Source organism: Pseudomonas sp. XWY-1, from assembly GCF_002953115.1.
Taxonomy (GTDB): domain Bacteria; phylum Pseudomonadota; class Gammaproteobacteria; order Pseudomonadales; family Pseudomonadaceae; genus Aquipseudomonas; species Aquipseudomonas alloputida.
Genome location: NZ_CP026332.1, coordinates 1,419,133 through 1,474,784, shown reverse-complemented (window position 1 = coordinate 1,474,784; position 55,652 = coordinate 1,419,133). Strand labels below are relative to the sequence as shown.

Genomic DNA, 55,652 nt, shown 5'->3' with positions numbered 1-55,652 from the left:
CTTGGCCGGCTCGGCCAGTTGCTGCAGCAACAGCCGTTGCAAGGCGCGGCGGTGCTGAAACTCGGCTTCGGCCTGGGTCGAGAAACGCCCTTCACGCACAGTGCCGTTGTCTTCCACCAGTGCCGGGTACACGGTCATCGACAGGCCGGCGATCTTCTGCTGGGCGGTCTGCTTCACTTCGCTGAAGGCCTTGGCCTGCACCGGCTGCTCACCCTTGGCGTCACGCGGCACGGCCAGGGCAGCCTGGCTGGCGGCAGCAAAGCGCGCGGTCAGTTCCGCCAGGTCGCGGCCTTCGCCAAGGAACTTGCCCTGGCCATCGACCACTTCGATGTTCATGCGCAGGTGGCCCTCGACCTGGTTGACCGACTCGTCCCAGGCCTCGTCCGACACACGTGCACCGGTCATGCGCAGCAGTTCCTGGCCCAGGGCCTGAGGCAGCGCCCCTTGGCCGAAGGTCATGCGTGCCAGCGAAGCCTTGACGAAGTCTGGCACCGGGACAAAGTTCTTGCGCAGGGCCTTGGGCAGGTTGCGCACCAGCGCCACGCACTTGGCCTCCAGCAGGCCCGGCACCAGCCACTCCAGGCGCTCGCCCGGCAGGCTCGGCAACAGCGGTGCCGGCACCCGCACCGTCACACCATCACGGGGGTGGCCGGGCTCGAAGTGGTAGCTCAGCGGCAGGCGCAGATCGCCCACCTGCATACTGTCGGGGTACTGTGCGGCGGTCACTTCGCTGGCCTCGCGGGCCAGCACGTCCTCCTCGCGCATGATCAGCAGGTTGGCGTCCTTCTGGCTGCCCATGCGGTACCAACTGTCAAAGGTCGCCGTCTGGTGGATTTCCGCCGGCAGGCGTGCTTCGTAGAAAGCGTACAGCGTTTCTTCGTCAGCCAGGATGTCACGCCGGCGAGCCTTGGCTTCCAGCTCGTCCAGCTCTTCAAGCAGGCGTTTGTTGGCCGCCAGGCACTTGGCCCGCGACTGGATTTCGCCACCCACCAGGCCTTCACGGATAAACAGCTCGCGCGAGGTCGCCGGGTCGATCGGGCCGTAGTGCACCGGCCGACGGCCGACCAGGATCAGCCCGTAGAGCGTGATCTGCTCGTAGGCCACCACCTGCCCGCGCTTCTTCTCCCAGTGCGGCTCGAAATGGTTTTTCTTGATCAGGTGGCCGGCCAGCGGCTCGATCCAGTCCGGCTCGATCTTGGCCACCATGCGCGCATACAGCTTGGTGGTTTCGACCAGCTCGGCAGCCATGACCCACTGCGGGCGCTTGCGTCCCAGGCCCGACGATGGATGCACCCAGAAGCGCCGCTGGCGGGCGCCCTGGTAGTCGCCCTCTTCTGTCTTCTGGCCAATCTGGCTGAGCAGCCCGCTGAGGATTGCCTTGTGCATCTTCTGGTAATCGGTCGGTTCCTTGTTCACCGTCAGCTGCAGGTCACGGCAAATCAGCGCCAACTGACGATGAGCATCGCGCCACTCGCGCAGCCGCAAGTAGTTCAGGAACTGCTTGCGGCACCAGTTGCGCAGCGGGTTGGCAGTCAGCGCCTGGCGTTGTTCCTCGAAGCCGCGCCACAGGTTGACCAGCGCAGCGAAGTCCGAGTCCACGTCCTTCCACTGTGCGTGCGCCTGATCGGCGGCCTGCTGGCGTTCTGGAGGGCGTTCACGCGGGTCCTGCACCGACAGCGCGCTGGTGACGATCAGCACTTCCTGCAGGCTGCCCAGGCGCGCGCCTTCAAGCAGCATGCGGCCCAGCCGCGGGTCGATCGGCAAACGCGCCAGCTGGCGGCCAATTGGCGTCAGCTGGTTCTCGCGGTTAACCGCCGAAAGCTCCTGCAACAGGTTGAAGCCGTCGCTGATGGCTTTGCCATCCGGCGGCTCGATGAACGGGAAGGCATCGATTGCGCCCAGGCGCAGGTGCAACATCTGCAGGATCACCGCCGCCAGGTTGGTGCGCAGAATCTCCGGGTCGGTAAACGCTGGCCGGCTGTTGAAGTCCTCTTCGCTGTAGAGACGCACGCAAATGCCCGGCTCGACCCGGCCGCAACGGCCTTTACGCTGGTTGGCACTGGCCTGTGACACGGCCTCGATCGGCAGGCGCTGGACCTTGGCGCGGTAGCTGTAGCGGCTGATGCGCGCAGTACCGGTGTCAATCACATAGCGGATGCCAGGCACGGTCAGCGAGGTTTCGGCGACGTTGGTGGCCAGCACCACGCGGCGCCCGGTGTGCGGTTGGAAGATACGCTGCTGCTCGGCCGGCGACAGGCGCGCGTACAGCGGCAAAATCTCGGTATGGCGCAGTTGCGCCTTGCGCAGAATCTCGGCGGCATCACGGATTTCCCGCTCGCCCGGCAGGAAGATCAGCACATCGCCCGGGCCCTTGCCCTCGCTGCGTTCGTGCTGCGCCAGCTCGTCGAGGGTGGCAAGGATGGCCTGATCGACGGTGAGGTCGTCCTCGATCTGGTTGCCCTCTTCGTCCTGCTCGCTGGTCAGCGGGCGGTACCAGGTGTCCACCGGGAAGGTGCGCCCGGACACCTCGATGATCGGCGCACCGTCGAAGTGCCTGGAGAAGCGCTCCAGGTCGATGGTGGCCGAGGTGATGATCAGTTTCAGGTCCGGTCGGCGATGCAGCAACGTTTTCAGGTAGCCGAGCAGGAAGTCGATGTTCAGGCTGCGCTCGTGCGCTTCGTCGACGATGATCGTGTCATAGCGTTCAAGGAAGCGGTCGTGCTGGGTTTCGGCCAGGAGGATGCCGTCGGTCATCAGCTTGACCAAGGTATTGGAATCGCTCTGGTCTTCGAAACGCACCTGGTAGCCGACCAGCGCGCCCAAGGGCGTGCCCAGCTCTTCGGCGACTCGCGCGGCCACGCTACGCGCTGCGATCCTGCGTGGCTGGGTATGGGCGATCAACCCATGGCTGCCACGGCCAAGCTCAAGGCAGATCTTCGGCAGCTGGGTCGTCTTGCCAGAGCCGGTTTCGCCGGCGATCACCAACACCTGGTTTTCGGCCAAGGCCTTCTTGATTTCGTCACGCTTGGCGGCGATGGGCAGGTTGTCGTCGTAGCGTACGGTCGGCACGCTCTGCTGACGCGCGGTGACCTGAGCGCAGGAGGCCTGGACCTTCTCCACCCACTGCGCCAGTTTCGCCTCGTCGGGGCGCTTGCGCAGTTCGTGCAGTTGCCGGCGCAGGCGATGGCGGTCGGCAATCATGGCGTGGTCGAGGTTTTGCAGCAGTTTGTCGATGGCGTGGTCAGTCATGGGGCTTTTTAGTGATGCAGGTGAGCCTGCTTTTTCATGATCGGCATTCGGAAAGTCGGGCGATTGTCGCAGATTTGCGGATTCTCTGCTGCCTGCACGCTCCCACATTGACCGTGATGCTTTCAGCACGAATGTTTAGCCAAGTGCGATGTAAAGGTTGCCATTCACTGCTTTAATCAACCTTACGCCGCATGTGAGTATCAAAGGCATGACTCCCGCCCAGCCCATCGCCCCACCGTCGTCCCGCCCTTCGCTGCCGAAGGCCCGGAGCCGTGCCGGGGAAAATCCGCTGGTCCACATCATCCTCGCCTTCTGGGCCTTGTGGCACTGCCGTCACGCGCGCCCACCGGACACCTCGCTCACGCCATTGTGACCAAACCCGGCCAGCGTCTGGCCGTTTGACTCAACCGGGCCGCCTGCTTGCGCGGTGGCCCTGCGCGTCTATGAGCGAATTGATCATGCACTTTGCCCCTGTAGAGCAGGCTACCCGTTTTCTGGCCGACAACCCCGATATCGAGCTGTTCGAACTGTTCATCCTCGACGCCAACGGTGTACCACGCGGCAAGCTGTTGCACCGCGAGGAACTGCTGGCCGTGTACCAGACAGGCCGGCCACTACCCAGCACCATCCTTGGCCTGACCCTCAATGGCGACGACGTGGAAAACTCCGGCCTGGTGTGGGACGTCGGCGATATCGACTGCCGTGCCTACCCGCTTGACGGCAGCCTGGTGCGCCTGCCCTGGCGCCGGGTGCCAACCGCTGCAGTGCAGGTGAGCATGCACCCCAGCGAGGGGCTGCCGGCCAGCATCGCTGACCCACGCCATGTGCTGCTGCGCACCATCGAAGCGCTGAAGGCTGACGGTTATCACCCGGTGATGGCCTGCGAGCTGGAGTTCTACCTGCTTGACCAGCAGCGTGATGCCCAAGGCCGCCCACAACCGGCACTGGACAACGATGGCGGCCGCCCCCGCAGCACCCAGGTCTATGGCCTGCGCGAACTGGAGCAGATCGAACCGTTCCTCGCCGACCTGTACGCTGCCTGCAAGGCCCAAGGCATCCCGGCGCGCACGGCCATTTCCGAGTACGCCCCGGGCCAGGTGGAAATCACCCTGGAGCATGGCGATGCGCTGCAGGCGATGGACCAGGCGGTGCGCTACAAGCGCCTGGTAAAAGGTGTGGCCCATGCCCACGGCATGCAGGCCTGCTTCATGGCCAAGCCATTCGCCCAACTGGCCGGCACCGGCATGCACATGCACCTGAGCCTGGCCGACAGCGCCGGCAACAACCTGTTCGCCAGCGAAGACAAGGCCGGCACCCCGCTGCTGCGCCAGGCCGTGGCCGGCATGCTGCGCCACCTGCGCGACTCGCTGCTGCTGTTCTGCCCCAACGCCAACTCCTTCCGCCGCTTCCAGGCCAACAGCTATGCGCCCCTGGCACCAACCTGGGGCGTGGACAACCGAACCGTGAGCCTGCGCGTGCCAGGTGGCCCGGCCAACAGTCGGCATGTGGAGCACCGCATCTGTGGCGCGGATGCCAACCCTTACCTGGCTGCTGCGGCGATCCTTGCTGCCAGCCACTGGGGCATCCGCGAACAGCTTGACCCAGGCGCGCCCGTTGAAGGCAACGGCTATGCCCAGGCCACCGAACACCTGCCCACTGACTGGCTGACCGCACTCGACGCCCTGCAACATTCCGATTGGGCCCGTGAAGCATTGGGCGAAGACTTCCTTGGCGTGTACCTGAAGGTCAAGCGCGCCGAGTACCGCCAGTTCATGGCTGAAGTCAGCGAACAGGACTGGCGCTGGTACCTGCACCAGGCCTGAGCCCCTACAAAACAAGGAACACCCATGAACGCAGCATTGAACAACGGCCCGGCGCAGCGCGCGCCGTCCTACTACAGCGCCACCCTCAACGACCAAACTGCGTACCCGCAACTCAAGGGCACGGTGCAGGTGGATGTGGCGATCATCGGCGGTGGCTTTACGGGCGTGGCCACGGCGGTTGAACTGGCCGAGCGCGGCCTGAAGGTCGCCATCGTCGAAACCAACCGTATCGGCTGGGGCGCCAGCGGTCGCAACGGCGGCCAGGTCACCGGCAGCCTGTCGGGCGACGAGGCCATGCGCTCGCAGATGCGCAACCACCTGGGCGCCGAAGTTGACGACTTCATCTGGCACTTGCGCTGGCGCGGGCACCAGGTGATCGAGCAGCGCGTGGCGCGCTATGGCATCGATTGCGACCTCAAGCGTGGCCACCTGCATGCAGCCATGAAGCCTTCGCACATGAACGAACTGCGTGCGTTCGAGGCCGAAGCACAGCGCCGCGGCATGGGCGAGCAGGTGCAACTGCTCGATCGCGCTGCAGTGGCCGAGCATCTGCAAAGCCCGCTTTATCTGGGTGCGTTGAAGAACCTGCGCAACCTGCACCTGCACCCACTCAACCTGTGCCTGGGCGAAGCCCGTGCCGCACATGGCCTGGGTGCACTGATATTCGAAAATTCCGAAGTGCTGGACATCGTCCATGGCCCGCGCCCGGCGGTGGTTACCGCGCATGGCCGGGTGGAGGCACGCCAGGTGATGTTGGCCGGCGATGTGTATCACAAGCTGGAAAAGCGCCAGCTCAAGGGCAAGATCTTCCCGGCCATGGGCGGTATCGTCACCACCGCGCCGCTGGGTGAACTGGCCGAGCAGATCAACCCGCAGGACCTGGCGGTGTACGACTGCCGCTTCGTCCTCGATTACTACCGCCTGACAGCCGACAAGCGCCTGCTGTTCGGCGGCGGCGCCAACTACTCCGGCAAGGACTCACGCGACATCGAAGGCGAATTGCGCCCCTGCATCGAACGCACCTTCCCGGCATTGAAGGGGGTGCCGATCGAATTCCAGTGGAGCTGCGCCATGGGCATCGTGGTCAACCGCATCCCGCAGCTGGGCAAGCTGTCGGACAACGTGTGGTACTGCCAGGGTTACTCAGGGCACGGCATCGCCACCAGCCACATCATGGGTGAGATCATGGCCGAAGCGTTGACCGGGACGCTGGAGAAGTTCGACACCTTCGCCCAGTGCAAGCATGTGCGGGTGCCGATGGGGGACTTGCTGGGGAATCCGCTGCTGGCGGCGGGGATGTGGTACTACCAGATGCTCGAGAAGCTGCGCTGAGTTGCGCGGATGTAGGAGCGGGTTTACCCGCGAAAGGGCCGGCCCTGCTGACCGATCTCCACCCGCCGTTCACCGTTGTCGCCACTACCGTATTCGCGGGTAAACCCGCTCCTACAGGGGCTCACAACGTCTGAAGACGGCGCCGCCCCTAGCCATTGATGCATCGCCGCCGAAATCCCAGGGCCGCGTCGCGGCCCTTTCGCGACACGAGGCCGCCCCCACACTGAGCGTGCAGGCTGGTGGTCAGGCGATCTTCTTCAAGCCTTGCTTCTTGAGCTCTTCATCACGCAGTTCGCGGCGCAGGATCTTGCCCACGTTGGTGGTCGGCAGCGAATCGCGGAACTCGATGTGGCGCGGTACCTTGTAGCCGGTAACGTTGGCACGCATGTGCTCCATCACCTGCTCCTTGGTCACGGTCATGCCCGGCTTGACCACGATGAAGACCTTGATCACTTCACCCGACTTCTCGTCCGGCACACCGATGGCTGCGCACTGCAGCACGCCCGGCAAGGCAGCCAACACGTCTTCCAGCTCGTTGGGGTACACGTTGAAGCCCGAGACCAGGATCATGTCTTTCTTGCGGTCGACGATGCGCATGTAGCCGTCCGCCTGGATCACGGCGATGTCGCCGGTCTTCAGCCAGCCTTCGCTGTCGAGAATCTCGGCCGTGGCATCTTCACGCTGCCAGTAGCCCTTCATCACCTGCGGGCCCTTGACACACAGCTCGCCCACTTCGCCAAGCGGCAACTCATTGCCAGCGTCGTCGATGACCTTGCACAAGGTCGACGGCACCGGAATACCGATGGTGCCCACCTGGTTCGCTTCCGAGGGGTTCACCGCCGCCACCGGGCTGGTTTCGGTCATGCCATAGCCTTCGCAGATGGCGCAACCGGTAACGGCCTTCCAGCGCTCGGCCACGCTTAGCTGCAAGGCCATACCGCCCGACAGGGTGATTTTCAGCGCCGAGAAATCCAGGGCTCGGAACGCCTCGTTGTTGCACAGGGCAACGAACAAGGTGTTGAGGCCCACAAAGCCGCTGAACTTCCACTTGCCCAGTTCCTTGACCATCGCCGGCAAGTCTCGCGGGTTGCTGATCAGCACGTTGTGGTTGCCGATCAGCATCATCGCCATGCAATGGAAGGTAAACGCATAGATGTGGTAAAGCGGCAGCGGGGTGATGAGGATTTCGCAGCCTTCGTGCAGGTTGGAGCCCATCAGTGCACGGCACTGCAGCATGTTGGCCACCAGGTTGCGGTGGGTCAGCATGGCGCCTTTGGCCACACCGGTGGTACCGCCGGTGTACTGCAGCACCGCCACGTCGTTGGCCTGCGGGTTGGCTTCGGTCACGGGCTGGCCCTTGCCCAGCGCCAGGGCGTCATTGAAACGCACGGCCTGCGGCAGGTTGTAGGCCGGCACCATCTTCTTCACGTACTTGATCACGCTGTTGATCAGCAGGCGCTTGAGTGGTGGCAGCAGGTCGGCCACTTCGGTGACGATAACGTGCCTGACCTGGGTTTTGGGCACCACTTTTTCCGCCAGGTGGGCCATGTTGGCCAGGCACACCAAGGCCTTGGCACCCGAGTCGTTGAACTGGTGTTCCATCTCCCGCGCGGTGTACAGCGGGTTGGTGTTGACCACGATCAGCCCGGCACGCATGGCACCGAAGACCGCGACCGGGTATTGCAGGACATTGGGCAGTTGCACGGCAATGCGGTCACCCGGCTTGAGGTCGGTATGCTGCTGCAGCCAGGCGGCAAACGCCCCCGACAACGCATACAACTCGCCATAAGTGATAGTCTTGCCCAGGTTGCTAAAGGCCGGTTTGTCGGCAAAGCGTTGGCAGGATTGCTTGAGTACTGCCTGGATATTGGGGAATTCGTCAGGATTGATTTCCGCCGTAATCCCGGCTGGGTACTTATCCTTCCAAAAATTTTCGATCATGGAAGCCCACTCCTTCAGCAACAGCGAAGTTCGATTCACGCGTCGATGCGCTTATTATTGATATGAGATGACGGTTCGTTGCAAACCGGATCATCTGGAAGCGGGCCGAGAGTAACAGCTTTGTCTGGGGTCGCCTAGAGGCCAAAACAGGCCTTATGGTCACAAAAATGACTCAATGAACAATACAGGTCATTTTTAGAGTAATTATCCAAAATGTCGCAGATAAGGCTGTATAGAGCCTGTTAGAGCGGTTTAAGGCATTCGCGGGTAAACCCGCTCCTACATTGGGCGGTGCAGGAGCGGGTTTACCCGCGAAGAAGCCATCCCGGTATCACGCTATATCGCGCAACTCCCGCCGCAAAATCTTGCCCACCGGCGTCATGGGCAACGATTCGCGCAGCACGATGTGCTTGGGTACTTTGTAGCCGGTGAAGTTGGCCTTGCAGTAGGCCTTCAGCTCATCAACGCTCAGCCCCCCCTCGCGCGGCACCACGAACAGCTTGACCGCCTCGCCGGAACGCTCGTCCGGCACACCGATAGCCGCACAGTTGGCGACCTTGGGATGCCCCATCACCACATCCTCGATTTCGTTGGGGTACACGTTGAAGCCCGAGACGATGATCATGTCCTTCTTGCGGTCGACAATGCGGGTGAAGCCGTCCGGGTCGATCACCGCGATATCACCGGTCTTGAACCAGCCTTCTGCATCCAGTGCCTGGGCCGTTGCCTCGGGCTGCTGCCAGTAGCCCTTCATGACCTGCGGGCCTTTGATGCAAAGCTCGCCCCGCTCGCCCAGCGGCAGTTCGTTGCCATCATCATCGATGACCTTGAACGCAGTACCCGCCACGGGGATGCCCACCGTACCCAGACGCGCCAGCTGACCGTAGGGGTTGGTGCTGGCCACCGGCGAGGTTTCTGTCAGGCCGTAGCCTTCAACGATGCGGCACCCGGTAAGGTCTTCCCAGCGCTCGGCGGTGGCCTTGACCAGCGCTGTGCCACCAGAGTTGGTGACCTTCAGCGCCGAGAAGTCCAGCTGACGGAAGCCCGGGTGGTCCATCAGTGCGACAAACAGGGTATTGAGGCCCAGCAAGGCAGAGAAACGCCACTTGCCCAGCTCCTTGATGAAGCCGGGAATATCCCGCGGGTTGGTAATCAGCACGTTATGGTTGCCGGTGACCATCATGCACATGCAATTCGCGGTGAAGGCATAGATGTGGTACAGCGGCAGCGGCGCGATCATCACTTCCTGGCCGTCCTTCAGCAGCTTCTGCCCATCGGGGCCGTGCTGCGAGAAGCAGGCCAGCACCTGCAGCATGTTGGCCACCAGGTTGCCATGGGTGAGCATGGCGCCCTTGGCCAGGCCGGTGGTGCCGCCGGTGTACTGCAGCACCGCGATGTCATCGAGGTTCAGCGACACCGGTTTGGGCGACAGCCCGCGGCCCTCGCGCAGCACCTGCTTGAACGGCACCGCCTGGGGCAACCGGTAGGCCGGCACCATCTTCTTCAACTTGTCGACCACGGTGTTGACCAGCCAGCCCTTGGCGGCCGGCAGCAGGTCGCCCATCTTTGCCTCGATCAGGTACTCGATACCGGTATCGGGCAGCACCTCCTGCACGCGCTTGCCGAACATGTTCAGGTACACCAGCGCACGCGCGCCACTGTCCTTGAACTGGTGGCGCATCTCGCGCTCGGTGTACAGCGGGTTGGTATTGACCACGATCAGCCCGGCGCGCATGGCACCGAAGACGGCGATGGGGTACTGCAGCACATTGGGCATCTGTACGGCGATGCGCTCACCCGGTTTGAGGTCGGTGTGCTGCTGCAACCAGGCAGCGAAGGCTGCCGAATGGCGCTCCAGTTCCGCGTAGCTGAGGGTCACGCCCAGGTTGCTGAACGCCGGGCGGTCGGCAAAGCGCTTGCAGGAGCGCTCGAACACCTCGACGACCGAGGCGTAGGCATTGATGTCGATGGTGGAAGGCACGCCTGCCGGGCGCTTGTCATTCCAGAAGTCGGCTTGCATTTATTATTGTTCCTCTGCCTGGACCTGCACTGCGTCCTTTAGTCCTTTACCTGACCGCCTGCTGGCGAAAAGGCGTTGATTCGACGTTAGCAGGTAAACCCAAGGTGGCATATACGCCAAGTGCCGCCATTAACATTGTGAATCTTATTTGTGCCCCTCCTGCAATCCGGCCGGTTGTGCATACACTGTTCGGGTAACCGCGCGCACAAGGACCCGCCATGCCCCACGACGCCTTCTGGCTGCCCGCCAGTGAGCACTGCAGCCTGTACGTACACCAATGGCTGCCGGCCACACCGGTAAAGGCCGTGGTGCTGCTGGCCCATGGCATGGCCGAGCATGCCGGGCGCTACCAGCGCCTGGGCCAGGCTCTGAGCGAGGCCGGCTTTGCCCTGTTCGCTGCCGATCAGCGTGGCCACGGGCGCACGGCCGAACTGGGCAACCTCGGCCTGTTCGCCCGCCATCATGGCTGGAATGCCGTGGTCAATGACCTGGGGTGTGTGGCCCAGCACATCGGCCAGCAGTTCCCGTGCACGCCGCTGTTCCTGTTCGGCCACAGCATGGGCAGCTACATCGCCCAGGCGTACCTGCTGCATCACAGTGGCAGCCTGCACGGGGCGATCCTCAGCGGTTCCAACTACCAACCGGCCCTGCTGTACCGCTTTGCGCGGCTGATTGCCCGGCTGGAGTCCTGGCGCCAGGGGCCACTGGGCAAGAGTGCACTGATCGAATGGTTGTCCTTCGGTTCGTTCAACAACGCCTTCAAGCCCAACCGCACGGCCTTCGACTGGCTCAGCCGCGACCCGGGCGAGGTCGATCAGTACGTGAATGACCCGTTGTGCGGCTTTCGCTGCACCAACCAGTTGTGGCTCGATCTGCTGCAAGGCTTGGCGCAGATCAGTCAGCCGGGTAACCTCGCGCAGATCGATCCCAACCTGCCGATGCTGGTGATTGGCGGTGAATGTGATCCGGTCAGTGCCGGCAAGCGTCTCACCCATCTGGCCGACGCCCTGCGCGCGACCGGCAACCGACATGTACAGCTGCGCATCTATCCTGAGGCGCGGCATGAAGTACTCAACGAAACCAACCGTGGCGAGGTCATCGCCGATATTCTCGGCTGGCTGGAACAGGCGCTGGCCCTTGGCCGCCCTGCGCGCAGTGAATGATAGCCGCCCTCGCCCAACGCTTAAGGAAGCATCGATGTCCCAGGTCACCAACACGCCTTACGAAGCCCTCGAAGTCGGCCAGAAGGCCGAGTACAAGAAGTCCGTTGAAGAACGCGACATCCAACTGTTCGCTGCGATGTCCGGTGACCACAACCCGGTTCACCTGGATGCCGAGTTCGCCGCCAAGAGCATGTTCCGCGAACGTATTGCCCATGGCATGTTCAGCGGCGCGCTGATCAGTGCGGCAGTGGCCTGCACCCTGCCTGGCCCTGGCACCATCTACCTGGGCCAGCAGATGAGCTTCCAGAAACCGGTGAAAATCGGCGACACCCTGACCGTGCGCCTGGAAATCCTCGAGAAGCTGCCCAAGTTCAAGGTGCGCATCGCCACCAATGTGTACAACCAGAACGACGAACTGGTGGTCGCGGGTGAAGCCGAGATCCTGGCGCCGCGCAAGCAGCAGACCGTCGAGCTGGTATCGCCGCCGAACTTTGTGGCGAGCTGAAGTGTGATGCAGCCAGCCTCTTCTTCAAGGCTGCTCTCCTGGGTAACCCGCTAACGCGTTGATTTAGCAGGCATCCTGAGGGAGCGGGCTTGCCCGCGAAGCGGCCGGCCCCCCCATCATTCGATAGCCTGCAAACGCCGCTCGATATGCCGCCGTTCAGGCGCCTGCCGGGTCAAGGCCAGCGCCTGCTGCCAGGCCGCACGCGCCTCTTGCACCTGTCCCAGCTGGCAATGCAACTCGGCACGTGCCGCATGTGCCAGGTGATAGTCCAGCAACTCCCCCCGTGCCAGAATCCCTTCGACTTCCCGCAAGCCAACCTCCGGCCCATCCCGCTTCGCCAGCGCCACCGCCCGGTTAAGCGCCACCACCGCTGATGGCCAATACCGCTGCAACACGTCATACAGCCCGACGATTTCTCCCCAGTCCGTCTCTTCAGCCGTCGCCGCTTCGGCATGCACGGCAGCAATCGCCGCCTGGACGGTATAGGCCCCGAATGCACGGCTCTGCAGGGCCTGGCGCACCAGAGCACAGCCCTCGGCAATGAACTGCCGGTCCCACAAGCTACGATCCTGCTGCTCCAGAACCACCAAATCGCCTTGGCCATCGATGCGCGCCCGCTGCCGGGACGCCTGCAGCAACATCAACGCCAGCAGGCCGACCGCCTCCGGGTCGGGCAGCAACTGCACCAGCAACCGCGCCAGGCGAATGGCTTCATCGCTCAGCGCCTGCTGCAGCAGTGTCTCGCCCGATGACGCCGAATAGCCCTCGTTGAACACCAGGTAGATCACCCGCAACACGCTTTCCAGGCGCTCGGGCAGCTCATTCAGCTCCGGTACCTGGTACGGTATGCCCGCGTCACGGATCTTGGCCTTGGCGCGCACGATACGTTGGGCGATGGTGGCCGGGCTTTGCAGAAAGGCCCGGGCGATCTGCTCGGTGGTCAGGTCGCAGACTTCGCGAAGCGTCAATGGCACCTGAGCGTCGGCCGACAAGGCCGGATGGCAACAGGTGAAGATCAGCCGCAGGCGGTCATCCGCCAGCAGCTCTTCTTCACTGGGGTCCTGCGCCTGACCCTCCAGCAGCATGCTCAAGTCCGCCTGGGAGCGGTCGAAGCGGACGCGCCGGCGCAGCGCGTCGATGGCCTTGAAGCGCCCGACAGAAACCAGCCACGCTCGCGGGTTGGCGGGAATACCGTCGCGTTGCCAGCGTTCGACGGCAATGAAGAAGGCATCATGCATGGCCTCCTCGGCCAGGTCGAAATCACCCAGCAAGCGGATCAGTGTCGCCAGTATGCGCCGCGACTCCTGCCGGTACACAGCCTCGACTTCGGCACGCACCTGGGCCAGTGCGGCCATCAGTCGGGCATCCGCTGGGTCACCACCTCCACCAGGCGGTCCAGGCTTTCTCCCCAGCCCTGGTGGAAGCCCATTTCTTCATGGGCCCGACAGTCGGTGGCATTCCAGTGCCAGGCACGGGCGGTGTAGCGGGTTTTGCCCTGTTCCTCGTCAAAGCTGATCACGGCAGTCATGAAGGCCTTGTCCGACGGTACCCAACCGGGGCCGAAGGCATCGGTGAACACCAGCCGGCGTGGCGCGGCAATTTCCAGAAAGACGCCCTGGTTGGGGTACTCGCAGCCATCCGGCGCGCGCATCAGGGTGCGAAACAGGCCACCGGCCCACAGTTGCATCTCACACTCCGGGGTGGTCATGCCGTGCGGCCCCCACCACTGCATCAGCCACTGGGGTTCGGTCCAGGCGCGAAATACCTTGGCCGGTGGTGCGTCGATCAGGCGGCTGATGGACAACTCGTGTTGCGCCTGGACAATGGGTGCAAGGCTCATGCTGATGGTTCTCCTTGGCTGTCAGGGTTGCAGCTCGCGCACTGGTCGCACCTCGACACTGCCAACCCGCGCGGCAGGGATGCCCTTGGCGATATTCAGCGCTTCGTTGAGGTCGCGGGCCTCCACCAGGTAAAAGCCCGCCAGTTGCTCCTTGGTTTCGGCGAACGGGCCGTCGGTCAGGCTCATGTGTCCGTTGCGCATGCGTACCGTGGTGGCCGTCTGCACCGGCTTAAGCGCCTCGGCCGCCAGCATGCGCCCGGAACCGTGAATGGCTTCGGCGTAGGCCATGCATTCGGCGTCTGCCGGGCTGTCGGGCAGGCTGTGCAACAGCCCCTCGTCACAATAGACCAGGCACAGGTATTTCATGGTCGCCTCCAGGGTATTGGCAAAGTGCGTTTGGCGATAACGGCTCAGGGCTTGAGATCGAACAGCGCTTTTTGCGTTTCCATGTCGAAAGGCGCCGACCAGTGTTCGTGGATTACCTGCCACTGGCCGCCTTGACGACGATAGCCCACCGTGGCGCGCATGAAGCCGCACTGGCTTTCGTCGTCGCCTGGACCGCAGCGGTTCAGCCAATGGGCCAGGGCCAGATCGCCTGCGGCGTGCACGGTGAGTTGGGCAAGTTCGAACACCATAGGGCCGGTGCACATGCCCATGCACATTTCCCAGTGCGCCGTGTAGGCCGACTTGCCTTTGAATTGCAGAGCCTGGATGGCATCGAAGGCGACGATATCGTCGGCGTAGGGTTCGATGATGCGCGGGATGTCGCGATCGCGCACGGCTTGCATCCAGCGCTCGATCAATTGGCGGATTTCGGATTCGGCTGCAGTGCTCATCGGGGTACCTCCGACAGATCATAGGGGTTGGGGTACGGTGTGAAGCGTGCCTTCAGCTATGGTCGAACGGTAAGCGGAGGATTCGACAGGCGGGGAAATTATTCTGTATTGGCGGAGCACCCGGGAGATCGCGTCAGGGCCAGCAAGTGCCCGCCACAGCGTTTTCAGCCCCTGTGGCGGGCACCGCCAGTCAACCCTGCTGGCAACCTTCACCCATGGCCCGGTACTGAATGGTGTGCACCTGGCCCTGATGGTCTTCATAGGTCATGGTCGCAGGTACCACTTCGCAGACATTGGGGATGGTCGACAGGTTGATCACCCGCTTGATGTCCAGGTTCATCGAGTAGTCGTACTGCTGAGCCACAGGCTCGCTGGAGACGGGTTTGGCCTCATCGGCGAGGGCGAACGAGGACATACCGACCAATGCAAGAATCAGTAATGGTTTCATGTGGTTTTGCCTTTTGAGCGTTCAAGCTGATCGATTGACTTCTATTGCCGTATCCGGCGCGGAGAAGTTGTCATCTAGGGTCTAGATGGCACGAAGTACCGATCCCGCTTCGTACTGCCAGGGGGGATGAACAAAATTCTACTCCCGGTCAGCAATAGTTGAACCCCGTAGTCGGATATTCACCCTTGCCGGTTTTGCAACAATCTGCGACAAAGTGGCCGCAAATCATCAGGCCAGAGCCTCTGGCCTCGTTTCAGGGTAGGACTCACCATTTCTGAACAATTGTCCTGTTCGACGCTTTCGGACACAGAACGCCGTTTGCTGGACCACTTCTACCGCCAGCACAGCTCACGCATGCGCGCTGCAAGCGACGCCGAACTGTGGGTAGCACGGGCCCCTGGCATCATCGCCGGGCTGAGCCTGAGTGCGGTGGGTGAGGGATTCTGGCTGACGGGCCTGTTCGTCGCCCCGCAGCGGCGCAACCAAGGGGTGGCTGCGCGATTGGTCGAGGCCGCGCTGGCGCAGGTTGACGGGCCCGTCTGGCTGTTCTGTCATCCCGACCTGACGCCCTTCTACCAGCGCCTGGGTTTTGACCTGGCCCAACAGCTGCCAGAAGCCCTGGCCAGCCGCCTGCTACGCTATCAGCGCAACAAACGCCTGGTAGCCCTGCAGCGAGGTCAGTCCTCGCTGACCTCGAGCCCAGGGAACAGCACCTCGGTATAGCCGAACTTGGCAAAGTCCTGAATGCGCGAGGGGTATAGCCGGCCGATCAAGTGGTCGCACTCGTGTTGCACCACCCGTGCATGGAAGCCATCGGCAAAGCGGTTGATCGGGATGCCCTGGGGGTCGATCCCTTGGTAGCAGATATGCTTGAAGCGCGGCACCACGCCGCGCAAGCCAGGCACCGACAGACAACCCTCCCAGCCGTCCTCGACCTCGCTGGAGGTCGGGGTGATGACCGGATTCAGCAGAATGGTCTGCGGCACCGCCTCGGCATCGGGGTATCGCTCGCTGCGCTCGAAGCCGAAAATCACCAACTGCAGGTCGATGCCGACCTGCGGGGCGGCCAGGCCCACACCGCCGACGTGACGCATGGTTTCGAACATGTCGTCGATCAGTTGCTGCAGTTCGGCACTGCCAAGCATGTGCTCGGGCACTGGCGGAGCGATGCGCAGCAGGCGTTCGTCGCCCATCTTGAGAATGTCACGGATCATCAGGGGTTCGGCTCGACGCTATGAGGCTTGCTCGGGTTCGGGTGCTCGTGACCCAGTACAGTCAAGGTTTCCTTGGGTTTTTCCCCGTCGAAGTCTTTCTCGCCCGGGTTCTTGCCTTCGGCTGACATGTGCTCGATCACCGCATTCATTTCGGCGCCGAGCAGCAGCACGGCAGCCGAAATATAGAAATACAGCAACAGCACGATGATTGCACCAATGCTGCCGTACATGGCGTTGTAATCGGCAAAGGTCTTCACGTAGTAGGCAAAGCCCAGTGAGGCCACGATCCACACCACAACCGCCAGCACCGAGCCCGGGGTGATGAAGCGAAACTGCTGTTTCACATCAGGCATCACGTAATAGATCAGGGCTACTGCCACCATCAGCAGAATGATGATCACCGGCCAGCGCAGGATGGTCCACAGTGTGACGATGAACTCCTGCATGCCGATCTGGGCAGCTATCCATTCCATCACCTGCGGGCCCAGCACCATCAGCGCTGCGGCCGCCAGCAGCATGCCAGCCAGGCCCACGGTGTAGAAAATGGAAAGCGGGATACGCTTCCACACCGGGCGACCTTCGGGCACATCGTAAGCGGCGTTCATGGCGCTCATCATCAGTCGCACGCCGGCGGAGGCGGTCCACAGGGCGATCACGATACCCACCGACAGCAGCCCACCCTTGGATTGCTGCAACTGGTCGATCACCGGATTCACCTGCTCCAGCGCCTGGGGTGGCAACACCAGTTCCGATTGCAGACGCAGCCAGGAGAAAAAGTCCGGCAAGTGCAGGAAACCGATCAGGGCAATCAGGAACAACAGGAAGGGGAATAGCGAGAACAGCGCCTGGTAGGCCAGCGCTGAGGCATAGGTGGACATCTCGTCGTCGAGGAATTCCTTGACGGTGCGAACCAGCACGCGGTGCAGGGGCAAGCCGCGCAGGTCGGGGAAAATCATAGCGTCTCCTTTCGCCGCTTGATCGTTACACAGGCAAGTCTAATAGACCGTGCCCGAGCTGTGCTGCTCCCGGCCGTGGTTGAAGAATTTGCTTACGAATAAGTGCCGGCCTCTTCGCGGGTTCACCCGAGAAGAGGCCGGCACCGCCTCAAGTCAAGGTTTCTTCACCGCATCCTTCACATTGCCCTTGACCTGCTGCGCCTCGCCTTTGAGCTCCTGCGCCTTGCCTTCGGCCCGCAGCTTGTCGTTGTCGGTCACCTTGCCAACACCCTGTTTCACGTTGCCGATCGCTTCGTTGGCCAAGCCTTTCGCTTTGTCTTTAGTACCGCTCATGGCAAAACTCCTGCAAATGGAGACACGTGAACCGTGTCGACAGAAGGTTGACCCAACGCCTGGGCCAGGAGTTTCAACGGATTTCCCGGCCAGAAGCCGAACGGTAAAACGGCAGGCGAATACCGCCCAAGCCCGCGAAGAGGCCGGCACTGGCACCGCAAGTCACAAACCTTGCTCCGCCCCGTGCCACCCCTCACAATGCAGGCCTTCATAGCGTCAACGCGCAGGAACCTGCATGAAACTCGACAAACCCGCCGCCATCGCCCGGCGCAACGAAGCACTGGCCCGGCCGGTGCTGACCAGCAGCAATACTCTGTTCGCCACTCTGGACAGCAAACGCAACCTGTGGTGGTTCGAAGTGCCAGTGGCACTGCTGGGCAAGGGCCAGGCCGACTGGGTCAACCTGCTGCTGCACACGCCGGAAAGCGATGAGCTGCAGCACCTGAAGGTGCCCACCAATTTCCTCAAGGCTCACCTAGAGCAAATGGAAGTGCGCAAGCCTGGCAAGCGCCGCTCCACCATCAGCCTGGCCCTCAGCGCCGACCGTGACTCGCTGCTGCGCGACACCCGTCCGGGTGGCGAGCAGCTGGACTTCCGCAACTTCGTACAGGCGTAAGGCCGTCAGGCTTTCTCGATGCGATCGTCATGGATGACGATCAGGCCCTGCTTGAACAACCCGCCAATGGCCTTCTTGAAGTTGCCCTTGCTGACGTTGAACAGCTTACTGATCAACGCAGGGTCACTCTTGTCGCACACCCCCAACACCCCGCCTTCGGCTTCCAGGCGCGCCATGATCTGCTCTTGCAGGGTGTCCGCCAGGGCGGCGCCTACCGGCTGCAGGCTCAGTGAAATCTTGCCGTCCTGGCGCACTTCCTTGATGAAGCCCTTCTCGTGCATGCCCGAGCGCAAGAACTTGAACACCTCGTTCTTGTGGATCAGGCCCCAGTGGCGGTTGTTGATGATGGCCTTGAAGCCCATCGGCGTTTCGCCGGCCACCAGCAGCTCGACCGGCTGGCCAACCTTGTAGTCGGCTGGGGTGACATCGAGGTAGCGGTCCAGGCGCGACGTGGCAGTGATCCGGCGGGTGCGCTTGTCGAGGTACACGTGCACCACGCAGTAATCACCGATCTTCAGTGGCCGAGCCTCTTCCGAGTACGGCATCAGCAAGTCCTTGGACAGGCCCCAGTCCAGGAAGATACCGGCACCGTTGATGTCCTTGACCTTCAGGCTGGCGAACTCGCCAACCTGCACCTTGGGCTTCTCGGTGGTGGCGATCAGCTGGTCTTCGCTGTCCAGGTAGATGAACACGTTCAACCAGTCATCGACCTCGGTCTCGGCGTTTTTCGGGATGTAGCGCCCGGGCAGCAGGATCTCGCCATCGGCGCCGCCGTCCAGGTACAGACCGAAGTCCACGTGTTTCACGATTTGCAAACTGTTGTAACGCCCAAGCAGAGCCATTTCCGATGATCCTCAAGACAAGGCGGCTATTCTACACCTGAAGCCACCACATGGCCCGACCACTCATGCAGTGGAACCGCCAGGCCGCACTTGCATCTACCTTCTGGCCAGCCTGAGGAAGGAACAGCACATGCCGCTACGCCTGCCCAAAGCCCTGCTTATCGCCATCGGATTCGCCCTGGCCTTGGCCGCCTGCAGCCGCATCGACCTGGCCTATCGCAACCTCGACCGCCTGGTGCCGTGGTCGCTGAGCGACTACCTGGACATGAACCGCGAGCAAAGGGCGCTGCTGGACGATCGGTTGCGCGAGCACCTGGCCTGGCATTGCAAGACTCAACTGCCCGGCTACCTCGACTGGCTCGACCGGCTACGTGACATGGTCGCCGACGACCAGGTCACCGACCAGGCCCTGCAGCAAAGCACCCGCGAGGTCCGTGAAGCGATTGGTCGGGTGGCCGAGGAAATCACCCCTTCGGCCACCGAACTGCTGCGCGGCATGAGCGACAACCAGGTAGCGCAGATGCGGGAGGCCTTCCGCGAAGACATCAGTGAACGGCAGAAGCATTATGTGGATACGCCATTGCCCAAGCAGATGGCCCGCCGTAGCGAGCGCATGGAAAAACGCCTGAAGCCATGGTTTGGCGAGTTGACGGCGGTACAGAAGCAACGCATCCAGGCCTGGTCTCAAGCGCTGGGTGACCAGAACCGTGAATGGATCGCCAACCGTGCCCACTGGCAGCAGCAACTGCTGTTGGCAATGAACCAGCGCAACGACTCCAGCTTCGAACCGCGCCTGGCGACCTTGTTGCAACGTAAGGAGAGTTTGTGGACACCCGAATACCGGGCGGCGTATCGGAATAGCGAGCAGCAGGCACGCAGCCTGCTGGTGGACCTGGTGCGGCAGAGCACCCCGCAGCAACGGAGGTTCCTGCAGGAACGGTTGGGCAAGGTGCGTACCCATTTGAGCGAGATGAAGTGTTTGAAGGAGTGACAGGCCTGTTCGCGCTGATTCACCGGGCCTTGCGCCGATACGGAAACACATCGATCACTTTCCCTTCACGTATCGCCGCCTGCAGCCCCTTCCAGTAATCCGCGTCATACAGTTCCCCATGCAAGCGGCTGAACAACCGCCGCTGGCCCATATCGGCAAACAGAAACGGCGGAAACTCTTCGGGAAACACATCATGCGGGCCGATCGAGTACCACGGCTCGCCCGACATTTCGTCCTCCGGGTAACGCGGTGGCGGGATGTGGCGGAAATTCACCTCGGTCAGGAAGCTGATTTCGTCATAGTCGTAGAACACGACCCGGCCATGGCGGGTCACGCCGAAGTTCTTCAGCAGCATGTCGCCGGGGAAGATGTTCGCCGCCGCCAATTGCTTGATGGCCAGGCCATAGTCCTCCAGTGCCTCCAGCACCTGGCCCTCGGTGGCCTGCTCCAGGTACAGGTTCAACGGCGTCATGCGCCGCTCGGTCCAACAGTGGCGGATCAGCACTGTGTCGCCCTCCAGCGCCACCGTCGACGGCGCCACCTCCAGCAACTCGGCCAGGCAATCCGGCTCGAACTTGCTGCGCGGAAAGCGAAAATCGGCAAACTCCTGGGTGTCGGCCATACGCCCCACCCGGTCGACACTCTTCACCAGCCGATACTTGTCGATCACCGTGGCGCGATCCACGGTTTTCGATGGCGAGAAGCGGTCCTTGATGATCTTGAACACCGTATTGAAGCCGGGCAAGGTGAACACGCTCATGACCATGCCCCGCACCCCTGGCGCCATGACAAAGCGGTCATCACTGCTGGCCAGGTGGTTGATCAGTGCGCGGTAGAACTCCGACTTGCCCTGCTTGTAGAACCCGATCGAGGTATACAGCTCGGCAATGTGCTTGCCCGGCAGGATGCGCTTGAGGAAATTGACGAACTCGGCGGGCACCGGGACATCGGCCATGAAGTAAGAGCGGGTGAACGAAAAGATGATCGACACCTCGGCCTCGTCGGTAATCAGCGCATCGGCCTCGATGCCGTGGCCCTCGCGGTGCAGCAAGGGAATCACCAACGGCCACTGCTCATCGCTGTTGTACAGGCGGCCGACCAGATAGGCCCCCTTGTTGCGGTAAAGCACGGGTACAAACAGCTCCACGGCCAGAGCCGGGTCCTTGCACACCCAGTCGGGCAGGCATTCGCGCAGTTGTTCTTCCAGCCGCGCCAGGTCGCCTTCCAGGTCGCCATACGGCATGTCGAACGGGTAATCGGCGAACACCGCGCGCAGCAAGTTCCTGAGACTGCCGTCAAGCCGATAGGTACGGGTTTGCGCGGCGCGCTCGCGGCCGCGCATGGAAGGCCGGGTAGTGTGGATGAACATGCAGCCGTCGCTGATCAGGTCATGGCTGAACAGGCTGCAAAACAGCGAGTTGTACCAGGTCTCTGCCAGCTCGTCGTCCAGGCGTGGGTCGATCAGGTGGATATAGGCGTTTTTCACCAGCGGCCACTGTTCCACGTCCAGCAGCACCTCTGTGGCAAAGGCCTGGCGCAGCCAACCGTTGACTTCGGCGACTTTCTCTTCGTAGAGATTGATGCGGGCAGCGGCGGCCTGCTGGATATCCTGCCAGCGCGCCTGCTCGAAGCGCTGGCGAGCACCAAGGGTGATGCGCTGGAAATGATCGCGGTAGTCGTCGAAGCCGGCGAGGATCATCCGGGCGATTTCGACAGCGGGCCAGGGCTGGGACATGCGTTGGGCCTCGGAGCTGGGATTGAGTACAGAGCTTAGCCGCCCTTGGCTTCATGGGTTACTGCCATTGAAGGCCCGAGCTGTAGTTGCAGCTGCCTTGCCCAGAGCCCCGCAGCCCAAGAGGAATTACACAGCAAGAAAGCACAAGAATCCCCCCGCCCCCTGGCGTACACTCGCGCCCCTGCCTTACCTCCGGAGACCGTTGTGAGCCCCATCGCCCTAGCCCGCCTGCTGACCCTTGCCGCCGTCTGGGGAGCGAGTTTCCTGTTCATGCGCATCATCGCCCCCGAACTGGGCACGGTGCCGACCGCGTTCTTCCGGGTCTCCATCGCCTGTCTGGGCCTGATCGTGATACTGGCCGCCGCCCGTGTGCGCTGGGACTTCCAGGGCAAGCTCGGCGCGTGCCTGGTGCTGGGCATGATCAACTCCGGCATCCCCGCCACCTTCTACTCGGTGGCGGCCCAGGTGCTGCCGGCCGGCTATTCGGCGATCTTCAACGCCACCACCCCATTGATGGGCGTGCTGGTCGGCGTACTGTTCTTCCGCGAGCCAATGACCCTGGCCAAACTTTGCGGCATCTTCCTTGGCCTGTTCGGCGTCGGCATCCTTAGCGGCGCCGGCCCGGTGGCACTGGACATGGCCCTGCTGCAAGGCGCCCTCGCCTGCCTGGCGGCCACCACCTGCTACGGCTTTGCCGGGTTCCTCGCCCGCCGCTGGATCAGCGGCCTGGACAGCCGCCTTTCCGCGCTGGGCAGCATGCTCGGCGCCACGCTGATGCTGAGCCCGCTGTTCGGCTGGAGCGCACTCACCCAACCGCCCGCCAGCTGGGGGGGCTGGGAGGTGTGGTTGTCGTTGCTGGGGCTGGGTTTGCTGTGCACCGCCTTTGCCTACATCCTGTACTTCCGCCTGCTCGAAGAAATCGGCCCGGTAAAAGCCAGCACCGTAACGTTCCTGATCCCGGTATTCGGCGTATTGTGGGGGGCATGGCTGCTGAATGAGCCATTGTCGATGGCGCATCTATACGGCGGCCTGCTGATTGGCCTGGCCTTGTGGCTGGTGCTGCGCCCGGCGCGCAGCTGAAGCGGGGTACTGCATGAACAGCGCGTACAAAAAGGTCCTGTTCCGCCTGGAACAGGACGAGAACGGCTACCCACCGGCCTCGGTCGAGGGCCTGTGGGCCAAGGCCGTGGAAGGCGGCTATGCCATCGACAACATACCCTTCCATGTCTATGGCATCGCCCCGGGCGACGTGATCGACACCCGCGAGGAAGCAGGCGAAACCTGGTTCGCAGAACTGCGCCACAGCAGCGGCAGCTCGGTGTTCCGGGTGGTCGTCAAACCACCGGAAACCCTCGACCAGGTACGCGCAGCATTGCTGGATTTCGGCTGCGCCTGTGAAACCGAACAAGCAGTGAAGATGTTGGCGGTCGAGGTCCCACCGCAACGCTCGCTCGATACCCTGCTCTACTACCTGCTCACCCAGCGCGAAGCCGGCCTGCTGGACTTCGAGGAAGGCGTGTTGCGCCACGCCATCCCCGAAGAATTCCGCTAGGGCCTACGCCTCGGCCAGGCGCGCGGCAGGCTTGCGAAACACGAACAGCAGCCCTACCACGATCAGCCCCATGCCCAGCAGGCTGAGCGGTGCCAGGCGGTTACCGAAGATCAGCAAGTCCATCACCGCAGTCACTGCCGGCACCAGGTAGAACAGGCTGGTGACATTGACCAGGTTGCCCTTGGCGATCAGCCGGTACAGCAGCAAGGTTGCCAGCAGCGAGACCACCAGGCCCATCCACAGCAGCGCACCGACGAAGCTGCCGGTCCACTCGACATGAAGCGGTTGCAGAGGTGCGAACAGCGCGCACATGGCAAAGCCGGCCAGGTACTGCAGCGGCAGCGTGCCCATGGGGTTGTCGGTAATGCGCTTCTGCAGGATCGAACCAAAGGTCATGCTGACCAGCGCCAGCAGGGCGAACAGCATGCCCGCCAGCGATACCCCGCCCAGGTTGATGCCCTGGTAGACCACCATGATCAAGCCGCCCAACCCCAAACCCAGGCCGAACAAACGGCTCCAGGAGCGCTGGCGTTCCATCAGCACCACGGTGAGGATCGGTTGTACCCCCATCACCGTGGCCATGACGCCCGGGGTGACATGGGTATCAAGCGCCAACAGATAGAAAATCTGATAGGCACCGAGCAGCACACACCCTGTACCCAGGGCGCGCAGAATGCTCCCGCGAGTACGCGGCCAGCGCAGCCCTAGCAACGGGCCGATCAGCAACAGGCCGGCCAGGGCCAGCGCCGAGCGCAACAGCAGAAAGGCGAACGGGCTGGCATGCGCCAGACCGAGCTTGGAGACGATCGCCCCGCTGCTCCACAGCAGGACGAACAGGCAGGTAGTGGCCGCCGAGGCCACGGACGTTTTGGTAAAGACAGACATGAATTGCCACCTGATAGTAGGCAGATAAGCCAAACGGACGGCGTGCGCTTCAACGTGAGCAGTAGCCGACCGTGTTCAGTAGGTTGCGCGTGTGAAGGGGTACGGCAAGAAGCCGATCAGCCCAGCACGACCACGCAATGAGGCGGAGCTACGCCGCCTACGACGCCACTGACAGGTGGTGGGGAGTGACAGATCATGACCGGCTGCTGGCTACCACGCACGACCATGCCCGCGACTGGCGCGATGGCAAAGCGTGTGGTGGAAGGGATGGCGGGCATGACAGGGTTCTTTGCAGAAGTGAATGTTCTGGAATATAGCGAGTGATTCTTCGCAGCACAACCCCGCCTCCACGCGCGCGCCCTCGTCCTTGAAGGATGAGGCGCACCTGTGGCAGCGGGCTTGCCCCGCAAAGCGGCCGGTTAGACCAGAAAAAATCAGAACAACCAGCGATACAACAGATACGCCACCACCACCGCCAGTACCGGCCGCAGCACGCGGTAAGCCTTGGGGTTGGCACGTTTGAACTGCTTCACATGGCTGCTGATCCTGTTGCTGAAGCGCTTGCTCCAGGCGTACGCCTGGTTGATCCCGCCCACGCGCTCGTCGTCGGTGTTCTGCGGCGCGGTGGCGCGGCCGAGGAAGGCACTGACCTTACGGTTGATGCGCGTCATCAGCGGGCTACTCAGCGGGCGCTCGATGTCGCAGAACAGGATCACGCGGGTTACGTCGGTTTCGTTCTTGACCCAGTGCACATAGGTTTCATCGAACATCACGTCTTCGCCATCACGCCAGGCGTACTGCTCACCGTCCACATAGATGCGGCATGCGTCGGAGTTCGGCGTGGACAGCCCCAGGTGATAACGCAGCGAACCTGCGAACGGGTCGCGGTGCGGGTTCAGATGGCTGCCGCCGGGTAGCAGGGCAAACATTGCGCCCTTGACATTGGGGATGCGGCTGACCAGCTCGACAGTGCGCGGGCAAAGGGTTTGCGCCGAAGGCAGCGGTTTGTCGTACCACTTCAGGTAAAAGCGCTTCCAGCCCTTCTTGAAGAACGAACCGAAGCCGGCGTCGTTATCTTTCTCAGCGGCACGGATATAGCCTTCGTCGAACAGGCGCATGGCCTCTTCGCGGATTTCCTGCCAGTTGTCCTTCAACACGTCCAGCTCCGGGAAGCGCTGACGGTCCAGATAGGGCTTGGACGGCACGCCGGAAAACAGGTACATCAACGCGTTGTAGGGGGCGAACAGCGCCGAATGGTTGACGAACTGGCGCAACACCGGCAGGCGGGCCTTGCCGCGCAAATGCACGAACAGCACGCTGCCGAAAAACACCAGCAAGACACCCGCCTTGGCTGCAAAGGAAAAGGTCATGCTTTCACTCCTTGAGGAAGAGTCAGGGCTGCGCTGCCTGCTCTCCAGAAAATCATCCTGCCATCATAAACTGATCCCGCCGCGGTAAAAACAACCCGGGCGGGATCGCATTCATGAAGATTTTGCAATAAACCAGTCCGCCGATCGTTGCGCCGGATCAGCGGCAAGGCCGATTACTGCTGGGTTTCCTGCTCGCTGAACATGTCGCTGAACAGCATGCTCGACAAGTATCGCTCGCCCGAATCGGGCAGGATTACGACGATGGTCTTACCCTGCATTTCCGGTTTTTCGGCCAGACGCACCGCTGCCGCCATTGCCGCACCGCAGGAAATACCACAAAGGATGCCCTCTTCCTGCATCAGGCGAATCGCCATGGCCTTGGACTCTTCGTCGGTCACCGTCTCCACTTGGTCGACAATCGACAGGTCGAGGTTTTTCGGCACGAAACCGGCGCCGATGCCCTGGATTTTGTGCGGGCTTGGCTTGAGTTCTTCGCCGGCCAGGGTCTGGCTGATCAGTGGCGATGCCACGGGTTCCACTGCCACCGACAGGATGGCCTTGCCCTGGGTATGTTTGATGTAGCGCGACACGCCGGTGATGGTCCCGCCAGTGCCCACGCCTGCCACCAGCACGTCGATTGCGCCGTCAGTGTCGTTCCAGATCTCCGGGCCGGTGGTTTTTTCGTGAATGGCCGGGTTGGCCGGGTTTTCGAACTGGCCCGGCAGGAAGTACTGCTCCGGGTCGGAGGCGACGATTTCGTTGGCCTTCTCGATCGCGCCCTTCATGCCCTTGGCCGGATCGGTCAATACCAGCTCGGCGCCCAGTGCCTTCAGCACCTTGCGGCGCTCCAGGCTCATCGAGGCGGGCATGGTCAGCATCAGCTTGTAGCCGCGGGCGGCGGCAACGAAGGCCAGGCCGATACCGGTGTTGCCCGAGGTGGGCTCGACGATGGTCATGCCCGGTTTGAGCCTGCCGCTGCTCTCGGCGTCCCAGACCATGTTCGCGCCGATGCGGCACTTGACCGAGTACCCGGGGTTGCGCCCTTCGATCTTGGCCAGGATGGTCACACCGCGCGGGGCGATGCGGTTGATCTGCACCAGCGGCGTGTTACCGATGGAGTGGGCGTTGTCTGCAAAGATACGGCTCATGGCAGGGGTCCTTGGCATGAAAAAGCAGGGAAATGCCTCAAGGGTAAGCCTGCGGCGGTGGCCCGTAAAGCCTGTTCGAACTCAGCCCGCCACGTTGCGGTCAACCGCACATCCCGCCTTGGAGACAGCCTCATGAAAGCCCGCTATCGCTGGCCGCTGGTCGGCCTGGCCAGCCTGATCGTGCTGCTGGTGGCGCTGCACCTGGCCCTGCCCTACCTGGTGCGCGACTACCTAAACGACAAGCTGGCCGACATGGGTGACTACCGCGGCCAGGTAGCCGATGTGGACCTGGCCTGGTGGCGCGGTGCCTATCAGATCAATGGGCTGAAAATCGTCAAGACCACCGGCAAGGTGCCCGTACCGCTTCTCGACGCCCCACTGATCGACCTTTCGGTGAGCTGGCGTTCGTTGTGGTACGACAAGGCAGTAGTGGCGGAGGTGACCTTCGTGCACCCCGAGCTGAACTTTGTCGACGGTGGTAGCAAACAGGCATCGCAGACCGGCCAAGGTACCGACTGGCGCCAGCAGCTGGAAAAACTCCTGCCCATCACCCTCAACGAAGTGCGTATCGACAACGGCGTGCTGACGTTCCGCAACTTCAATTCCAAGCCACCGGTCGACCTCAAGGCCACCCGGTTGAATGCCAGCATCCACAACTTGACCAACGTGCGCGACCAGCAAGGCCGTCGCGATGCCAGTTTCGAAGGGACAGCGCTCATCGCGGGGGATGCGAAGGTAGAAAGCCGTGCCACCTTCGACCCTTTCAGTGATTTCGACGACTTCGAATTCAGGCTTCGCGCCACCGGCATCGAGCTGCGCAAACTGAATGACTTTGCCAGCGCCTACGGCAAATTCGACTTCAATGCCGGGCACGGTGACGTGGTCATCGAGGCCCAGGCAGAAAACGGCCGGCTGAACGGCTATATAAAACCGCTGCTGCGCGATGTCGACGTGTTCGACTGGCAACAGGACGTCGAGGAAAAGGACAAGGGCTTCTTCCGCTCGGTGTGGGAGGCCCTGGTGGGGGCGACGGAGACGGTGCTGAAGAACCAGCCGAAAAACCAGTTCGCCACCCGGGTGGAACTCAGCGGCAGTGTGCGCCAACAGGATATCAGTGCCTTCGAAGCGTTCTTGCAGATCCTGCGCAATGGGTTTGTCCAGGCATTCAATGCGCGCTATGAGCAACCAGCGCCGAAGTCTGACTGAGACAGCGTGACGGGGCATTCAGGGACTGAATACCCGGTCTGCGTTTGCAGCCGCCTGGCCCCGCGTTATAGTCGGAAACAAATCCAGATTATGTGCTGCCTGTTCGGGCCTCTTCGCGGGTAAACCCGCTCCTACAACCTTATTAGGCGCGGGTTTATCCGCGAAGAGGCCCGCAAAGCCCTAAACAGAGGACAAACCCCCATGAAGTTCGAAGGCACCCGCGACTACGTCGCCACAGACGACCTGAAACTGGCGGTAAACGCGGCCATTACCCTCGAACGCCCGCTGTTGGTCAAGGGCGAACCGGGCACCGGCAAAACCATGCTCGCCGAGCAGTTGGCGGCTTCGTTCGGGGCGCGCCTGATCACCTGGCACATCAAATCCACCACCAAGGCCCACCAGGGGCTGTACGAGTACGACGCGGTCAGCCGCCTGCGCGACTCGCAGCTGGGCGTGGACAAGGTGCACGATGTGCGCAACTACCTGAAAAAGGGCAAGCTCTGGGAGGCCTTCGAGGCCGACGAGCGGGTCATCCTGCTGATCGACGAAATCGACAAGGCCGATATCGAATTCCCCAACGACCTGCTGCAAGAACTCGACAAGATGGAGTTCTACGTCTACGAAATCGACGAGACCATCAAGGCCAAACAGCGGCCAATCATCATCATTACCTCGAACAACGAAAAAGAGCTGCCGGACGCTTTCCTGCGCCGCTGCTTCTTCCACTACATCGCCTTCCCCGACCGCACTACCCTGCAGCAGATTGTCGACGTGCACTACCCGAACATCAGCCAGTCGCTGGTCAGCGAGGCGCTGGATGTGTTCTTCGACGTGCGCAAGGTGCCGGGCCTGAAGAAAAAGCCGTCCACCTCCGAGCTGGTCGACTGGCTCAAGCTGCTGATGGCCGACAACATCGGTGAAGCGGTGCTGCGCGAACGCGACCCGACCAAGGCCATCCCGCCGCTGGCCGGTGCGCTGGTAAAAAACGAGCAGGATGTTCAACTGCTCGAGCGCCTGGCCTTCATGAGCCGGCGCGGCAACCGCTGACAGGAGCAGGGCCATGCTGCTCAATCTGTTCAATGAGATGCGTGCGGCCAAGGTGCCGGTTTCGGTGCGTGAACTGCTCGACCTGCACCAGGCCTTGCAAAAGCGCGTGGTGTTCGCCGACATGGACGAGTTCTACTACCTCGCCCGCGCCATTCTGGTGAAGGATGAACGCCACTTCGACAAGTTCGACCGTGCCTTCGCAGCCTATTTCAAGGGCCTGGAAAACCTCGACCGGCATATCGAGGCGCTAATCCCCGAAGACTGGCTGCGCAAGGAATTCGAGCGCTCGCTGACCGATGAAGAACGCGCACAGATCCAGTCGCTGGGCGGCCTGGACAAGCTTATCGAGGCATTCAAGCAGCGCCTCGAAGAGCAAAAGGAACGCCACGCTGGCGGCAACAAGTGGATTGGCACCGGCGGCACCAGCCCATTCGGCTCGGGTGGTTTCAACCCCGAGGGCATCCGCGTCGGTGACGCCGGCAAGCGTCAGGGCAAGGCAGTAAAAGTCTGGGACCAACGCGAGTACAAGAACCTCGACGACCAGGTCGAGCTTGGCACCCGCAACATCAAGCTGGCCCTGCGCCGGCTGCGCAAGTTCGCCCGCGAAGGCGCCGCCGAAGAGCTCGACATCGATGGCACCATCGACCACACCGCGCGTGATGCCGGGCTGCTGAACATCCAGATGCGCCCCGAGCGGCGCAACACCGTGAAGCTGCTGTTGCTGTTCGACATTGGCGGTTCGATGGATGCCCACGTCAAAGTCTGCGAAGAGCTGTTCTCGGCCTGCAAGACCGAGTTCAAGCACCTGGAGTATTACTACTTCCACAATTGCGTTTATGAGTCGGTGTGGAAGAACAACCTGCGCCGCACGTCCGAACGTTTTTCCACCTTCGACCTGCTGCACAAGTACGGCGATGACTACAAGGTGGTGTTCGTCGGTGACGCGGCCATGGCGCCCTACGAGATCACCCAGCCCGGTGGCAGCGTGGAGCACTGGAACGAAGAAGCCGGGTATGTGTGGATCCAGCGTTTCATGGAAAAATTCAGGAAGGTCATCTGGATCAACCCATACCCCAAGCAGGCCTGGGAGTACACCGCTTCGACCCATCTGGTGCGCGACCTGATCGAGGACAAGATGTATCCGCTGACCCTGCAAGGGTTGGAGGACGGGATGCGCTACCTGTCCAAGTGAGGTTGCCTGCTCCAACATCGCCGCCAAGGCATGCACAGCACGTGTGTAGGAGCGGGTTTACCCGCGAAGAGGCCGCCCGCTCTACCGCCAACGGTGCAGGTAATCCTGCTGCTCTCGCCAGGCCTCGTCCTGCACCACCGCCCTGAACCGCACCACCGTCCCCGGCATGCACTGCGCCAGTTGCGCCAGCGCCAGCGGCGTCAGCGCGCCCAGCCGCGGGTACCCACCAATGGTCTGCCGGTCATTGAGCAACACGATCGGCTGCCCGTCCGGCGGCACCTGTACCGCCCCCAGCGGGATCCCTTCGGAGATCATCGGCGCCCCTTGGTACACCAGCTGCGGCCCCAACAACCGGATGCCCATGCGGTCGGCCCGGCTATCCAGCGTCCACTCCCGGTTGAATGCCTCGAACAAGCTGGTACCGCTGAATTCACCGATCTGCGCGCCCATCACCAGGTCCAGCACCGGCTTTGGGGCGAACTGCGGGCACAACGCTTGCGGCACTTCGCGCAGGGGGGCATTGCTACCGGAAAAAGCCAATGCCTGGTGTTTAGCCAGCGCAGCACCCTGGCCATCGATGCCACCCAGTGCTTCACGTACCACGGTGGCACAACTGCCCAGCACATCCTCGCCCAGAAACCCACCCGGTGCCGCCAGATACGCCCGCACACCCACTTTGGGCTGCTTCAGGGTCAAGCGCTGCCCCTTGGCCAGGGCAAAGCTGCGCCATGGCGCCAGGGGCTGATCATCGACACACGCATCCAGGTCGGCACCGGCCAGGGCCAGCACGCAATCCTGTTCGGCCACCACGCAAAAACCACCCAGCGCCACCTCGACCACCGGCGCCCCCAACGGGTTGCCCAGCAGCCAGTTGGCCCAGTGCATCGCCACCCAGTCCAGCGCCCCGCCCTGGGTCACGCCAAGGTGGCGCACGCCGAAGCGCCCGGCATCCTGTAACTGGCACAACGGCGTACTGGCCTCGATCATCAACTGCTTCATCCCTGCGCCTCCACATCACCACCCATGGCCAGGAATTCGCTGCGCGAAACCGGCACGAAGCGCACCCGATCACCGGGTTGCAAAAGGCTGTAACCCTCACGCTCACGGTCGAACAACCGCACCGGGGTGCGCCCGATCAGGTTCCAGCCACCCGGCGATACTGCCGGGTAGGCCGCCGTCTGGCGTTCGGCAATACCCACGCTGCCCGCCGCCACGCGCTTGCGCGGGGTACTCAGACGAGGGCTGGCCAGGCGCTCGTCGACCAGGCCCATGAAGCCGAAACCCGGCGCGAAGCCCAGGGCAAACACCGGGTAATCGCGTTCGCCGTGCAAGCGAACAATCTCCGCTTCACTCAAGCCGCTGCGAGCTGCCAGCACAGGCAGCTCGGGGCCGACACTGGCGTCGTACCACACCGGGATTTCGTGTCGGCGGCCGCCACTGCCGGTGTCAGGCTGCAAGCCGTCCAGCGCCTGAGCGATTCGCGCCCTGGCCTCGCCTGGCGGCAGGGCAAACTGCACCATCAGCGTGGTATAGGACGGCACCAGGTCCAGCAAATGCTCGCCGAACGCCGCGCTCAAGCGCCGGCTGGCGGCGAGCATCCATGGCATGTTGGCCTCATCGATACGGTCGAACAGGCGTACCATCAGGCTGTCGATGGCGACCACTTCGATTCGCGGCTTCATCACACCTCCAGCCCATCGAGGGCCTGGCGAATCTGCCGCACCGCCGCCACCGAACTGTCGTTGTCGCCATGCACGCAGAGGGTGCGGGCGGCAAGCTGCAAGGCGCTGCCATCGTCAGCCAACAGCGTTTCGCCTCGGGCCAGACGCACCGCCTGCTCCACCACCCGCGCCGGGTCGTGATGCACCGCGCCCGGCAGGCGCCGCGACAGCAGATGGCCGCTGGCGGTGTATGCGCGGTCTGCGAACGCCTCGAACCACAGCGGCACGCCGATTTCATCGCCCAGTGCCTGGGCGGCACGGTTGTCGGCGGTGGCCATCAGCATCAATGGCAGGTTGCTGTCATAGGCCGCTACGGCCTCCAGCACGGTACGCAGCTTGAGCGGGTCGGCCATCATGTCGTTGTACAGCGCACCATGGGGCTTCACATAGGCCACGCGACCACCCAGCACTTTGCAAATGCCATCCAGCGCACCGATCTGATAATGCAGCAGGTCGCGGATTTCTTCCGGGCTGCAGGCCATGGAGCGGCGGCCGAAGCCGACCAGGTCCGGGTAGGCCGGATGAGCGCCGATAGTCACCCCGTGCTCAAGCGCCAACGTCACCGTGCGGCGCATGATACCGGGGTCGCCGGCGTGGTAGCCGCAGGCGATGTTGGCGCAATCGATGTAAGGCATGACCTCGGCATCCAGGCCCATGCGCCAGCTGCCAAAACTCTCGCCCATGTCGCAATTGAGTAGCAGGCGTTCCACCACGCGGTCTCCCTTGTCGTTGTGCATATACCTACCTTACCGCGCCTGCAGCTGTTTGCCGCGGGTTTCCGGCAAGCTCAAGGCCGCCACGATCACAATGCCGTAGGACACAGCAGAAAACACGCCGATACCCAGGCCCAGCGGAACATTCTGGCCGAGCATGCCGATCATTAACGGGAACAGCGCGGCAATGACCTTGCCGATGTTGTAGCAGAAGCCCTGCCCCGAACCCCGGATGCGCGTGGGGAACAGTTCGGTCAGAAACGCCCCCATGCCGCTGAAGATACCCGAGGCGAAGAAGCCCAACGGGAGACCCAGCCACAGCATCACGCCATCGCTGACCGGCATCTGCGTGTACAACAGCACAATGACGAAAGAGCCCACGGCGAACAGGATGAAGTTCTTCTTGCGCCCCAGCAGGTCGGACAGATAAGCGCTGACCACATAGCCCACGTACGAGCCGACGATCACCATGGCCAGATAACCACCCGTGCCCAGCACACTCAGGCCGCGTTCGTTCTTCAGGAAGGTTGGCAGCCACGAGGTGATGGCGTAGTAACCGCCGAGCGCGCCGGTGGTCAGCAGGGATGCCCGCACGGTGGTCCAGAGCATGCCCGGGGCGAAGATTTCGTAGAAGCGCGAGGGTGCCTCGGCGTTTTCCACTGCCTTGGCCTTACGATAGACCTCAGGGTCCTTGACTAGGCGGCGAACGAAGATCACGAAGATTGCCGGTACCAGCCCCAGCAGGAACAACGCACGCCAGGCCTGCTCTGCCGGCAGCCAGGAGAACAGCAGCGCATAGAGGATGGCTGTGAGGCCCCAGCCGACTGCCCAGCCGGACTGCACCATGCCCACCGCCTTGCCGCGGTCCTGGGCGCGGATCACCTCGCCGATCAGCACCGCACCGGCGGTCCACTCGCCACCGAAGCCAAAGCCCATCAGGGTTCGGGCAATCAGCAATTGCTCGTAGTTCTGAGCGAAGCCGCACAGGAAGGTGAAGAAGGCGAACCACAACACCGTCAGTTGCAGGGTACGCACCCGCCCGATGCGGTCGGAGAGGATACCCGCCACCCAGCCTCCTACAGCCGAGGCGATCAGCGTGCTGGTGTGGATCAACCCGGCTTCGGTGGTGGTGATACCCCACAGCATGATCAGCGTAGGGATGACGAAACTGAGCATCTGTGTGTCCATGCCGTCCAGGCCATAGCCAATCTTGCAGCTCCAGAAGGTACGTCGTTGCTGTTTGTCGATGTCGCGGTACCAGGCGAAAGGCCCGGACGAAGGGAGGGTACTGACCTGCTGCTGCACGCCGGTGGGGTTCATGGATGCCTCGGCTTGTTGGTATTGTTTTATGGGCGACATGAAGCGTCGCGGCCTGGGCGCCATTGTTCAGAGGCCGCCTCGCCTGCGTCCAACGAAAAAAACCGCCGGTCTGGAACAAGAAAAACTGATCATGAACCTTCGCTTCCTCGAAACCTTCGTCTGGGTCGCCCGGCTCAAGAGCTTCCGCCTGACGGCAGAAAAGCTGTTCACCACCCAGGCTTCGGTATCCAGCCGCATTGCCGCACTGGAGGCCGACCTGGGCGTGAAGCTGCTGCTGCGCGACTCCCGCGGCGTCAGCCTGACCCCGGAAGGCAGCAAGGTACTGGAATACGCCGAACGCATGCTGGAAACCGCCAAGGCCATGAAGCAATCGCTGGACAGCGACCGGGCCAAGGTCGGGCGCATTCGCATCGGGGTGATGGATACTGTGATCCACACCTGGATGAGCGCGCTGGTGGCGGATCTGACCGAGCGCTACCCGCAGGTGGAAATCGAACTGGTGGCCGACACCGCGCTGAACTTGCGCGAGCAGCTGCAGAAGGGCTTTCTTGACGTGATCTTGCAGACCGACTTGCTGCGCGAGCAATCGATCCGCAGCCTCGACCTGGCACGCTACCCAATGGGCTGGGTGGTGGCCGCAGGCGCCCACCAGCACCGGGACTATGCGTCGCTGGCCGAACTTGGGCGCGAGCGCATCATCACCTTCTCGAAGAATTCACGGCCGCACCAGGAGGTGCTGAGCTTGCTGCAGGCTGCGGGGGCAGAGGCACCACGGTTGAATTGTGTGAACTCGGTGGCGGCGATTACCCGGCTGTTGCGCGACGGCTTTGGCATTGGCGCGCTACCGCCGGCGCTGGTGGATGCCGAGTTGGGCCGGGGCGAGCTGGTGCTGCTGGAAGGGTTGCAGCCGCCGCCGAGCCTTGAGCTGGTGGTGGCGTGGCAGACCGGGGTGGCGTTGGTCGATGAGGTGGTTGGGGTTTGCCGGCAGGTGTTGGCGCGGTATGCGCGGGATGTGGGTGGGCAGCGGATCGTGCTGGTCTGACCAACAGTCTCCGCCTGTACCGGCCCTTTCGCGGGCTTGCCCGCTCCCACAGGATCATCACAGGCCTGGCGGGCCAGGTTGTACCTGTGGGAGCGGGCAAGCCCGCGAAAGGGCCGCTACAGGTACAGCAGAACTTAGCGCCAGCTCTCTTTCACCACCCTGCGCCGCCCGCCCAGGATCAGCCAGCCAATCCCCAGCAACAGGCTTTCGACCACAAAGGCCAGCACAAAACCGGCACCCACACCCCAGCCAATCGCCTCGGGTACCAGCAGAATCTGGTAGCTGTAGCCATTGAGGGTTTCTTCACGCAACTGCGGGTCGGCCTGTACCAGCACATGCCAGGTACGCTCGGCCCATGACCCTTGCAGCACCTGCCATTCGTTTTCCAGCAGTTCGTTGCGGATCATCAGGCTTTCGATGCTGTTGGCATCACTGTTGAACACCGGGTCGTCGCTGCTGCGGTAGTGCTGCAGCAGCGCCTGCAAGTCGCCCTTGAAAAAGCGCTCGGCCGTTTGCCGGAACCCATCGAGCGCCTCGCGCGATTCGAACAGGTGCGCCTCGACCCGCTGGCTATAGTCCTTGACCAGCCCCGGGACCTGGATACCGGCCAGCAGGCCGAAGGTGAACAACAGCAATCGCAGGTAACTTCTGAACATGCAGCGTCCTTAGCTCTGGCCGTGCGCCACGCACTCGCCGTGCCGCCACAGGGCCCACTGACCCGGCGCGTAGCGGTGCCAGGTCTCGTTCTCGGTCAGGGCCTCGGTGGCAATCACCGTGACCACGTCGTTGGGGGTGGTTTCGGTATGAAAATCGACGATCAGGTCGACATCCTTCAACCGTGCGGCACCGAATGGCGCACGGCGGGTGATGTGCACCAGTTTGGTCGAGCAGAAGCAGAACAGCCAGTCGCCGTCGCTGAGCATGCAGTTGAACACGCCCAGATCCCGGTAGCCGGCGCAGGCTTCGACCAGCACGGGCAGCAGCTGCTCCACCGGCACCGGTTCGGGGAAGGCGCTGCGGATGCGGTTGAGCAGGTCGCAGAAGGCCGCTTCGCTGTCGGTGTCGCCCACTGGCCGGTAAAAACTGGCCAGGCCCTTGAAGTCACCCAGCTGGCCGTTGTGCGCGAAGCACCAGTTGCGGCCCCACATTTCCCGTACGAACGGGTGGGTGTTGGACAGGCACACCCTGCCGACATTGGCCTGACGGATATGACCGATCACCACTTCGCTTTTGATCGGGTAGCGCTGCACCAGGTTGGCCACTTCCGACTCGCTGCTCGCGGCCGGGTCCTGGAACAGGCGCAGGCCGCGGCCTTCGTAAAAGCCTATCCCCCAGCCGTCACGGTGCGGGCCGGTTCGCCCGCCCCGCTGCATCAGGCCGGTGAAGCTGAAAACGATGTCGGTAGGGACGTTGGCACTCATGCCCAGCAGTTCGCACATAGGCGTGTCTCCGTTTACAGACGAGGCTCGACCCGGCCTGCGCCACGCGCAGCGGCTGCCGGCAAGTCGTCACGGTAACGGTCGCTGCGCTCGGCAGCCAGCGGCGCCTGGGTGCCGAGCTGGTCATCCTCGGCCTGCTGACGCCTGGCGGCGGCTTCGGCCTGCTCACGGCGTGCGTGCGCGCGCTTTTCCAGCGGCCAGCGCAGCAGCACGAAGAGGAAGTACAGGCCGAAGGCGATCATGCCGTACATGGCGAAGTCGGACACAGCGCGCCAGGCGTTGTTGCCGACCTTGAAAGCGACATCCAGCGCAGTGATGGCGATTGCAGGGGCGAAGCTGTCCTTGACCGGGTCGACGATGGTCGGGGTCAGCAGCAGCACCGCCAGCACCACGCGTAGCGGTTCGCGCAGCCAGCGCCACATCCAGCCGGTGAGCTTGAAGCCCACCAGCAGGCACCCTAAGGCGGCTATTGCGTACAAGCCCCAGGCGAAGGTGTAGTCGTTCTCGGTCATGGTGTTCGTGCAAGCCAGGCAAAGAGATGCCTATGATAAACACTTTTCCGGGCGCAGACAGTGTTTGCCTGTGCCGGCCTCTTCGCGGGTAAACCCGCTCCTACCTCGGTGCGCCCCTGTAGGAGCGGGTTTACCCGCGAAGAGGCCGGCACAGGCAACTCCAATCAAGAGATCTTCAATGCCAACCAAGCCCCAACCCCCGATTGCCCAAGCCGACCAGGCCACCGACCCGTATGCCTGGCTGCAACAGCGCGACACCCCCGAGGTACTCGCTTACCTGCAAGCTGAAAACGCCTACCAGGAAGCCTGCCTGGCCGACCAGGCACCGTTGCGTGAGCGCCTGTTCGAAGAAATCAAGGGCCGCATCCTGGAGACCGACCTGTCATTGCCGGCGCCCTGGGGCCCCTACCTGTACTACACCCGTACCACCGCCGGCGACGAATACCCGCGTCACTACCGCTGCCCACGTCCGGCCGACGACTCGAACACCGTCGATGAAAGCCAGGAGCAACTGCTGCTCGACCCCAACGCCCTGGCCAACGGCGGTTTCCTCTCCCTGGGCGCGTTCAACATCAGCCCCGACCACCGCCTGCTGGCCTATAGCCTCGACACCAGCGGCGACGAAATCTATACCCTATACGTCAAAGACCTGGCCAGTGGCCGTGTCACCACCCTGCCTTTCGACGACTGCGACGGTAGCCTGACCTGGGCCAACGACAGCCAGACGCTCTTCTTCGCAGAGCTGGACGACACCCACCGCCCATGGCGCCTGCGTCGCCACACCTTGGGCACCGACGCCGCGCACACCGTGTTCGAAGAGCCAGACGGGCGTTTCTTCCTGCACTGCTACCGCACCAGCTCCGAGCGCCAGCTGGTGCTGCTGCTGAACAGCAAGACCACCAGCGAGGCCTGGGTGCTGGACGCCGAAACCCCGCAGGCGCCGTTCACCTGCCTGGCGCCGCGCGTCGAAGGCCACGAATACTTCCCCGACCATGGCCAACTCGACGGCCAGTGGCGCTGGTTCATCCGCACCAACCAGGATGGCATCAACTTCGCCCTGTACCACGCGCCAGCCGCGCCAGTGCCAAGCCGCGAACAGTGGCAGGTGCTGGTGGCGCACCGCGACGCGGTCATGCTCGAAGGCCTCAGCCTGAACACCGGTGCCCTCACCCTGAGCCTGCGCGAAGGCGGCCTGCCGATCATCGAAGTACGCCCGCAGGGCTTGCCGGCCTACCGCGTCGAATTGCCAGACGCCGCCTACAGCCTGTACGTGCAGGACAGCCTTGAATTTGCCAGCACTCGCATACGCTTGCGCTACGAAGCGCTCAACCGCCCGGCCCAGGTGCGCCAACTGACGTTGCCCACGGGCGCCCAGGTGGTGCTCAAGCAAACCCCGGTGCTCGGTGCATTCGATGCCGATGACTATGTCAGTGAGCGCCTGTGGGCAACCGCAGCGGACGGCACCCAAGTGCCGATCAGCCTGGTACGCCGCCGCCAGGACCTGGGCAAGACCGTGCCACTGTACCTGTACGGCTATGGCGCCTATGGCGAAAGCCTCGACCCCTGGTTCTCACATGCGCGCCTGAGCCTGCTGGAGCGCGGCGTGGCCTTTGCCATCGCCCACGTGCGAGGTGGTGGTGAACTGGGGGAGGCCTGGTACCGTGCCGGCAAGCAGGAGTACAAGCACAACACGTTCAGCGACTTCATCGCCTGCGCCGAGCACCTGATCAGCCAGGGCGTGACTGCCGCCGACCGCCTGGCCATCAGTGGTGGCAGCGCCGGCGGCCTGCTGATCGGCGCGGTGCTCAACCTGCGCCCGGAGCTGTTCCGCTGCGCCATTGCCGAAGTGCCGTTCGTCGACGTGCTCAACACCATGCTCGACCCGGAGCTGCCGCTGACCGTGACCGAGTACGACGAATGGGGCAACCCTGAGGAGCCGGAGGTGTATGAACGGATCAAGGCTTATGCGCCGTACGAGAACCTGAAAGCGCAGGCCTACCCGGCGATGCTGGTGGTGGCGGGCTACAACGACAGCCGCGTGCAGTATTGGGAGGCGGCCAAATGGGTGGCGAAGTTGCGCACGCTCAAGACCGACAGCAACCTGCTGCTGCTCAAGACCGAGATGGGGGCTGGGCATGGCGGGATGAGCGGGCGGTACCAGGGGTTGAAGGATGTGGCCCTGGAGTATGCGTTCGTGTTTGGCGAGCTGGGTATTGCCTAAACTCAGGTTTGAGCACCCCCGCGATCGCTGTGGGAGCGGGCAAGCCCGCGAAGCCAACACCGTGGTGGATGGCACGGGCTTCGCCCGTGTTCGCGGGCAAGCCCGCTCCCAAACGCGCCAGCTTTCAGAAATTGAGCAAGACAGTTGCTCCAACATGATGACGGCGTGGGCCGCTCATGCTCAATCATTCTGGGCCGGCGGCTTCGGCGGCTCCGGCCGCAACCCGGGCAATGGCTGGTCCTTCGGCGGGCCGGGCACTGGCATCGGCGGCAACAAGGGCGCCCCCGGCTGGCTGTCATAAGCCTTGGGCGGTGTGCTCGGGGTAATCTGCGGGTATGGCGTGGGCGTCGGCGTACCGGGCGCGCCGGGTACTGGCGGCGTGAGCCTGGGTGGCGGGCTGGCAGCTTCTGCCAGGGGCAGGCCAGCCATCAACAGCGCGGCGAGGATCGCGTGAAACATCAGCAACCTCCTGTCGGGAACCTTTCTACAGGCTACGCCTAAATCAACGCTTTCGCCTGTCCGCCTGACCTGCAAGCGCGCTAGACTCAATGGCATAACCGTCACCTGCCTGATCAGAACAAAGGAAACACCATGAGCTCCACCTCTTCTGCCGCCGCTACCGCGCGCCTCGACCGCATCCTGGCCGATGCCAAGCGCGACAAGGAAATGGGCTACCGCGACAAGGCCCTGAGAATGTACCCGCACGTGTGCGGCCGCTGCGCCCGCGAGTTCGCCGGCAAGCGCCTGAGCGAGCTGACCGTGCATCACCGTGACCACAACCACGACAACAATCCTCAGGACGGCTCCAACTGGGAGCTGCTGTGCCTGTACTGCCACGACAACGAGCACTCGCGCTACACCGACCAGCAGTACTTCAGCGAAGGCTCCACCAGCACCCCGAGCATTGCCAAGGCTACGCACAACCCGTTTGCCGGGCTGGCGGGCATGCTGAAGAAAGACTGACCATCGATTCGCCCCCCGCTGTTACCGGGCAGCCCGTATAATCGCGCTTTTTTCGCGAAGGGCCCCGGTACGTGGCAAACAAACGATACAGCTGCATCGGCCTGTTCAACCCCAAGTCGGCAGAAAACGTCGGCTCTGTGATGCGCGCCGCGGGCTGCTATGGCGTCAATTCGGTGTTCTACACGGGCAAACGCTATGAACGCGCACGTGACTTCGTCACCGACACCAAGCGCGTGCACTACGACATCCCGCTGATCGGCATCGACGACCTGCAGCGCATTATCCCGCTGGGCTGCACGCCCGTGGCGGTGGAACTGGTAGAGGGTGCGCGGCCATTGCCGGATTACACCCATCCGGACCGGGCCATTTACATCTTCGGGCCAGAGGACGGCTCGTTGAGCGAAGACGTGCGGGGATGGTGTGAAGAGACTATCTACATCCCGACCGAGGGCTGCATGAACCTGGCGGCGACGGTGAATGTGGTGCTGTATGACCGCATGGCCAAGGGGCTGAATACCCGTTCGGGGCCCAAGTTCAAATAGAAAGGCCGCCACTGCGGCAACAGGACAGACCTGCCAACACAGGGCGACCGAGTGCTGAGCTCCGTCAGAACAGCACCGAAACCGGGCCGAACATTGCCTCGACAAACCATGGGTTGTCGCAATCAACGTTGCCGACGATGGTTGGCTGCACGCTCCCCCTCCTCGGTTTCGCCCCGTGAACAATGCTGAGTTTCTGCTCCGCGGTATATTCCAGGTACGACTTGATTCGCTTGAAATGCGACTTGCAGACGATGCCGCCCTGCCGATTGTCAGGCGCAGGGATGCCTAGTGCAGCACCTTGCTCTGCAGCACATCGGAACGCCGCCCCAGCACGTTCTCGCTGATCTGCACGAAGTCTTCGGTACTGACGCTGGGCAGGCGCATCAGCCCACGCACCACATCATCCAACGAACGTTTGGCCTGGGTGTGAATGCGGATTTCCTTGTCCAGCGCCTGCAACAGCATCACGCCGCGGGCCACCTGGGCCGGGCTTGCGCGTTCACCCTTGAGCCGGTTGACCTTGGCGCCCTGCTTGCTCAGACGCGCCTGCCAGACCTGGTAGCGGTCATCACTCATCCCGCCCGAGCGGCGTAGCAACTCGTTGGCGTAATAATCGGTCAGGCTCTCTACCAGCCAGTCACTGCCGTCACGCCCGTGAATCTGCGCGAACAGTTGCACCAATTCGCGCAGCAACGGGCTATTGCCGTTTTCGCTGACCATGGGCCGGGCACTGTTCAGGTACAACGAGCCCTGCGCAGCCATAGCCCCTCGCCACATGCCGTCACGCGCCCCGACCAACAGCAGCTTGGGCGGGTTACGCGGGAACACAGCTTGTAGTTGTGGCCAGACGAATGTGAGCAAGGTCAGGCTGTCCATGCGCCGCATGCCCTGCCCCACCGGCGCGGCCACGGTCACTTCGGTCTCGCCCAGGCGGGCGCGGCGGCTGCCCAGGTCGCCGGCAAGCATCCAGCCGGTCGGGCGATCGAACAGGCGCGACACGTTGTCGATGCGAAACTTCCCCTTGCCGATGCGCGGCCAGGACGTTTCGATGCTCTTCCAGCCCTCGGGCAGGTCGAAAGCCAGGCGCGCCACCAGCTCGGTACCATCCTGCTGGTCGAGGCGCGCAGGGGGTATCAGCTGGTCGCCGAGGAACAGTGCCCAGTGCGGGGTGATGCGCGATGAATAGGCGCCGCTGGCCAGCTTCTGGTCCAGTTGCACACGGTAGCTGAGGCTGGTCTTGCCGGCCGCTGGCTGCCAGATACCACGTTGCCCCTTCAGCTGCCATTGCCCATCAGCCTGGAAGCCGCTGTAGGCCCCAGCCTTGCCCAGGTCGAAGTCCAGGCTGCGCACGGCGCTGCCTTCGGCCAATGTCACGCGGACCTCGGCCTGGCCGCTGGCAGGCAGCAAGCGCACCTGGTAGTCGAGGTCGACCTTTTTCGCCCAGGCCGGCGAACTGGCCATCAGGCCCAACAGCAACAACAGCTGGCAACGCATACAGAAACTCCTTGTTTCCCCGAGGCAGCGGGCCGCGCCGGTCAGCTGGCGCGAAAGATCAGGTGGTCTTCCCAGTCGTCTTCGTGCACATCGTGTTCACTGAGCATACGTCCCGACTGGGAAATGCGCTGTTCATGAACCTGTTGCCGGTCGCCACAAACCAGGTGATGCCAGGCCGGCAAGTCCTTGCCCTCACTGACCAGACGGTAACCGCAGGTACTCGGCAGCCACTTGAACTGGTCGGCCTTGCCCGGGGTGAGCTGGATGCAGTCTGGCACTTGGGCGAAGCGGTTGGGGTAGTCGCTGCACTGGCACGTATCCAGGTCCAGCAATTTGCAGGCGATGCGCGTGTAATAGACGCTGTTGTCGTCTTCGTCCTCGAGCTTTTGCAGGCAGCACAGGCCGCAGCCATCGCACAGCGACTCCCACTCTTGCTGGCTGAGCTCTTCGAGGGTCTTGCGCCGCCAGAACGGCGCGTTTTCAGCGATCATCACACAGGGTTCCTGCCTTCATCTTGGGGGCCACGGCGCGCGGCGGCGCCAGTCTAGAGCCTGGCCTTCGGCAAAGCCAGACCGCTTGTCAGTCGCGACTGCACGCAGTAGCGTGCGCTTTTCCCGTCCGTTTGCAGGAGCCGCCATGAGCGCCAACCCCCGCATTGCCGATTACGCCATCAACGAGCAGTTCATCAACCGCTGGTCGCCACGCGCCTTCACCGCCGAGCCGATCAGCGAAGAAACCCTGCTGAGCTTCCTCGAAGCCGCCCGCTGGGCACCTTCGGCCTATAACTCGCAGCCTTGGCGCTTCCTGTATGCCCGCCGCGACACGCCGAACTGGGAGCGTTACCTGAGCCTGCTGGTGCCCTTCAATCGCAGCTGGGCGCAACAGGCGTCGGCGCTGGTGCTGGTCATTTCCAAGACCACGTTCGCGGCCCCGGGCGCTACGGAAGAAAAACCGGCGCTGTGGCACACCTTCGACACGGGCTCTGCCTGGGGGCACCTGGCCCTGCAGGCCAGCATCAGCGGCTGGCATACCCATGGCATGGCCGGCTTCGATCAGGACCTGGCACGTCAGGAACTGAAGATTCCCGAGGGTTACGTACTGCATGCCATGGTGGCGATCGGCAAGCTGGGGGACAAGGCCAGCCTGGATGAAGCCCTGCAGGCGCGTGAAGTGCCGAGCCCGCGCAAGCCGCTGAGCGAGCTGGCTGCTGAAGGCGATTTCAGCCTGTAAGGTTTGTGTTGGCCGTGCTGGCCTCTTCGCGGGCAAGCCCGCTCCTACGGGGGATCACCACCCTGTGCTGGAGCGGGTTTACCCGCGAAGAGGCCGGTACAGGCCACAGCGATCAGTAGCCCCGGGCGAAATCGACTTCACCCCGCAACCCCTGCCCCGCTTCATAAGCCCGCACATTCTCGACAAACAAGCGCACCATCGCTGTCGGCGAGGTGGGCGCCGAGCTGTGCCCGGTCAGCAGCAAGCCCCAGGCGGTCCAGAACGGGTGTTGCTTGGGCAACGGCTCCTGGCGGCACACATCGATCACCGCACCGGCCAGATGGCCCTCTTTCAACGCCTCGACCAGGTCGGCATCGACCACCGCCACACCACGCCCGGCATTGATGAACAAGGCCGAGGGCTGGAAGCACTTGAACAGCGCGGCGTCATACAGGTCATGAGTCGCCGGGGTATCCGGCAGCAGGTTCAGCACGTAGTCGACCTGGCCGACCATGCGCGGCAGGTCGGCCAGCGCCGCCACCTCGACGAACGGGGCCTGTTCACGGGCGCTGCTGGCAACCCCGTACAGCTCCACACCAAACGGCTGCAGGAACTCGGCCACACGCTGACCAATGTCGCCTGCACCCACAATGAGGACCTTGCGCCCTTCCAGGCTGCGCCCCGGGCGGTCATCCCAGCGCCGCTCGACCTGGCTGACCAGGCGCGACAACACCTCACGCTCATGGCCTAGCATATAGGTGAGCATGTACTCGGCCATCACCTGACCAAATATGCCAACTGCGCGGCTCAGGCGGTAATCACGCGGCAGGCCGTCGGCCAGCAACGGCGTGATACCGGCCCATGTCGACTGTATCCAGCCCGGCTTGTGGCCTTGGCGCAGCAGACTGGCCAGCAAGTCCGGCTGGCCCAGCCACACCGGGCACTGCGGTGCCTGGCGAGCCAGTTCAGCAGAGTCGCCGCTGGTCAGCACTTCCACTTCTGGCGCGGCTGCGCGCAAAAGCCCGGCGTATCGAGCATGGTCATGCTCAGCGATCAGTACACGCATGGTCAGACAGGGTCGTTGCGGCGCAGCAGCTCTTCGGGCAGGTGCTCGATGTACTCATCTTCCAGCGGCGGCATCTGCAGGTGGTAGCCTTGGCTTTCGAGGTTCTCCAGCACCTTGGTGATGTCCTCGCGGGCCAGCTTGCGCTCAGGGGTGAGCACCAGGTCGAAAGCGTGCACGGGGGTGCCGAAGAACGGCAGCAGGCCTTCAGGCACGCGTTCCAGGCCGTCAGCCTTGAGTACGTACAGGTACATTTCGTTCTTGCGTGGGCTCTTGTAGATCGAGCAAATGCGTTTCATCGGGTTTCTCCGGCACCTGCCAGGTTGTCCAGCAGGGCCTGGCCCATGCGCTCACGGCGCCAGCCGCGCAGCGAATCGGGCAGTTGATAAGGGCCATTGGGGTATCCGCTCTTGAGCAGCGCCTCCAGGGCTTTCTTGCGCAGCATCAGCTCGGGTGCAATCCCCAGGCGCTCGCCTTCGGCCTGGCCGATGGCACGCAGCTGCTTGAGAAGGCCAGCAGCCTCGATCGGCAGCGGCTCGGGCAAGGGCGCTGGCCATTGCTCGGCCGGCAGGCTGGCGGCGCGCTTGATCAGCTGGATGAGGAACTCACCGTCCTGACGAATGGTGCGCGGGTGCATCTCGTCGATCTTGGCCAAGGCCGACAGGTTGTTCGGCTGGCTTTTGGCCATGGGCCACAGCGAGTGCTCCTTGAGGATACGATTACGCGGCACATCGCGGTTGCGCGCTTCGCGCTCGCGCCAGGCGCACAGCTCACGTAGCACTGCCAGTTGTTGAGGCGCCAGCTTCCAGGCCAGCTTGACGTCGCGGTACAGGCTTTCGGGCTCGACTTCACGGCGCAACGCAGCCACCAGCTCGGCGCCGTCTTCCAGCACCCAGGCATACTTGTCGTCACTCAGCCGCGGGCGCAGCACGGTGAAAAGCTCGGCCAGGTGCACGGCATCTTCGGCAGCGTAGCTGACCTGGGTTTCCGAGAGCGGGCGTTGCAGCCAGTCGGAGCGGGTTTCGCCTTTGGGCAATTCGATGCCCAGCACTTCCTGCACCAGGCGCGAATAGCCCATGGAGAAGCCCAGGTTCAGGTAACCGGCGGCCAGCTGAGTGTCGAACAGCGGCTGAGGCAGCTTGCCGGTCAGGCGCAGCAGCACTTCGAGGTCTTCGCTGCAGGCGTGCAGCACCTTGACCACACCGCTGTCTTCCAGCAGGTCGGCCAAGGGTTGCCAGTTGCCGATCAGCAGCGGGTCGATCAGAAAGGCGCGTTGGCCGTCGCCGATCTGAATCAGCCCGGCTTTCGGGTAGAAGGTGTCGACCCGCATGAATTCGGTGTCGACGGCGACGAAGGGCAGTTGGTGCCAGTCGCGGCAGTGTTCGGCCAGGCTCTGGTCGTCACGGATCCAGTGAATTTCGATGGCCACAAGGCTCTCCCACTAACATTGGCGCGCAGTATATACGGCGCGGGCACTGCGGGTGAAACTGTCCCGCTTTTCGGGGGCAGTCCACCCTGTGGGAGCGGGCGCGCCCGCGAATGAAGGCAACACGGTGTATGGCCCGGGCGTGCCCGGGTTCGCGGGCTTGCCCGCTCCCACAGGGCTTCAGCGCTTGGCCGCCAGCCAAGGCCGGCAACCGGCGAACATGTCCAGCGACTGATGGTAGAGCTCGGTATGTACCTGCAACAGGCCAAGCATCGAGTGGAACAGGTTGTCCTGGGACAGCGGGGCATCGCTGAGCCGTGCCAGGCAGTCGGTATCGACGCCGAAGTCCTCTTTGTAGTTGTCGGAGAACCAGGTCAGCAGTGGTATGTGCTTCTGCTGCTCGGGAGCGATGGCGTAGGGCGTGCCGTGCAGGAACAGGTTGTACTCGCCCAGCGACTCGCCGTGGTCGGACAGGTAGATCATCGCGGTGTCGACCTTGTCTTGCTTGCTGCGCAGGGTATCGATTAGCGAGGCCAGCACCTTGTCGGTATAGGCCAGGGTGTTGTCGTACCCGTTGATGATTTCCTCCTCGCTGCACTGGTTCAACGCGTTGCTCTGGCACACCGGGGTGAAGCGCTCGCCATCACTGGGGTAGCGCTTGAAGTACTCTGGGCCGTGGCTGCCCATCTGGTGCAGCACCAGCACGGTGTCCTTGTCGAGGTTGTCGATCAACGCGTCCAGGCCTTGCAGCAGGATCTGGTCATGGCATTCGCCATCGGCGCACAGCTGCGGGTCCTTGAGGTTGCTGACGTCGATGAACTGCACGCGATCGCAGGTGCCTTTGCAGCCCGACTGGTTGTCACGCCACTGCACGGCCAGGCCGGCACGCTGCAGGATGTCCAACAGCCCTTCGCGGTTCTTCGCTACGCGGGCGTCGTAGTCCTTGCGCTTCATGCCCGAGAACATGCAAGGCACCGAAACCGCCGTTTCCGTACCACACGAGTGCACGTCGGAAAACGCCAGCAGGCCCTGTTCCCTGGCGAGATTTGGCGTGGTATCGCGGTCATAGCCCAGCACGCCGAAATGGTCTGCCCGGGCACTTTCCCCGACCACCAGCACGGTCAGCGACTTGCGCTCATGTCTTTGCCAGGCCGCATCACGCTTGGCATCTTCACCATAATGCTGGAACGGGCGCGAAGCCGTACCGACACGCTCGCCGACATAACCAATGGAGGCCCCGACGATATTGCTGGGGGTGAGCATCAGGCGCAATTCGTGGTGATTGCGAAACAGCGACGACAGCCCTTGATAGTTGACCAACGCGACCGAGCCGATGGTCACCACACAGGCACCACTGACCACCAACTTGCCCAGCAGCTCGCGGTGCCAGGGGCGGTAGGCGATCTGCGCCTTCCACAGCAGCACCGATGGCAGCACACCCAGCAGCAGGATATAGGCGGCAAACTTGAACGACATCAAGTCGCGCACTTCCGCAACATTGGTCTCGGCCATATTACGGAACATGCCGGCGTCAATAAGTACGCCGTACTGGTTCATGAAGTAAGCCGCGCCCGCGCCACTTATGAACAACACGATAAGTACCGGCTTCAATACATACCGGAAGGCAAGTAACGTGAGTATGAGATTGAAGGCGAAGAGCATCAGCACAGCAAACGCCAGACTCAGCCACAACCCTGACAGGCCAGCAGGAACCGCCGCTTGCAGATGCTCCCAGAGGAACATGTTGAAGCCGATCAGCAGGTAAAGACTGGCCAGCAGCGTGACCCATTCAGTCCGCAGGGATTTGAAGTTGAGCATTAGCGTTCGCAATCAAGAGTGATTATCACCCCCAGGCCAAATGGCACTGTGGGAAAGTTGGGCGAACTCTAGAAAGCACGTCATCAATTTTTTGTGAAAAACTCGGTAACAATTTCGTGAGGGTGTGTCTTTTATCGATTATCTCAAAACCATTCAGCTGCCATTCAGCCTGGACCACCGTCACAAGCCTGCGCAAAGACAGCTATCCTCAATGGTCAGGACCTTACCGACAACCCTGACAGAGGTGAAGAAATGCCAGTTCCGCACGATCTGCTCGCTGACCTGCACGTTACCGCTGATGCATTCCAGGCACTCATAGAGAAGGATCAGGACCTGCACAAACTGCACAAGGAGTACAACGCCAAGGACAAGGAGGTGGTCGCCGCCGAAGGCAACGGCACCAACGACGAGACGGTCAACCGCCTGCGCAAGGAAAGGTTGCTGATCAAGGACAAGATCGAACGGATCATTCATCCGCCCAAATCCTGACAGGCATCTATTGAATCCACCGGCCTCTTCGCGGGTAAACCCGCTCCTACGCCAATGCGCAGACCGTCGTAGGAGCGGGTTTACCCGCGAAAGGGCCGGACCTGCTGGCCAATGTCCCTGGCCGTTCACCGTTGTCGCCGCCACCGTATTCGCGGGTAAACCCGCTCCTACGCCAATGCGCAGACCGTCGTAGGAGCGGGTTTACCGCGAAAGGGCCGGACCTGCTGGCCAATGTCCCTGGCCGTTCACCGTTGTCGCCGCCACCGTATTCGCGGGTAAACCCGCACCTACGCCAATGCGCAGACCGTCGTAGGAGCGGGTTTACCGCGAAAGGGCCGGACCTGCTGGCCAATGTCCCTGGCCGTTCACCGTTGTCGCCGCCACCGTATTCGCGGGTAAACCCGCACCTACGCCAATGCGCAGACCGTCGTAGGAGCGGGTTCACCCGCGAAAGGGCCGGGCCTGCTGGCCAATGTCCCTGGCCGTTCACCGTTGCCGCCGCCACCGTATTCGCGGGTAAACCCGCTCCTACATCGATGCGCGTCCGTCGTAGGAGCGGGTTCACCCGCGAAAGGGCCTGCAGCCCTACACAGCAACCAGCGCTTTCAACGCCCCATCCAGGTCCTCGACTAGGTCACGGTAATCCTCGATCCCTACCGACAACCGCAGCAGGTTCTCGCTGATCCCCATCACCCCTTTCTGCTCTGGGCTCAGTGAGCAGTGCGACATGCTCCAGGAATGGTTGATCATGCTTTCCACCCCACCCAGCGAGTCGGCCAGCACAAAAATCTGCAGCGCCTCCACCAGGCGGTTGAGCGCGGCGCGGTCGCCTTTCACTTTCATCGCCACCACCGCCCCGCCACTGCGCATCTGGCGTCTGCACAGTTCATGCTGCGGGTGGCTTTCCAGCCCCGGGTAATACACCTGCTCGACCTGCGCGTGACCTTCCAGGAAGCGCGCCACCTGCAGGGCATTGGCGCACTGGCGCTCCATGCGCACATCCAGGGTCTTCAGACCGCGCAGGGCCAGGTAGCAGTCGAACGGCCCCTGCACCGCACCAATCGCCATGCTGATACGGCGCAGGCGTGCCAGCAACGCATCGTTGGCCGCCACCACCACACCGCCGGTGAGGTCGGAGTGGCCACCGATGTACTTGCTGGCCGAGTGCATCACCAAGTCCACGCCCAGGGTGATCGGGCGCTGGTTCCACGGCGAGCAGAAGGTGTTGTCGATGCAGGTGAGGATGCCCTTGGCCTTGGCCAGGTCGCACACCGCCTTGATGTCGACAAGGTGCAGCAACGGGTTGGTCGGCGACTCGATCCAGATCAGCTGGGTTTCCGGCTTGATCGCAGCCGCTACGGCTTCAATGTCGTTGAGATCCACATAGGTGGTGGTCAGCCCCGAGGTGCGGCTGCGGTAATCTTCCATGATGCGGAACGTGCCACCGTACACGCCGTTCATCACCACCACGTGGGCATCCTTGGGCAGCAGCTCAAGCACGGTTGCGGTGGCATTGACTCCCGAGGCGCAGGCCACAGCGCCCACGCCTTCTTCCAGGGCAGCGACACAGGTTTCGTAGGCATGCCGGGTGGGGTTGCCGACGCGGCTGTAGGAATATTCCGGCTTGTCATCCAGGCTGCGCTTGGTGAACGAACTGGCGGTGACGATGGCCGGGAAAATGGCGTTATCGGCAACGCTGAACTGCTCGCCGGCGTGAATGGTACGGGTGGCGAAATTGCGCGGCTTGTCGGACATGGTCAGGCCCATTGGCAGAATGAAAGCTGCAACTATCGCACAACCCAAATCATCTGGCCTTGGGGTAATCTGTGAAATATTTTTCTGCACGGCCAGCGCGCGATATGGACAGTTTCGACCAGCACATTCTTACCCTGCTACAGCGTGATGCCTCGATCTCGCTGAAGGACCTGGCCGAGGCCGTCAACCTGTCCACCACACCGTGCTGGAAGCGGGTCAAGCGCCTGGAGGAAGACGGCTACATCCTCGGCCGCGTCGCCCTGCTGGACCCCGAACGGCTGGGGTTGGGGCTCACCGTGTTCGTCCAGCTCAAGACCCAGCGCCACGACAGCACCTGGCTGGAGCAGTTTGCCGCGACCGTGACCGGGTTCGAGGAAGTGATGGAGTGCTACCGCATGTCCGGGGATTGGGACTACATGCTGCGGGTGGTGGTGGGTGATATTGCGGCGTATGACCGGTTCTACAAAAAGCTGATTACCCGTACCGATGGGCTATCGAACATCACCTCCAGTTTTGCCATGGAGCAGATGAAGTACACCACGGCTTACCCGGTGCATCGCGCCTGACCGGTGCTGGATTCTTCGCGGGCAACCCCACAGGATCACCTCAACCTCAAGCGCTGTGGGGTCCCGTAGGAGCGGGTTCACCCGCGAAGAGGCCAGCACAGGCACCCCATCAATCCGAGGCCAACACCGCCGCAATGCGGTTCCCCACCTTGGCTTTCACGACCTTGATCGCCACGAATTTCGAGGTCGGGGTATAGGTCCCCTCACCATAACTTTCCAGCGGTACCAACGGGTTGGTTTCCGGGTAATACGCCGCCGCCTGCCCCTCGGCCACGTCGTACGCCACCAGGCGGAACCCCGACACCCGCCGCTCCACGCCATCCTCCCACAACGACACAAGGTCCACCTGCTCACCCGGTTCGAAGCCCAGGCGACGGATGTCCGCCTCATTGACGAACACCACTTCACGCAGGCCGAACACCCCACGGTAGCGGTCGTCCAGGCCATACAGGGTGGTGTTGTACTGGTCGTGCGAACGCAGGGTCTGCAAAATCAGGTCGGGCTTGTCACCACGGGCCAGTACCTTGGCGTTGACCAGTTCCTCGGGCAGCGCGTGGGGCATGAAGCGGGCTTTGCCCGTGGCCGTGCGGAAGTTGCGATCGGCGGCATTGTTGCCAAGGTGGAACCCGCCGGGGCTGTTCAAGCGTTCATTGAAACCGGTAAAGCCCGGAATCACGTCAGCGATCATGTCGCGAATGCGGTTGTAATCGGCCACCGCGTACTCCCAGTCGATCGGCTGGTTGCCCAGCGTGGCCTTGGCCATACCGGCAATGATCCACGGCTCCGAGCGCATATGCGGCGAGCGCGGGCGCAACTGGCCGTGGGAGATGTGCACCATGCTGAAGGTGTCCTCCACGGTCACCCCTTGTGGCCCTTCGGCCTGCAGGTCGATTTCGGTACGGCCCAGGCACGGCAGGATCAGCGCATCGCGGCCGGTGACCAGGTGCGAGCGGTTGAGTTTGGTGGAAATCTGCACGGTCAACGCGCAGTTCTGCAGCGCCGCGTGGGTGCGCGCGGTGTCCGGGGTGGCTTGGGCAAAGTTGCCGCCCAGGCCGATGAACACCTTGGCCCGCCCCTCTTCCATAGCCTTGATCGCCAACACCGCGTTGTGCCCATGGGTACGCGGCACACTGAACTGGAAGCGTTGTTCGATGGCATCGAGTAGCGCCGTCGACGGCTTCTCGTCAATGCCCATGGTACGGTCACCCTGCACGTTGCTGTGGCCCCGCACCGGCGACAGGCCTGCGCCGGGTTTGCCGACGTTGCCGCGCAGCAGCTGCAGGTTGACGATTTCCTGCACGGTCGGCACCGAATGGCGGTGCTGGGTGACGCCCATGGCCCAGCACATGATGACCCGCTCGGCCTTACGATACATGCGTGCGGCCAGCTCGATCTCGGCCAGGGTCAAGCCCGACTGTTTGACGATGTGTTCCCAGGACGTGGCATCCACCGCCGCCAGGTAATCGTCGACGCCGCTGGTGTGCTCGGCGATGAAGGCATGGTCGAATACCGCCGGCTCGCCCTTGGCCTGTGCCTCGCGCTCCCATTGCAACAAGTACTTGGCAATACCGCGCATTGCCGCCATGTCCCCACCCAAGGCCGGGCGGAAGTAGGCGCTGGAGGTAGGCTCGGAGCCGTTGCTGAGCATTTCGAACGGGTGCTGTGGGTGCTGGAAGCGCTCAAGGCCTCGCTCTTTCAGCGGGTTGAAGCAGACGACCTGAGCGCCACGCTTGACCGCTTCGCGCAGGGGTTCGAGCATGCGCGGGTGGTTGGTGCCGGGGTTCTGCCCGATGACGAATATCGCGTCGGCCAGCTCCAGGTCGTGGAACACCACGGTGCCCTTGCCCACCCCGAGGGTTTCCGACATGCCCGCGCCGCTGGCTTCGTGGCACATGTTCGAGCAATCCGGGAAGTTGTTGGTGCCGTAGGCACGCACGAACAGTTGGTAAAGGAACGCCGCTTCGTTGCTGGCCCGGCCCGAGGTGTAGAATTCGGCCTCATCCGGCGACTGCAGCGCACGCAGGTGCCTGGCGACCAGCTCGAAGGCCTCCTGCCAGGTGGTTTCGACATAGTGGTCGGTGGCGGCGTCGTAGCGCACCGGGTGGGTGAGGCGGCCCTGGTATTCAAGCCAGTAGTCGGTCTGCTCCTTCAGCGCGCTGACGCTGTATCTGGCGAAGAAAGCCGGGTCGACCGAGCGGCCGGTGGCTTCCCAGTTGACCGCCTTGGCGCCGTTTTCGCAGAACTTGACCATGTCGCTTTCCGGCGACTCGCCCCAGGCACAGCCGGGGCAGTCGAAACCGCCGTTCTGGTTGGTCTTGAGCATGGCCCGCAGGTTCTTGAAGGCGTTGTCGCTGCCCAGCCAGCTCTTGGTCACGCTTTTGAGCGCCCCCCAGCCGGCAGCGGCGCCCTTGTAGTCCCTGATGTGTTCGTCCTGGCTCATGCGATGAATCCTCACGCTTCGGTGCTTTTTTCCAGCCTATGGAGCGTGGGAAGGGGCGTCCAATCGAAAGATCTTACGGCGTGATAAGCGGTTTCGATCATGGCTGCCAGAGGCGATGCCAAGCGATAGAGGCCATCGATCAACCGGTCAGGCAAAGCAATTTGACGGCCTTGCGGCCAGGTTATAGCTTGGAGTCATGTCCCAACCCATTCGAGTGCGAACGTGGAACAGAACAGCCGGGCCCTGATCGACGGCTTCAACCGGAAAATCGACTACCTGCGGATGTCGGTCACCGACCGCTGTGACTTCCGTTGCGTGTACTGCATGGCCGAAGACATGCAGTTTCTGCCGCGCCAGCAAATCCTCAGCCTCGAAGAACTGTTCCAGGTGGCCGAGCGCTTCGTCGCGCTGGGCACCCGCAAGATCCGCCTGACGGGTGGCGAGCCACTGGTACGCCAGGGCATCGTCGACCTGTGCGGGCGCATCGCCGCCCTGCCCGGCCTGCGCGAGCTGTGCCTGACCAGCAACGGCTCGCAACTCGGGCGCCTGGCTCAGCCGCTGTTCGACGCCGGGGTGACACGCCTGAACATCAGCCTGGATAGCCTGGATGCCGACCGTTTCAAGCAACTGACCCGCACCGGCGACCTTGCCCAGGTAATCGCCGGCATCGACGCCGCACGCCAGGCCGGTTTCAAGCGCACCAAGCTCAACTGCGTGGTACTCAAAGGCCGCAACGACCATGAACTGGTCGATCTGGTGCGCTTTGCCATCGAACGCGAGCTGGACATCACCTTCATCGAGGAAATGCCGCTGGGGGTGATAAGCGAGCATGAACGTGGCGAATCGTTCTGCTCCAGCGATGAAGTTCGGGCACGCCTGGCCGAGCAGTTCACGCTGGTCGAATCGACCGAGTCGTCCATGGGGCCGGCCCGCTACTGGCGCCTGGCCGAAGCCGCGAACACCCGGGTCGGCTTCATTTCCCCGCACAGCCACAACTTCTGCGCCACCTGCAACCGCGTGCGCCTTACCGTCGAAGGCCGCCTGCTGCTGTGCCTGGGCAACGAACACTCGGTCGACCTCAAGCACGTGCTGCGCGCCCACCCTGGCAACCCCGAACGCCTGGAAAAGGCCATTCGCGACTCGCTGCACCTCAAGCCCTATCGCCATCATTTTGAAGTCGGTGGCGATGTGCAGATCCTGCGCTTCATGAACATGACCGGCGGCTGAGCAGCCGTCTCTGGATTTCGATGATCGTCCCCCCCTCCACCGATGTGTTGCGCGTGTTGTTCACCCTCAAGGGGTCGATCGTCAAACGCATTGCCCTGCGTTGCCTGATGGTGACACTGCTGGCCGCGCTGATCGTGCTGATCGAGCGGCATTATCCGGCGTATTTCTACCCGGTCAGCGCCACGCCGTTCACCTTGCTGGGCCTGTCACTGTCGATCTTCATGAGCTTTCGCAACAACGCGTGCTATGACCGTTGGTGGGAGGGGCGCAAGGCCTGGGGCAAACTGATTATCGAAACCCGCTCGTTTGTGCGGGAAAGCGTGGCGATTGCCGATGAAACACTGCGCACCGAACTGCTGCGCAACCTGTGTGGTTTCGCTCATGCGCTCAATGCCCGGCTGCGTAACGAGGACGAACAGGCAGCTGCCAGGCCGTGGCTGGCCCGGGCCGATGCGATCAGCCCGCACAATGTGTGCGACGGCATCCTGCGTGAAATCGGCGACCACTGTTCACGGTTGGCCGCACAGCAACGGATCAGCGAATGGCGCTACAACCTGCTGGAGCAACGCCTGGCGGGCCTGACCGAAGTGCAAGCCACCTGCGAGCGGATCAAGGGCACACCCTTGCCGTTCCCCTACACGCTGCTGCTGCACCGTACCATCTACATTTTCTGCCTGCTGCTGCCGTTTGCCCTGGCCGAGCCGCTGGGCTGGCTGGCACCGCTGTTCACCACCATCGTGGGGTACACGTTCTTCGGGCTGGATGCGATCGGCAACGAGCTGGAAGACCCGTTCGGGCGCGATGAGAACGACCTGCCGACCGATGCCATGGTGCGGACTGTGGAGCGCGATGTGCTGGCCGGATTGGGGGAACAGCAGTTGCCTCCCGCCTTGTTGCCGGTGGGGTATGTGTTGAGCTGACGGTGGGTGGTTGCCTGTTCTGGCCTCTTCGCGGGTAAACCCGCTCCTACATCGGCAACAGGTGTTTGACGAAGTTGCATGGCCGGTGCCGTGCATCCAGCTGCTCGGCCAGAATGCCTTCCCAGGCGGTGCGGCAGGCCCCGGTCGAGCCCGGCAGGCAACATACCAACGTGCGGTTGGACAACCCGGCCAACGCCCGGCTCTGCACGGTCGAGCTGCCAATATCGAGAATCGACAATGCCCGGAACAACTCGCCGAACCCATCGATACGCTTGTCCAGCAGGCACTCGACCGCTTCGGGTGTGCTGTCGCGCCCGGTAAAGCCGGTACCGCCGGTGATCAGCACCACCTGCACCTGTTCATCGGCAATCCAGCTGGCCACCTGAGCGCGGATCTTGTACAGGTCGTCCTTGAGCAGCGCTCGCGCCACCAGCCGGTGACCGACCTCGACCGAGCGGTTGGCCAGCAGCGCGCCGGAAGTATCGTTGTCGTAGGTACGGGTGTCGCTGACAGTCAGCACGGCGATGT

General features: G+C 62.8%; 56 protein-coding genes (2 of these 56 only partly in view). 21 read left to right on the top strand and 35 right to left on the bottom strand.

Annotated features, from left to right (window positions below; genetic code table 11):
* Positions 1-3,249 carry the 5' portion of an ATP-dependent RNA helicase HrpA gene (gene hrpA, locus PRJ_RS07020; RefSeq protein ID WP_014590059.1) on the bottom strand. It extends 657 nt beyond the left edge of the window, so the window shows 3,249 of its 3,906 coding nt (coding positions 1-3,249); its start codon is at positions 3,247-3,249; its stop codon lies off the left edge, out of view.
* A 458-nt stretch (positions 3,250-3,707) separates the two neighbouring features.
* Between hrpA and PRJ_RS07015 the strand changes: the two genes are divergently transcribed.
* Together PRJ_RS07015 and PRJ_RS07010 are read left to right on the top strand one after the other, a co-directional pair.
* Positions 3,708-5,072 (top strand): glutamine synthetase family protein, encoded by a 1,365-nt coding sequence (locus PRJ_RS07015; RefSeq protein WP_010955221.1) that lies wholly within the window; start codon positions 3,708-3,710, stop codon positions 5,070-5,072.
* Positions 5,073-5,096: 24 nt separating this feature from the next.
* A complete protein-coding gene (locus tag PRJ_RS07010) occupies positions 5,097-6,404 on the top strand; it encodes an FAD-binding oxidoreductase (protein ID WP_104961004.1) in 1,308 nt (435 codons plus the stop codon).
* Positions 6,405-6,647: 243 nt separating this feature from the next.
* On the opposite strand, the gene fadD1 is transcribed toward PRJ_RS07010, so the two are convergent.
* Together fadD1 and fadD2 are read right to left on the bottom strand one after the other, a co-directional pair.
* The gene (gene fadD1, locus PRJ_RS07005) at positions 6,648-8,345 is read right to left on the bottom strand and encodes a long-chain-fatty-acid--CoA ligase FadD1 (protein WP_010955223.1); all 1,698 of its coding nucleotides are present in this window, start codon (positions 8,343-8,345) and stop codon (positions 6,648-6,650) included.
* A gap of 331 nt (positions 8,346-8,676) precedes the next feature.
* The gene (fadD2, locus tag PRJ_RS07000) at positions 8,677-10,365 is read right to left on the bottom strand and encodes a long-chain-fatty-acid--CoA ligase FadD2 (protein WP_010955224.1); all 1,689 of its coding nucleotides are present in this window, start codon (positions 10,363-10,365) and stop codon (positions 8,677-8,679) included.
* A 218-nt stretch (positions 10,366-10,583) separates the two neighbouring features.
* Between fadD2 and PRJ_RS06995 the strand changes: the two genes are divergently transcribed.
* Both PRJ_RS06995 and PRJ_RS06990 read left to right on the top strand, forming a co-directional pair.
* A complete protein-coding gene (locus PRJ_RS06995) occupies positions 10,584-11,528 on the top strand; it encodes an alpha/beta hydrolase (RefSeq protein WP_104961003.1) in 945 nt (314 codons plus the stop codon).
* Between the two features lie 34 nt (positions 11,529-11,562).
* Positions 11,563-12,033, top strand: a complete 471-nt coding sequence (locus PRJ_RS06990) for a MaoC family dehydratase (RefSeq protein ID WP_003254624.1) — start codon at positions 11,563-11,565, stop codon at positions 12,031-12,033.
* Between the two features lie 116 nt (positions 12,034-12,149).
* Here PRJ_RS06990 and PRJ_RS06985 read toward each other — a convergent pair whose 3' ends face one another.
* The 5 genes from PRJ_RS06985 to PRJ_RS06965 form a co-directional block, all read right to left on the bottom strand.
* Entirely contained in the window at positions 12,150-13,388 is a 1,239-nt protein-coding gene (locus PRJ_RS06985) for an RNA polymerase sigma factor (RefSeq protein WP_064491824.1), read from the bottom strand.
* Entirely contained in the window at positions 13,388-13,873 is a 486-nt protein-coding gene (locus PRJ_RS06980; protein ID WP_104961002.1) for an SRPBCC family protein, read from the bottom strand. Before PRJ_RS06980 ends, PRJ_RS06985 begins: the two co-directional genes overlap by 1 nt.
* A gap of 21 nt (positions 13,874-13,894) precedes the next feature.
* Complete coding sequence (locus PRJ_RS06975; RefSeq protein ID WP_010955228.1) at positions 13,895-14,239, bottom strand: YciI family protein; 345 nt, start codon at positions 14,237-14,239, stop codon at positions 13,895-13,897.
* A 44-nt stretch (positions 14,240-14,283) separates the two neighbouring features.
* Positions 14,284-14,709, bottom strand: coding sequence for a nuclear transport factor 2 family protein (locus PRJ_RS06970; RefSeq protein WP_020190619.1), 426 nt, complete (start codon positions 14,707-14,709; stop codon positions 14,284-14,286).
* 190 nt (positions 14,710-14,899) lie between these two features.
* The gene (locus tag PRJ_RS06965) at positions 14,900-15,157 is read right to left on the bottom strand and encodes a DUF2790 domain-containing protein (RefSeq protein WP_003254632.1); all 258 of its coding nucleotides are present in this window, start codon (positions 15,155-15,157) and stop codon (positions 14,900-14,902) included.
* 318 nt (positions 15,158-15,475) lie between these two features.
* Here PRJ_RS06965 and PRJ_RS06960 point away from each other — a divergent pair, with 318 nt between their 5' ends.
* Entirely contained in the window at positions 15,476-15,880 is a 405-nt protein-coding gene (locus tag PRJ_RS06960) for a GNAT family N-acetyltransferase (RefSeq protein ID WP_104961001.1), read from the top strand.
* Here the strand turns inward: PRJ_RS06960 and def are convergent.
* The 3 genes from def to PRJ_RS06945 all read right to left on the bottom strand — a co-directional run bounded on the left by def (position 15,835) and on the right by PRJ_RS06945 (position 17,660).
* Entirely contained in the window at positions 15,835-16,371 is a 537-nt protein-coding gene (def, locus tag PRJ_RS06955) for a peptide deformylase (RefSeq protein WP_104961000.1), read from the bottom strand. The genes PRJ_RS06960 and def overlap by 46 nt on opposite strands.
* Complete coding sequence (locus PRJ_RS06950) at positions 16,371-17,327, bottom strand: YihY/virulence factor BrkB family protein (protein ID WP_003254637.1); 957 nt, start codon at positions 17,325-17,327, stop codon at positions 16,371-16,373. The genes def and PRJ_RS06950 overlap by 1 nt, the downstream gene beginning before the upstream one ends.
* 153 nt (positions 17,328-17,480) lie before the next feature.
* Positions 17,481-17,660 (bottom strand): CsbD family protein, encoded by a 180-nt coding sequence (locus PRJ_RS06945; RefSeq protein ID WP_012051514.1) that lies wholly within the window; start codon positions 17,658-17,660, stop codon positions 17,481-17,483.
* A gap of 235 nt (positions 17,661-17,895) precedes the next feature.
* Here PRJ_RS06945 and PRJ_RS06940 point away from each other — a divergent pair, with 235 nt between their 5' ends.
* Positions 17,896-18,276: a hypothetical protein gene (locus tag PRJ_RS06940; RefSeq protein ID WP_014590048.1), complete on the top strand. Its 381-nt coding sequence runs from the start codon at positions 17,896-17,898 to the stop codon at positions 18,274-18,276.
* Positions 18,277-18,281: 5 nt separating this feature from the next.
* On the opposite strand, the gene PRJ_RS06935 is transcribed toward PRJ_RS06940, so the two are convergent.
* Entirely contained in the window at positions 18,282-19,118 is an 837-nt protein-coding gene (locus PRJ_RS06935) for a S1 RNA-binding domain-containing protein (protein WP_010955234.1), read from the bottom strand.
* A 130-nt stretch (positions 19,119-19,248) separates the two neighbouring features.
* Here PRJ_RS06935 and PRJ_RS06930 point away from each other — a divergent pair, with 130 nt between their 5' ends.
* Positions 19,249-20,109: a DUF6279 family lipoprotein gene (locus PRJ_RS06930; RefSeq protein ID WP_104960999.1), complete on the top strand. Its 861-nt coding sequence runs from the start codon at positions 19,249-19,251 to the stop codon at positions 20,107-20,109.
* 19 nt (positions 20,110-20,128) lie between these two features.
* On the opposite strand, the gene aceK is transcribed toward PRJ_RS06930, so the two are convergent.
* Positions 20,129-21,844 (bottom strand): bifunctional isocitrate dehydrogenase kinase/phosphatase, encoded by a 1,716-nt coding sequence (aceK, locus tag PRJ_RS06925; protein WP_104960998.1) that lies wholly within the window; start codon positions 21,842-21,844, stop codon positions 20,129-20,131.
* A gap of 204 nt (positions 21,845-22,048) precedes the next feature.
* On the opposite strand from aceK, the gene PRJ_RS06920 reads away from it, so the two are divergent.
* Both PRJ_RS06920 and PRJ_RS06915 read left to right on the top strand, forming a co-directional pair.
* Positions 22,049-22,924 carry a DMT family transporter gene (locus tag PRJ_RS06920; RefSeq protein WP_104960997.1) on the top strand — a complete coding sequence of 292 codons (876 nt, stop codon included), beginning with the start codon at positions 22,049-22,051 and terminating at the stop codon, positions 22,922-22,924.
* Between the two features lie 13 nt (positions 22,925-22,937).
* Complete coding sequence (locus tag PRJ_RS06915) at positions 22,938-23,396, top strand: DUF4265 domain-containing protein (protein ID WP_019436818.1); 459 nt, start codon at positions 22,938-22,940, stop codon at positions 23,394-23,396.
* 3 nt (positions 23,397-23,399) lie between these two features.
* Here PRJ_RS06915 and PRJ_RS06910 read toward each other — a convergent pair whose 3' ends face one another.
* From PRJ_RS06910 to cysK, 4 genes are all read right to left on the bottom strand, one after another.
* Positions 23,400-24,281 carry a DMT family transporter gene (locus PRJ_RS06910; protein WP_003254651.1) on the bottom strand — a complete coding sequence of 294 codons (882 nt, stop codon included), beginning with the start codon at positions 24,279-24,281 and terminating at the stop codon, positions 23,400-23,402.
* 116 nt (positions 24,282-24,397) lie between these two features.
* On the bottom strand, positions 24,398-24,559 hold the full coding sequence (locus PRJ_RS30290; protein WP_154070663.1) for a hypothetical protein: 162 nt from the start codon (positions 24,557-24,559) through the stop codon (positions 24,398-24,400).
* 156 nt (positions 24,560-24,715) lie between these two features.
* Positions 24,716-25,651, bottom strand: coding sequence for an aspartyl/asparaginyl beta-hydroxylase domain-containing protein (locus PRJ_RS06905; protein WP_010955240.1), 936 nt, complete (start codon positions 25,649-25,651; stop codon positions 24,716-24,718).
* Between the two features lie 173 nt (positions 25,652-25,824).
* Positions 25,825-26,799, bottom strand: a complete 975-nt coding sequence (cysK, locus tag PRJ_RS06900) for a cysteine synthase A (RefSeq protein WP_104960996.1) — start codon at positions 26,797-26,799, stop codon at positions 25,825-25,827.
* Between the two features lie 132 nt (positions 26,800-26,931).
* Between cysK and PRJ_RS06895 the strand changes: the two genes are divergently transcribed.
* The 3 genes from PRJ_RS06895 (at position 26,932) to PRJ_RS06885 (ending at position 30,244) form a co-directional block, all read left to right on the top strand.
* On the top strand, positions 26,932-28,005 hold the full coding sequence (locus tag PRJ_RS06895; protein WP_104960995.1) for a DUF748 domain-containing protein: 1,074 nt from the start codon (positions 26,932-26,934) through the stop codon (positions 28,003-28,005).
* 201 nt (positions 28,006-28,206) lie between these two features.
* A complete protein-coding gene (locus tag PRJ_RS06890; protein ID WP_003254658.1) occupies positions 28,207-29,052 on the top strand; it encodes a MoxR family ATPase in 846 nt (281 codons plus the stop codon).
* Positions 29,053-29,065: 13 nt separating this feature from the next.
* The gene (locus PRJ_RS06885; protein ID WP_104886552.1) at positions 29,066-30,244 is read left to right on the top strand and encodes a VWA domain-containing protein; all 1,179 of its coding nucleotides are present in this window, start codon (positions 29,066-29,068) and stop codon (positions 30,242-30,244) included.
* An 81-nt stretch (positions 30,245-30,325) separates the two neighbouring features.
* Here PRJ_RS06885 and PRJ_RS06880 read toward each other — a convergent pair whose 3' ends face one another.
* Genes PRJ_RS06880 through PRJ_RS06865 form a run of 4 tightly spaced genes read right to left on the bottom strand, consistent with a single transcriptional unit; the run spans position 30,326 to position 33,998 of the window.
* Positions 30,326-31,243 carry a biotin-dependent carboxyltransferase family protein gene (locus PRJ_RS06880; RefSeq protein WP_104960994.1) on the bottom strand — a complete coding sequence of 306 codons (918 nt, stop codon included), beginning with the start codon at positions 31,241-31,243 and terminating at the stop codon, positions 30,326-30,328.
* Positions 31,240-31,926, bottom strand: a complete 687-nt coding sequence (gene pxpB / locus PRJ_RS06875) for a 5-oxoprolinase subunit PxpB (RefSeq protein ID WP_104960993.1) — start codon at positions 31,924-31,926, stop codon at positions 31,240-31,242. Before pxpB ends, PRJ_RS06880 begins: the two co-directional genes overlap by 4 nt.
* Positions 31,926-32,702, bottom strand: a complete 777-nt coding sequence (locus tag PRJ_RS06870; protein ID WP_010955246.1) for a 5-oxoprolinase subunit PxpA — start codon at positions 32,700-32,702, stop codon at positions 31,926-31,928. The genes pxpB and PRJ_RS06870 overlap by 1 nt, the downstream gene beginning before the upstream one ends.
* A gap of 9 nt (positions 32,703-32,711) precedes the next feature.
* The gene (locus tag PRJ_RS06865) at positions 32,712-33,998 is read right to left on the bottom strand and encodes an MFS transporter (RefSeq protein WP_104960992.1); all 1,287 of its coding nucleotides are present in this window, start codon (positions 33,996-33,998) and stop codon (positions 32,712-32,714) included.
* 130 nt (positions 33,999-34,128) lie between these two features.
* Between PRJ_RS06865 and PRJ_RS06860 the strand changes: the two genes are divergently transcribed.
* Entirely contained in the window at positions 34,129-35,040 is a 912-nt protein-coding gene (locus PRJ_RS06860; protein WP_104962854.1) for a LysR family transcriptional regulator, read from the top strand.
* 134 nt (positions 35,041-35,174) lie between these two features.
* Here the strand turns inward: PRJ_RS06860 and PRJ_RS06855 are convergent, their stop codons facing one another.
* From PRJ_RS06855 to PRJ_RS06845, 3 genes are read right to left on the bottom strand one after another with little or no spacing between them, the layout of a single operon-like run.
* Complete coding sequence (locus PRJ_RS06855) at positions 35,175-35,696, bottom strand: DUF2937 family protein (protein WP_003254669.1); 522 nt, start codon at positions 35,694-35,696, stop codon at positions 35,175-35,177.
* 9 nt (positions 35,697-35,705) lie between these two features.
* Positions 35,706-36,479, bottom strand: coding sequence for a class II glutamine amidotransferase (locus PRJ_RS06850; protein WP_010955250.1), 774 nt, complete (start codon positions 36,477-36,479; stop codon positions 35,706-35,708).
* Between the two features lie 14 nt (positions 36,480-36,493).
* A complete protein-coding gene (locus PRJ_RS06845) occupies positions 36,494-36,991 on the bottom strand; it encodes an MFS transporter (RefSeq protein ID WP_104960991.1) in 498 nt (165 codons plus the stop codon).
* Positions 36,992-37,169: 178 nt separating this feature from the next.
* Here PRJ_RS06845 and PRJ_RS06840 point away from each other — a divergent pair, with 178 nt between their 5' ends.
* Positions 37,170-39,212, top strand: a complete 2,043-nt coding sequence (locus tag PRJ_RS06840) for a S9 family peptidase (protein ID WP_104960990.1) — start codon at positions 37,170-37,172, stop codon at positions 39,210-39,212.
* Between the two features lie 180 nt (positions 39,213-39,392).
* Here PRJ_RS06840 and PRJ_RS06835 read toward each other — a convergent pair whose 3' ends face one another.
* Complete coding sequence (locus tag PRJ_RS06835) at positions 39,393-39,671, bottom strand: hypothetical protein (RefSeq protein ID WP_104960989.1); 279 nt, start codon at positions 39,669-39,671, stop codon at positions 39,393-39,395.
* Between the two features lie 132 nt (positions 39,672-39,803).
* On the opposite strand from PRJ_RS06835, the gene PRJ_RS06830 reads away from it, so the two are divergent.
* Together PRJ_RS06830 and PRJ_RS06825 are read left to right on the top strand one after the other, a co-directional pair.
* Positions 39,804-40,175, top strand: coding sequence for a YajD family HNH nuclease (locus tag PRJ_RS06830; RefSeq protein WP_003254676.1), 372 nt, complete (start codon positions 39,804-39,806; stop codon positions 40,173-40,175).
* A 71-nt stretch (positions 40,176-40,246) separates the two neighbouring features.
* Entirely contained in the window at positions 40,247-40,717 is a 471-nt protein-coding gene (locus tag PRJ_RS06825; RefSeq protein WP_010955253.1) for an RNA methyltransferase, read from the top strand.
* 64 nt (positions 40,718-40,781) lie between these two features.
* On the opposite strand, the gene PRJ_RS29795 is transcribed toward PRJ_RS06825, so the two are convergent.
* From PRJ_RS29795 to PRJ_RS06815, 3 genes are read right to left on the bottom strand one after another with little or no spacing between them, the layout of a single operon-like run.
* Positions 40,782-41,000, bottom strand: a complete 219-nt coding sequence (locus tag PRJ_RS29795) for an aldehyde dehydrogenase family protein (RefSeq protein WP_121161120.1) — start codon at positions 40,998-41,000, stop codon at positions 40,782-40,784.
* 2 nt (positions 41,001-41,002) lie between these two features.
* Complete coding sequence (locus PRJ_RS06820; protein ID WP_012051503.1) at positions 41,003-42,211, bottom strand: hypothetical protein; 1,209 nt, start codon at positions 42,209-42,211, stop codon at positions 41,003-41,005.
* 41 nt (positions 42,212-42,252) lie between these two features.
* Positions 42,253-42,702 (bottom strand): YcgN family cysteine cluster protein, encoded by a 450-nt coding sequence (locus PRJ_RS06815; protein WP_070383560.1) that lies wholly within the window; start codon positions 42,700-42,702, stop codon positions 42,253-42,255.
* Positions 42,703-42,847: 145 nt separating this feature from the next.
* Between PRJ_RS06815 and PRJ_RS06810 the strand changes: the two genes are divergently transcribed.
* Complete coding sequence (locus PRJ_RS06810; RefSeq protein ID WP_014590030.1) at positions 42,848-43,441, top strand: nitroreductase family protein; 594 nt, start codon at positions 42,848-42,850, stop codon at positions 43,439-43,441.
* A 112-nt stretch (positions 43,442-43,553) separates the two neighbouring features.
* Here the strand turns inward: PRJ_RS06810 and PRJ_RS06805 are convergent, their stop codons facing one another.
* The 4 genes from PRJ_RS06805 to PRJ_RS06790 all read right to left on the bottom strand — a co-directional run bounded on the left by PRJ_RS06805 (position 43,554) and on the right by PRJ_RS06790 (position 47,727).
* A complete protein-coding gene (locus tag PRJ_RS06805) occupies positions 43,554-44,486 on the bottom strand; it encodes a D-2-hydroxyacid dehydrogenase (protein ID WP_104960988.1) in 933 nt (310 codons plus the stop codon).
* Positions 44,487-44,488: 2 nt separating this feature from the next.
* Positions 44,489-44,782: a YcgL domain-containing protein gene (locus PRJ_RS06800; protein WP_010955258.1), complete on the bottom strand. Its 294-nt coding sequence runs from the start codon at positions 44,780-44,782 to the stop codon at positions 44,489-44,491.
* On the bottom strand, positions 44,779-45,912 hold the full coding sequence (gene rnd, locus PRJ_RS06795; protein WP_064491840.1) for a ribonuclease D: 1,134 nt from the start codon (positions 45,910-45,912) through the stop codon (positions 44,779-44,781). The genes PRJ_RS06800 and rnd overlap by 4 nt, the downstream gene beginning before the upstream one ends.
* 177 nt (positions 45,913-46,089) lie before the next feature.
* Positions 46,090-47,727 (bottom strand): phosphoethanolamine transferase, encoded by a 1,638-nt coding sequence (locus tag PRJ_RS06790; RefSeq protein ID WP_104960987.1) that lies wholly within the window; start codon positions 47,725-47,727, stop codon positions 46,090-46,092.
* A 252-nt stretch (positions 47,728-47,979) separates the two neighbouring features.
* Here PRJ_RS06790 and PRJ_RS06785 point away from each other — a divergent pair, with 252 nt between their 5' ends.
* Complete coding sequence (locus tag PRJ_RS06785) at positions 47,980-48,216, top strand: YdcH family protein (protein WP_064491842.1); 237 nt, start codon at positions 47,980-47,982, stop codon at positions 48,214-48,216.
* Between the two features lie 585 nt (positions 48,217-48,801).
* Here PRJ_RS06785 and PRJ_RS06770 read toward each other — a convergent pair.
* A complete protein-coding gene (locus tag PRJ_RS06770; RefSeq protein WP_104960986.1) occupies positions 48,802-49,983 on the bottom strand; it encodes a PLP-dependent aspartate aminotransferase family protein in 1,182 nt (393 codons plus the stop codon).
* A 92-nt stretch (positions 49,984-50,075) separates the two neighbouring features.
* On the opposite strand from PRJ_RS06770, the gene PRJ_RS06765 reads away from it, so the two are divergent.
* Complete coding sequence (locus tag PRJ_RS06765) at positions 50,076-50,537, top strand: Lrp/AsnC family transcriptional regulator (protein ID WP_104960985.1); 462 nt, start codon at positions 50,076-50,078, stop codon at positions 50,535-50,537.
* A 109-nt stretch (positions 50,538-50,646) separates the two neighbouring features.
* Here PRJ_RS06765 and PRJ_RS06760 read toward each other — a convergent pair whose 3' ends face one another.
* Entirely contained in the window at positions 50,647-52,977 is a 2,331-nt protein-coding gene (locus PRJ_RS06760; protein WP_104960984.1) for an FdhF/YdeP family oxidoreductase, read from the bottom strand.
* Positions 52,978-53,199: 222 nt separating this feature from the next.
* Here PRJ_RS06760 and moaA point away from each other — a divergent pair, with 222 nt between their 5' ends.
* Together moaA and PRJ_RS06750 are read left to right on the top strand one after the other, a co-directional pair.
* On the top strand, positions 53,200-54,204 hold the full coding sequence (moaA, locus tag PRJ_RS06755; RefSeq protein WP_003254695.1) for a GTP 3',8-cyclase MoaA: 1,005 nt from the start codon (positions 53,200-53,202) through the stop codon (positions 54,202-54,204).
* Between the two features lie 20 nt (positions 54,205-54,224).
* Positions 54,225-55,124, top strand: a complete 900-nt coding sequence (locus tag PRJ_RS06750) for a bestrophin family protein (RefSeq protein ID WP_104960983.1) — start codon at positions 54,225-54,227, stop codon at positions 55,122-55,124.
* A gap of 46 nt (positions 55,125-55,170) precedes the next feature.
* On the opposite strand, the gene moaB is transcribed toward PRJ_RS06750, so the two are convergent.
* On the bottom strand, positions 55,171-55,652 hold the 3' portion of the coding sequence (moaB, locus tag PRJ_RS06745; protein WP_003254698.1) for a molybdenum cofactor biosynthesis protein B. The gene runs 37 nt beyond the window's last position; only the last 482 of its 519 coding nucleotides appear in the window; its start codon lies off the right edge, out of view — the gene reads right to left on this strand; it ends in the stop codon at positions 55,171-55,173.

Bases quoted from the DNA above. Each gene is read 5' to 3' on its own strand.
- PRJ_RS06930 (WP_104960999.1), top strand. From the start codon at position 19,249: ATGCCGCTACGCCTGCCCAAAGCCCTGCTTATCGCCATCGGATTCGCC.
- PRJ_RS07015 (WP_010955221.1), top strand. From the start codon at position 3,708: ATGCACTTTGCCCCTGTAGAGCAGGCTACCCGTTTTCTGGCCGACAAC.
- fadD2 (WP_010955224.1), bottom strand. From the start codon at position 10,365: ATGCAAGCCGACTTCTGGAATGACAAGCGCCCGGCAGGCGTGCCTTCC.
- PRJ_RS06855 (WP_003254669.1), bottom strand. From the start codon at position 35,696: ATGTTCAGAAGTTACCTGCGATTGCTGTTGTTCACCTTCGGCCTGCTG.
- PRJ_RS06965 (WP_003254632.1), bottom strand. From the start codon at position 15,157: ATGAAACCATTACTGATTCTTGCATTGGTCGGTATGTCCTCGTTCGCC.
- PRJ_RS06905 (WP_010955240.1), bottom strand. From the start codon at position 25,651: ATGACCTTTTCCTTTGCAGCCAAGGCGGGTGTCTTGCTGGTGTTTTTC.
- PRJ_RS06865 (WP_104960992.1), bottom strand. From the start codon at position 33,998: ATGAACCCCACCGGCGTGCAGCAGCAGGTCAGTACCCTCCCTTCGTCC.
- PRJ_RS06940 (WP_014590048.1), top strand. From the start codon at position 17,896: ATGAAACTCGACAAACCCGCCGCCATCGCCCGGCGCAACGAAGCACTG.
- PRJ_RS06885 (WP_104886552.1), top strand. From the start codon at position 29,066: ATGCTGCTCAATCTGTTCAATGAGATGCGTGCGGCCAAGGTGCCGGTT.
- PRJ_RS30290 (WP_154070663.1), bottom strand. From the start codon at position 24,559: ATGCCCGCCATCCCTTCCACCACACGCTTTGCCATCGCGCCAGTCGCG.
- PRJ_RS06845 (WP_104960991.1), bottom strand. From the start codon at position 36,991: ATGACCGAGAACGACTACACCTTCGCCTGGGGCTTGTACGCAATAGCC.
- PRJ_RS06985 (WP_064491824.1), bottom strand. From the start codon at position 13,388: ATGGCCGCACTGGCCCAGGTGCGTGCCGAAGTCGAGGCTGTGTACCGG.
- PRJ_RS06800 (WP_010955258.1), bottom strand. From the start codon at position 44,782: ATGAAACGCATTTGCTCGATCTACAAGAGCCCACGCAAGAACGAAATG.
- PRJ_RS06995 (WP_104961003.1), top strand. From the start codon at position 10,584: ATGCCCCACGACGCCTTCTGGCTGCCCGCCAGTGAGCACTGCAGCCTG.
- PRJ_RS07010 (WP_104961004.1), top strand. From the start codon at position 5,097: ATGAACGCAGCATTGAACAACGGCCCGGCGCAGCGCGCGCCGTCCTAC.
- PRJ_RS06945 (WP_012051514.1), bottom strand. From the start codon at position 17,660: ATGAGCGGTACTAAAGACAAAGCGAAAGGCTTGGCCAACGAAGCGATC.
- PRJ_RS06890 (WP_003254658.1), top strand. From the start codon at position 28,207: ATGAAGTTCGAAGGCACCCGCGACTACGTCGCCACAGACGACCTGAAA.
- PRJ_RS06840 (WP_104960990.1), top strand. From the start codon at position 37,170: ATGCCAACCAAGCCCCAACCCCCGATTGCCCAAGCCGACCAGGCCACC.
- PRJ_RS06895 (WP_104960995.1), top strand. From the start codon at position 26,932: ATGAAAGCCCGCTATCGCTGGCCGCTGGTCGGCCTGGCCAGCCTGATC.
- PRJ_RS06790 (WP_104960987.1), bottom strand. From the start codon at position 47,727: ATGCTCAACTTCAAATCCCTGCGGACTGAATGGGTCACGCTGCTGGCC.
- PRJ_RS06850 (WP_010955250.1), bottom strand. From the start codon at position 36,479: ATGTGCGAACTGCTGGGCATGAGTGCCAACGTCCCTACCGACATCGTT.
- PRJ_RS06770 (WP_104960986.1), bottom strand. From the start codon at position 49,983: ATGGGCCTGACCATGTCCGACAAGCCGCGCAATTTCGCCACCCGTACC.
- cysK (WP_104960996.1), bottom strand. From the start codon at position 26,799: ATGAGCCGTATCTTTGCAGACAACGCCCACTCCATCGGTAACACGCCG.
- PRJ_RS06785 (WP_064491842.1), top strand. From the start codon at position 47,980: ATGCCAGTTCCGCACGATCTGCTCGCTGACCTGCACGTTACCGCTGAT.
- PRJ_RS06870 (WP_010955246.1), bottom strand. From the start codon at position 32,702: ATGCACAACGACAAGGGAGACCGCGTGGTGGAACGCCTGCTACTCAAT.
- PRJ_RS06820 (WP_012051503.1), bottom strand. From the start codon at position 42,211: ATGCGTTGCCAGCTGTTGTTGCTGTTGGGCCTGATGGCCAGTTCGCCG.
- PRJ_RS06805 (WP_104960988.1), bottom strand. From the start codon at position 44,486: ATGCGTGTACTGATCGCTGAGCATGACCATGCTCGATACGCCGGGCTT.
- PRJ_RS06815 (WP_070383560.1), bottom strand. From the start codon at position 42,702: ATGATCGCTGAAAACGCGCCGTTCTGGCGGCGCAAGACCCTCGAAGAG.
- PRJ_RS06860 (WP_104962854.1), top strand. From the start codon at position 34,129: ATGAACCTTCGCTTCCTCGAAACCTTCGTCTGGGTCGCCCGGCTCAAG.
- PRJ_RS06880 (WP_104960994.1), bottom strand. From the start codon at position 31,243: ATGAAGCAGTTGATGATCGAGGCCAGTACGCCGTTGTGCCAGTTACAG.
- PRJ_RS06990 (WP_003254624.1), top strand. From the start codon at position 11,563: ATGTCCCAGGTCACCAACACGCCTTACGAAGCCCTCGAAGTCGGCCAG.
- aceK (WP_104960998.1), bottom strand. From the start codon at position 21,844: ATGTCCCAGCCCTGGCCCGCTGTCGAAATCGCCCGGATGATCCTCGCC.
- PRJ_RS06970 (WP_020190619.1), bottom strand. From the start codon at position 14,709: ATGAGCACTGCAGCCGAATCCGAAATCCGCCAATTGATCGAGCGCTGG.
- PRJ_RS06980 (WP_104961002.1), bottom strand. From the start codon at position 13,873: ATGAGCCTTGCACCCATTGTCCAGGCGCAACACGAGTTGTCCATCAGC.
- PRJ_RS06935 (WP_010955234.1), bottom strand. From the start codon at position 19,118: ATGGCTCTGCTTGGGCGTTACAACAGTTTGCAAATCGTGAAACACGTG.
- PRJ_RS06810 (WP_014590030.1), top strand. From the start codon at position 42,848: ATGAGCGCCAACCCCCGCATTGCCGATTACGCCATCAACGAGCAGTTC.
- pxpB (WP_104960993.1), bottom strand. From the start codon at position 31,926: ATGAAGCCGCGAATCGAAGTGGTCGCCATCGACAGCCTGATGGTACGC.
- PRJ_RS06950 (WP_003254637.1), bottom strand. From the start codon at position 17,327: ATGATTTTCCCCGACCTGCGCGGCTTGCCCCTGCACCGCGTGCTGGTT.
- PRJ_RS06910 (WP_003254651.1), bottom strand. From the start codon at position 24,281: ATGTCTGTCTTTACCAAAACGTCCGTGGCCTCGGCGGCCACTACCTGC.
- PRJ_RS06975 (WP_010955228.1), bottom strand. From the start codon at position 14,239: ATGAAATACCTGTGCCTGGTCTATTGTGACGAGGGGCTGTTGCACAGC.
- PRJ_RS06835 (WP_104960989.1), bottom strand. From the start codon at position 39,671: ATGTTTCACGCGATCCTCGCCGCGCTGTTGATGGCTGGCCTGCCCCTG.
- fadD1 (WP_010955223.1), bottom strand. From the start codon at position 8,345: ATGATCGAAAATTTTTGGAAGGATAAGTACCCAGCCGGGATTACGGCG.
- PRJ_RS06830 (WP_003254676.1), top strand. From the start codon at position 39,804: ATGAGCTCCACCTCTTCTGCCGCCGCTACCGCGCGCCTCGACCGCATC.
- def (WP_104961000.1), bottom strand. From the start codon at position 16,371: ATGATCCGTGACATTCTCAAGATGGGCGACGAACGCCTGCTGCGCATC.
- PRJ_RS06760 (WP_104960984.1), bottom strand. From the start codon at position 52,977: ATGAGCCAGGACGAACACATCAGGGACTACAAGGGCGCCGCTGCCGGC.
- PRJ_RS06750 (WP_104960983.1), top strand. From the start codon at position 54,225: ATGATCGTCCCCCCCTCCACCGATGTGTTGCGCGTGTTGTTCACCCTC.
- PRJ_RS06765 (WP_104960985.1), top strand. From the start codon at position 50,076: ATGGACAGTTTCGACCAGCACATTCTTACCCTGCTACAGCGTGATGCC.
- PRJ_RS06915 (WP_019436818.1), top strand. From the start codon at position 22,938: ATGAACAGCGCGTACAAAAAGGTCCTGTTCCGCCTGGAACAGGACGAG.